Source organism: Breoghania sp. L-A4, from assembly GCF_003432385.1.
In the GTDB taxonomy this organism is placed as follows: domain Bacteria; phylum Pseudomonadota; class Alphaproteobacteria; order Rhizobiales; family Stappiaceae; genus Breoghania.
The window spans coordinates 3,941,599-3,996,365 of sequence record NZ_CP031841.1 but is presented as its reverse complement, the minus strand read 5'-3'; the positions used below and the strand labels follow the sequence as shown (position 1 = coordinate 3,996,365).

Annotated in this window: 59 protein-coding genes and 6 pseudogenes (1 of these 65 running past the window's edge); 29 read left to right on the top strand and 36 right to left on the bottom strand. The window is 64.6% G+C overall.

Annotated features, from left to right (window positions below; all coding sequences use genetic code 11):
* Together mmsA and chvE are read right to left on the bottom strand one after the other, a co-directional pair.
* Positions 1-970 carry the 5' portion of a multiple monosaccharide ABC transporter ATP-binding protein gene (mmsA, locus tag D1F64_RS18340; RefSeq protein ID WP_117414707.1) on the bottom strand. The gene continues 554 nt to the left of window position 1, outside the view, so only the first 970 of its 1,524 coding nucleotides appear in the window; it begins with the start codon at positions 968-970; its stop codon lies off the left edge, out of view.
* A 112-nt stretch (positions 971-1,082) separates the two neighbouring features.
* Positions 1,083-2,147, bottom strand: coding sequence for a multiple monosaccharide ABC transporter substrate-binding protein (gene chvE / locus D1F64_RS18335; protein ID WP_117413589.1), 1,065 nt, complete (start codon positions 2,145-2,147; stop codon positions 1,083-1,085).
* Between the two features lie 209 nt (positions 2,148-2,356).
* Here chvE and D1F64_RS18330 point away from each other — a divergent pair, with 209 nt between their 5' ends.
* Entirely contained in the window at positions 2,357-3,337 is a 981-nt protein-coding gene (locus D1F64_RS18330; RefSeq protein WP_117414706.1) for a LysR family transcriptional regulator, read from the top strand.
* Positions 3,338-3,535: 198 nt separating this feature from the next.
* Here the strand turns inward: D1F64_RS18330 and D1F64_RS18325 are convergent, their stop codons facing one another.
* The 6 genes and pseudogenes from D1F64_RS18325 to D1F64_RS18305 form a co-directional block, all read right to left on the bottom strand.
* Positions 3,536-3,763, bottom strand: coding sequence for an NnrT protein (locus tag D1F64_RS18325; RefSeq protein ID WP_117413588.1), 228 nt, complete (start codon positions 3,761-3,763; stop codon positions 3,536-3,538).
* A complete protein-coding gene (locus tag D1F64_RS23555) occupies positions 3,760-3,936 on the bottom strand; it encodes a hypothetical protein (protein ID WP_162901639.1) in 177 nt (58 codons plus the stop codon). The genes D1F64_RS18325 and D1F64_RS23555 overlap by 4 nt, the downstream gene beginning before the upstream one ends.
* Position 3,937: 1 nt before the next feature.
* Positions 3,938-5,875, bottom strand: a complete 1,938-nt coding sequence (locus D1F64_RS18320) for a VWA domain-containing protein (RefSeq protein ID WP_117413587.1) — start codon at positions 5,873-5,875, stop codon at positions 3,938-3,940.
* 11 nt (positions 5,876-5,886) lie between these two features.
* Positions 5,887-6,711, bottom strand: a complete 825-nt coding sequence (locus D1F64_RS18315; protein ID WP_117413586.1) for a CbbQ/NirQ/NorQ/GpvN family protein — start codon at positions 6,709-6,711, stop codon at positions 5,887-5,889.
* A pseudogene (locus D1F64_RS18310) lies at positions 6,708-8,057 on the bottom strand (cbb3-type cytochrome c oxidase subunit I). The gene D1F64_RS18315 and the pseudogene D1F64_RS18310 overlap by 4 nt, the downstream one beginning before the upstream one ends.
* Before the next feature lie 12 nt (positions 8,058-8,069).
* Positions 8,070-8,521 (bottom strand): annotated as a pseudogene (locus tag D1F64_RS18305) (cytochrome c).
* Between the two features lie 286 nt (positions 8,522-8,807).
* On the opposite strand from D1F64_RS18305, the gene D1F64_RS18300 reads away from it, so the two are divergent.
* Positions 8,808-9,032 (top strand): DUF1858 domain-containing protein, encoded by a 225-nt coding sequence (locus D1F64_RS18300; RefSeq protein WP_117413584.1) that lies wholly within the window; start codon positions 8,808-8,810, stop codon positions 9,030-9,032.
* Here the strand turns inward: D1F64_RS18300 and D1F64_RS18295 are convergent.
* Positions 9,013-9,708 carry a Crp/Fnr family transcriptional regulator gene (locus tag D1F64_RS18295; protein WP_117413583.1) on the bottom strand — a complete coding sequence of 232 codons (696 nt, stop codon included), beginning with the start codon at positions 9,706-9,708 and terminating at the stop codon, positions 9,013-9,015. The genes D1F64_RS18300 and D1F64_RS18295 overlap by 20 nt on opposite strands.
* A gap of 100 nt (positions 9,709-9,808) precedes the next feature.
* Between D1F64_RS18295 and D1F64_RS18290 the strand changes: the two genes are divergently transcribed.
* From D1F64_RS18290 to D1F64_RS25545, 3 genes are all read left to right on the top strand, one after another.
* Positions 9,809-10,240, top strand: a complete 432-nt coding sequence (locus D1F64_RS18290) for a pseudoazurin (protein WP_117413582.1) — start codon at positions 9,809-9,811, stop codon at positions 10,238-10,240.
* 93 nt (positions 10,241-10,333) lie between these two features.
* Entirely contained in the window at positions 10,334-10,684 is a 351-nt protein-coding gene (locus tag D1F64_RS25550) for an NnrS family protein (protein WP_205470534.1), read from the top strand.
* Between the two features lie 70 nt (positions 10,685-10,754).
* Complete coding sequence (locus tag D1F64_RS25545; RefSeq protein WP_205470533.1) at positions 10,755-11,513, top strand: NnrS family protein; 759 nt, start codon at positions 10,755-10,757, stop codon at positions 11,511-11,513.
* Here the strand turns inward: D1F64_RS25545 and D1F64_RS18280 are convergent.
* From D1F64_RS18280 to D1F64_RS18255, 6 genes and pseudogenes are all read right to left on the bottom strand, one after another.
* Positions 11,480-12,304 (bottom strand): SUMF1/EgtB/PvdO family nonheme iron enzyme, encoded by an 825-nt coding sequence (locus D1F64_RS18280; protein WP_162901638.1) that lies wholly within the window; start codon positions 12,302-12,304, stop codon positions 11,480-11,482. The genes D1F64_RS25545 and D1F64_RS18280 overlap by 34 nt on opposite strands.
* A gap of 78 nt (positions 12,305-12,382) precedes the next feature.
* On the bottom strand, positions 12,383-13,531 hold the full coding sequence (gene nirK / locus D1F64_RS18275; RefSeq protein ID WP_117413580.1) for a copper-containing nitrite reductase: 1,149 nt from the start codon (positions 13,529-13,531) through the stop codon (positions 12,383-12,385).
* Positions 13,532-13,653: 122 nt separating this feature from the next.
* Positions 13,654-14,523: an amidohydrolase family protein gene (locus D1F64_RS18270; RefSeq protein WP_117413579.1), complete on the bottom strand. Its 870-nt coding sequence runs from the start codon at positions 14,521-14,523 to the stop codon at positions 13,654-13,656.
* A pseudogene (locus D1F64_RS18265) lies at positions 14,520-15,658 on the bottom strand (mandelate racemase/muconate lactonizing enzyme family protein). Before D1F64_RS18265 ends, D1F64_RS18270 begins: the two are co-directional and overlap by 4 nt.
* 8 nt (positions 15,659-15,666) lie before the next feature.
* Complete coding sequence (gene kdgD, locus D1F64_RS18260) at positions 15,667-16,575, bottom strand: 5-dehydro-4-deoxyglucarate dehydratase (protein ID WP_117414705.1); 909 nt, start codon at positions 16,573-16,575, stop codon at positions 15,667-15,669.
* Between the two features lie 100 nt (positions 16,576-16,675).
* Complete coding sequence (locus tag D1F64_RS18255; protein ID WP_346432267.1) at positions 16,676-17,437, bottom strand: FadR/GntR family transcriptional regulator; 762 nt, start codon at positions 17,435-17,437, stop codon at positions 16,676-16,678.
* A gap of 213 nt (positions 17,438-17,650) precedes the next feature.
* On the opposite strand from D1F64_RS18255, the gene D1F64_RS18250 reads away from it, so the two are divergent.
* The 4 genes from D1F64_RS18250 (at position 17,651) to D1F64_RS18235 (ending at position 21,497) form a co-directional block, all read left to right on the top strand.
* Positions 17,651-18,634: a TRAP transporter substrate-binding protein gene (locus D1F64_RS18250; RefSeq protein WP_117413576.1), complete on the top strand. Its 984-nt coding sequence runs from the start codon at positions 17,651-17,653 to the stop codon at positions 18,632-18,634.
* Positions 18,635-18,861: 227 nt separating this feature from the next.
* Positions 18,862-19,407 (top strand): TRAP transporter small permease, encoded by a 546-nt coding sequence (locus tag D1F64_RS18245; protein WP_117413575.1) that lies wholly within the window; start codon positions 18,862-18,864, stop codon positions 19,405-19,407.
* 4 nt (positions 19,408-19,411) lie between these two features.
* A complete protein-coding gene (locus D1F64_RS18240) occupies positions 19,412-20,692 on the top strand; it encodes a TRAP transporter large permease (protein ID WP_117413574.1) in 1,281 nt (426 codons plus the stop codon).
* A gap of 7 nt (positions 20,693-20,699) precedes the next feature.
* The gene (locus D1F64_RS18235; protein WP_117413573.1) at positions 20,700-21,497 is read left to right on the top strand and encodes an NAD(P)-dependent oxidoreductase; all 798 of its coding nucleotides are present in this window, start codon (positions 20,700-20,702) and stop codon (positions 21,495-21,497) included.
* 12 nt (positions 21,498-21,509) lie between these two features.
* Here D1F64_RS18235 and D1F64_RS18230 read toward each other — a convergent pair whose 3' ends face one another.
* The 19 genes and pseudogenes from D1F64_RS18230 to D1F64_RS18140 form a co-directional block, all read right to left on the bottom strand.
* Positions 21,510-22,406 carry a flagellin gene (locus D1F64_RS18230; RefSeq protein WP_117413572.1) on the bottom strand — a complete coding sequence of 299 codons (897 nt, stop codon included), beginning with the start codon at positions 22,404-22,406 and terminating at the stop codon, positions 21,510-21,512.
* Positions 22,407-22,417: 11 nt separating this feature from the next.
* Positions 22,418-23,797, bottom strand: coding sequence for a flagellar hook-associated protein FlgK (gene flgK / locus D1F64_RS18225; protein ID WP_117413571.1), 1,380 nt, complete (start codon positions 23,795-23,797; stop codon positions 22,418-22,420).
* Between the two features lie 18 nt (positions 23,798-23,815).
* A complete protein-coding gene (locus tag D1F64_RS18220) occupies positions 23,816-24,271 on the bottom strand; it encodes a hypothetical protein (protein ID WP_117413570.1) in 456 nt (151 codons plus the stop codon).
* On the bottom strand, positions 24,268-24,540 hold the full coding sequence (locus D1F64_RS18215; RefSeq protein ID WP_117413569.1) for a hypothetical protein: 273 nt from the start codon (positions 24,538-24,540) through the stop codon (positions 24,268-24,270). The genes D1F64_RS18220 and D1F64_RS18215 overlap by 4 nt, the downstream gene beginning before the upstream one ends.
* Positions 24,541-24,542: 2 nt before the next feature.
* Positions 24,543-25,802 carry a flagellar hook protein FlgE gene (flgE, locus tag D1F64_RS18210; protein ID WP_117413568.1) on the bottom strand — a complete coding sequence of 420 codons (1,260 nt, stop codon included), beginning with the start codon at positions 25,800-25,802 and terminating at the stop codon, positions 24,543-24,545.
* A 10-nt stretch (positions 25,803-25,812) separates the two neighbouring features.
* Positions 25,813-26,475 (bottom strand): FlgD immunoglobulin-like domain containing protein, encoded by a 663-nt coding sequence (locus tag D1F64_RS18205; protein WP_117413567.1) that lies wholly within the window; start codon positions 26,473-26,475, stop codon positions 25,813-25,815.
* Positions 26,476-26,882: 407 nt separating this feature from the next.
* The gene (locus tag D1F64_RS18200; protein WP_117413566.1) at positions 26,883-27,374 is read right to left on the bottom strand and encodes a periplasmic heavy metal sensor; all 492 of its coding nucleotides are present in this window, start codon (positions 27,372-27,374) and stop codon (positions 26,883-26,885) included.
* 11 nt (positions 27,375-27,385) lie between these two features.
* Positions 27,386-27,922: a hypothetical protein gene (locus D1F64_RS23975; RefSeq protein ID WP_205470532.1), complete on the bottom strand. Its 537-nt coding sequence runs from the start codon at positions 27,920-27,922 to the stop codon at positions 27,386-27,388.
* A gap of 62 nt (positions 27,923-27,984) precedes the next feature.
* Positions 27,985-28,410, bottom strand: a complete 426-nt coding sequence (locus D1F64_RS18190; RefSeq protein WP_162901637.1) for a flagellar export chaperone FliS — start codon at positions 28,408-28,410, stop codon at positions 27,985-27,987.
* Between the two features lie 15 nt (positions 28,411-28,425).
* The gene (gene fliD / locus D1F64_RS18185) at positions 28,426-30,117 is read right to left on the bottom strand and encodes a flagellar filament capping protein FliD (protein ID WP_117413564.1); all 1,692 of its coding nucleotides are present in this window, start codon (positions 30,115-30,117) and stop codon (positions 28,426-28,428) included.
* 103 nt (positions 30,118-30,220) lie between these two features.
* Positions 30,221-31,183: a flagellin gene (locus D1F64_RS25540; protein WP_346432331.1), complete on the bottom strand. Its 963-nt coding sequence runs from the start codon at positions 31,181-31,183 to the stop codon at positions 30,221-30,223.
* 168 nt (positions 31,184-31,351) lie between these two features.
* Positions 31,352-31,783: pseudogene (locus tag D1F64_RS25535) on the bottom strand (flagellin); the annotation flags it as partial.
* 137 nt (positions 31,784-31,920) lie between these two features.
* Positions 31,921-32,589, bottom strand: a complete 669-nt coding sequence (locus D1F64_RS18170) for an RNA polymerase sigma factor (protein ID WP_117413563.1) — start codon at positions 32,587-32,589, stop codon at positions 31,921-31,923.
* A gap of 233 nt (positions 32,590-32,822) precedes the next feature.
* Positions 32,823-33,077, bottom strand: coding sequence for an OmpA family protein (locus D1F64_RS18165; RefSeq protein ID WP_117413562.1), 255 nt, complete (start codon positions 33,075-33,077; stop codon positions 32,823-32,825).
* Positions 33,058-33,303 carry a hypothetical protein gene (locus D1F64_RS18160; RefSeq protein ID WP_117413561.1) on the bottom strand — a complete coding sequence of 82 codons (246 nt, stop codon included), beginning with the start codon at positions 33,301-33,303 and terminating at the stop codon, positions 33,058-33,060. The genes D1F64_RS18165 and D1F64_RS18160 overlap by 20 nt, the downstream gene beginning before the upstream one ends.
* Positions 33,304-33,316: 13 nt before the next feature.
* Positions 33,317-34,069, bottom strand: a complete 753-nt coding sequence (locus D1F64_RS18155) for a DUF4384 domain-containing protein (RefSeq protein ID WP_117413560.1) — start codon at positions 34,067-34,069, stop codon at positions 33,317-33,319.
* A 97-nt stretch (positions 34,070-34,166) separates the two neighbouring features.
* On the bottom strand, positions 34,167-34,943 hold the full coding sequence (locus D1F64_RS18150; protein WP_162901635.1) for a cytochrome c: 777 nt from the start codon (positions 34,941-34,943) through the stop codon (positions 34,167-34,169).
* 89 nt (positions 34,944-35,032) lie between these two features.
* Positions 35,033-35,248 carry a hypothetical protein gene (locus tag D1F64_RS18145; RefSeq protein WP_117413558.1) on the bottom strand — a complete coding sequence of 72 codons (216 nt, stop codon included), beginning with the start codon at positions 35,246-35,248 and terminating at the stop codon, positions 35,033-35,035.
* Positions 35,249-35,566: 318 nt separating this feature from the next.
* Positions 35,567-36,511: a helix-turn-helix transcriptional regulator gene (locus D1F64_RS18140; RefSeq protein WP_248304505.1), complete on the bottom strand. Its 945-nt coding sequence runs from the start codon at positions 36,509-36,511 to the stop codon at positions 35,567-35,569.
* Positions 36,512-36,734: 223 nt separating this feature from the next.
* On the opposite strand from D1F64_RS18140, the gene D1F64_RS18135 reads away from it, so the two are divergent.
* The 8 genes from D1F64_RS18135 (at position 36,735) to D1F64_RS18100 (ending at position 44,551) form a co-directional block, all read left to right on the top strand.
* Positions 36,735-37,757: a TRAP transporter substrate-binding protein gene (locus D1F64_RS18135; protein ID WP_117413557.1), complete on the top strand. Its 1,023-nt coding sequence runs from the start codon at positions 36,735-36,737 to the stop codon at positions 37,755-37,757.
* Positions 37,758-37,863: 106 nt separating this feature from the next.
* Complete coding sequence (locus tag D1F64_RS18130; protein WP_117414702.1) at positions 37,864-38,391, top strand: TRAP transporter small permease; 528 nt, start codon at positions 37,864-37,866, stop codon at positions 38,389-38,391.
* A complete protein-coding gene (locus D1F64_RS18125) occupies positions 38,388-39,668 on the top strand; it encodes a TRAP transporter large permease (protein WP_117413556.1) in 1,281 nt (426 codons plus the stop codon). Before D1F64_RS18130 ends, D1F64_RS18125 begins: the two co-directional genes overlap by 4 nt.
* 10 nt (positions 39,669-39,678) lie before the next feature.
* On the top strand, positions 39,679-40,524 hold the full coding sequence (locus tag D1F64_RS18120; RefSeq protein WP_117413555.1) for a dihydroorotate dehydrogenase electron transfer subunit: 846 nt from the start codon (positions 39,679-39,681) through the stop codon (positions 40,522-40,524).
* Positions 40,518-41,462 (top strand): dihydroorotate dehydrogenase, encoded by a 945-nt coding sequence (locus tag D1F64_RS18115; protein WP_117413554.1) that lies wholly within the window; start codon positions 40,518-40,520, stop codon positions 41,460-41,462. The genes D1F64_RS18120 and D1F64_RS18115 overlap by 7 nt, the downstream gene beginning before the upstream one ends.
* Positions 41,459-42,754, top strand: a complete 1,296-nt coding sequence (locus D1F64_RS18110) for a Zn-dependent hydrolase (RefSeq protein WP_248304504.1) — start codon at positions 41,459-41,461, stop codon at positions 42,752-42,754. Before D1F64_RS18115 ends, D1F64_RS18110 begins: the two co-directional genes overlap by 4 nt.
* Positions 42,751-43,812, top strand: coding sequence for a dihydroorotase (gene pyrC, locus D1F64_RS18105; protein ID WP_117413552.1), 1,062 nt, complete (start codon positions 42,751-42,753; stop codon positions 43,810-43,812). Before D1F64_RS18110 ends, pyrC begins: the two co-directional genes overlap by 4 nt.
* 43 nt (positions 43,813-43,855) lie before the next feature.
* Entirely contained in the window at positions 43,856-44,551 is a 696-nt protein-coding gene (locus D1F64_RS18100; RefSeq protein ID WP_117413551.1) for an orotate phosphoribosyltransferase, read from the top strand.
* Between the two features lie 58 nt (positions 44,552-44,609).
* Here D1F64_RS18100 and D1F64_RS23545 read toward each other — a convergent pair whose 3' ends face one another.
* Entirely contained in the window at positions 44,610-44,768 is a 159-nt protein-coding gene (locus D1F64_RS23545; protein WP_162901199.1) for a hypothetical protein, read from the bottom strand.
* Between D1F64_RS23545 and D1F64_RS18095 the strand changes: the two are divergent.
* The 3 genes and pseudogenes from D1F64_RS18095 to D1F64_RS18085 all read left to right on the top strand — a co-directional run.
* Positions 44,762-45,091 (top strand): annotated as a pseudogene (locus D1F64_RS18095) (ABC transporter ATP-binding protein); the annotation flags it as partial. The gene D1F64_RS23545 and the pseudogene D1F64_RS18095 overlap by 7 nt on opposite strands.
* Before the next feature lie 2 nt (positions 45,092-45,093).
* Positions 45,094-45,870 (top strand): ABC transporter permease, encoded by a 777-nt coding sequence (locus D1F64_RS18090; protein ID WP_117414701.1) that lies wholly within the window; start codon positions 45,094-45,096, stop codon positions 45,868-45,870.
* A 44-nt stretch (positions 45,871-45,914) separates the two neighbouring features.
* Positions 45,915-46,331 carry a DUF3830 family protein gene (locus D1F64_RS18085; RefSeq protein ID WP_117413550.1) on the top strand — a complete coding sequence of 139 codons (417 nt, stop codon included), beginning with the start codon at positions 45,915-45,917 and terminating at the stop codon, positions 46,329-46,331.
* A gap of 45 nt (positions 46,332-46,376) precedes the next feature.
* Here D1F64_RS18085 and D1F64_RS18080 read toward each other — a convergent pair whose 3' ends face one another.
* Positions 46,377-47,003: a TetR/AcrR family transcriptional regulator gene (locus D1F64_RS18080; protein WP_117413549.1), complete on the bottom strand. Its 627-nt coding sequence runs from the start codon at positions 47,001-47,003 to the stop codon at positions 46,377-46,379.
* Positions 47,004-47,144: 141 nt separating this feature from the next.
* Here D1F64_RS18080 and D1F64_RS18075 point away from each other — a divergent pair, with 141 nt between their 5' ends.
* The 9 genes and pseudogenes from D1F64_RS18075 to D1F64_RS18035 form a co-directional block, all read left to right on the top strand.
* Positions 47,145-48,209, top strand: coding sequence for an ABC transporter substrate-binding protein (locus tag D1F64_RS18075; RefSeq protein ID WP_162901634.1), 1,065 nt, complete (start codon positions 47,145-47,147; stop codon positions 48,207-48,209).
* A gap of 68 nt (positions 48,210-48,277) precedes the next feature.
* A complete protein-coding gene (locus tag D1F64_RS18070) occupies positions 48,278-49,102 on the top strand; it encodes an ABC transporter permease (protein WP_117414700.1) in 825 nt (274 codons plus the stop codon).
* Entirely contained in the window at positions 49,099-49,908 is an 810-nt protein-coding gene (locus D1F64_RS18065) for an ABC transporter ATP-binding protein (RefSeq protein WP_117413547.1), read from the top strand. The genes D1F64_RS18070 and D1F64_RS18065 overlap by 4 nt, the downstream gene beginning before the upstream one ends.
* Positions 49,909-49,935: 27 nt before the next feature.
* Positions 49,936-50,706 carry a creatininase gene (locus tag D1F64_RS18060; RefSeq protein ID WP_117413546.1) on the top strand — a complete coding sequence of 257 codons (771 nt, stop codon included), beginning with the start codon at positions 49,936-49,938 and terminating at the stop codon, positions 50,704-50,706.
* Positions 50,707-50,712: 6 nt separating this feature from the next.
* Complete coding sequence (locus tag D1F64_RS18055) at positions 50,713-51,492, top strand: SDR family NAD(P)-dependent oxidoreductase (protein WP_117413545.1); 780 nt, start codon at positions 50,713-50,715, stop codon at positions 51,490-51,492.
* Complete coding sequence (locus tag D1F64_RS18050; RefSeq protein WP_117413544.1) at positions 51,489-52,268, top strand: 3-oxoacyl-ACP reductase family protein; 780 nt, start codon at positions 51,489-51,491, stop codon at positions 52,266-52,268. Before D1F64_RS18055 ends, D1F64_RS18050 begins: the two co-directional genes overlap by 4 nt.
* A 23-nt stretch (positions 52,269-52,291) precedes the next feature.
* The gene (locus D1F64_RS18045) at positions 52,292-53,257 is read left to right on the top strand and encodes an agmatinase (protein ID WP_117414699.1); all 966 of its coding nucleotides are present in this window, start codon (positions 52,292-52,294) and stop codon (positions 53,255-53,257) included.
* Between the two features lie 242 nt (positions 53,258-53,499).
* Positions 53,500-54,330 (top strand): amidohydrolase family protein, encoded by an 831-nt coding sequence (locus D1F64_RS18040; RefSeq protein ID WP_117413543.1) that lies wholly within the window; start codon positions 53,500-53,502, stop codon positions 54,328-54,330.
* Positions 54,331-54,337: 7 nt separating this feature from the next.
* A pseudogene (locus D1F64_RS18035) lies at positions 54,338-54,676 on the top strand (LysR family transcriptional regulator); the annotation flags it as partial.
* Positions 54,677-54,767: the final 91 nt, after the last annotated feature.

The following is a 54,767-nucleotide window of genomic DNA, read 5'->3' as shown; positions in this document are numbered from 1 at the left end:
TCGCCGGCGCGCCGTTGATCCGCACCTCGCCGGAAATGCCCTGCCCGTAGGCGCGGCCGAACAGGCTCATGGCCAGTTCCGTGCGGCCCGCGCCCATCAGCCCGGCGATGCCCAGCACCTCGCCGCGGCGCAAGTGCAAGGACACGTCGCGCACCACCGCGCGGTCGTCGTGGATCGGATGGTGCACGGTCCAGTTGCTGACCTCCAGCACCGTCTCGCCGATTTTCGGGTCTCGCGCGGGATACCGGTCGGACAGCGAGCGTCCGACCATGTCGCGGATGATGTCGCCTTCGGGGATCGCCTGTCCGGTGCAATCGAGCGAGCTGACGGCGGCGCCGTCGCGCAGCACCGTGATCGTATCGGCGACCTTGGCGACCTCGTTGAGCTTGTGCGAGATCAGGATCGAGGAAATACCGCGTGCGCGGAATTCCTTGAGCAGCTCCAGCAGCGCGTCGCTGTCGGTCTCGTTGAGCGAGGACGTCGGCTCGTCGAGGATCAGCAGCTTCACCTGTTTCGACAGCGCCTTGGCGATCTCTACAAGCTGCTGCTTGCCCAGGCCGAGATCGGTGACCTTGGTCGCCGGGTTCTCGCGCAGGCCGACCCGGGCGAGCAGTGCCGCGGTGCGGCTGTGGGTCTCGTGCCGGTCGATGACGCCGAGGCGCGCGCATTCGTTGCCGAGAAAGATGTTCTCGGCGATCGAGAGAAGCGGCACCAGCGCCAGTTCCTGATGGATGATGATGATGCCGCAGCGCTCGCTGTCGGCAATGCCGCGAAACGCCTTCGCCTCTCCGTCGTAAACGATCTCGCCCTCGTAGGCGCCGTGCGGATAGACGCCCGACAGCACCTTCATCAGGGTCGACTTGCCGGCGCCGTTCTCGCCGACCAGCGCATGGATCTCTCCGCGCTTCACCTTCAGGCTGACATCATCAAGCGCGAGCACGCCCGGGAACGCTTTGGTGATGTGCCGCATTTCCAGGATCGTGTCATCCTGCGCGGGCGCCCGGAAGGCGGCGTCGCCGCCGTCCGGAACGCTGTGCGTATGGCTCAGGGTCATGTGCCTGCTCCGACCTCGGTCGGGCTGCCTACTTGATCTGGTCCATGGTGTAGTAGCCGCTGTCGATCAGCGCCTTTTCCCAGTTCGCGCTGGTCACCGGGATCGGCTCGAGCAGGTAGGACGGCACGATCTTCACGCCGTTGTCGTAGGTCGTGGTGTCGTTGATCTCCGGCTCGGCTCCGCCCAGCACCGCATCGACCATGCCCACGGTCACGCGCGCGAGTTCGCGGGTGTCCTTGAAGATGGTGGAATACTGTTCGCCGCGCAGCATCGCCTTGACCGAGGGAATTTCCGCGTCCTGGCCGGAAACGATCGGCATCTTCAGATCGCCCGAGCCGTAGCCGACGCCCTTCAGCGAGGAGATGATGCCGATGGAAAGCCCGTCATAGGGCGAGAGCACGCCGTGCACCCGGTCGTCGGTGTAGTTGGCCGACAGCAGGTTATCCATGCGCGCCTGAGCGACCGAACCGTCCCAGCGCAGGGTGCCGACCGTGTCCATGCCCATCTGGCCCGATGCGATGTTGACCTTGCCACTGTCGATCAGCGGCTGCAGCACCGACATGGCGCCGTTGTAGAAGAAGTAGGCGTTGTTGTCGTCCGGCGAGCCGCCGAACAGCTCGACGTTCCACGGGCTCACGTCGGGAAAGCGCTCTTCCAGCCCGGCGACCAGCGTGTTGGCCTGCTGAACGCCGACCTTGAAGTTGTCGAAGGTGGCGTAATAATCGACATGCTCGCTTTCGCGGATCAGCCGGTCATAGGCGATGACCTTGATGCCGGCGGCATTGGCGTTGGCCAGCACGTTGGACAGGGTCGTGCCGTCGATCGCCGCGATCACCAGCGCGTCGGCGCCCTTGGTGATCATGTTCTCGATCTGCGCCAACTGGTTGGGGATGTCGTCCTCGGCGTATTGAAGATCGGTGGCGTAGCCTGCGGCGTTGAACTGCTCGACCATCGAGTTGCCGTCGGAAATCCAGCGCGCCGACGACTTGGTCGGCATGGCGATGCCGACGGTTCCCTTGTCCTGCGCGAGGACAGGGGTGGTGAAGGCGGTCGCCAGGACGGCTGCCGCGACGACGTTCAAAATGCTTTTCATTGTTCCCTCCAGAACTGGCGCGCGGCCCGGAGAATGCCTCCGGCCGTCTCATTTCTGCCTCTGGTCCCGCGCGGCGTCGGTGCCGCACGGGGCCGGAAGCGGGTGCGCCTCAGCCAAGAGTCGTAAAAACCCGCATTATAACAGTCAAATTCTATTACTATGCGTATGATATGATATAATTGGTATGATGGTTGATCTGGGAGGATCTCATGTCAGAGGCGCCTGAGATGCCGGATCGGGACTACCTGGTCCGTCGGGGCTTGCGGTTTTCGCATCTGCGGCTGATCGCGGCGCTCAAGGAGAGCGGCCAGATCAGCGCGGCGGCCGCGCGCATGGCGATTTCGCAGCCCGCCGCCTCGCGCATGGTGGCTGAGATGGAGGATATCCTCGGCGTGTCGCTCTACACCCGGCACGCGCGCGGCGTGACCCTGACCCGCTATGGCGAGCGGCTTGCGGTGCGCGCGCAAGGAATGTTGCAGGGGCTCGATGATACGGCGCGGGAGATTGTCGAGATGGAGCGCGGCATGCGCGGCACCGTCTCCATCGGCGCCGTGACGGGACCGGCGCTCGATCTGGTGCTGCCCACCGTGCGCAAGGCGCGGGTGACTCACCCGAGGATATCGGTCACCGTGACAGTGGATACCAGCGACCGGCTGGCCGAAGCGCTGCTGGCCTCGGGCGTGGATTTCTACATCGGCCGCATTCTGGGCGACGTCGACCGCAGCAAGTTCCAGGCGCTGTCCATCGGGCTGGAACCGATGAGCCTGATCGTCCGGGTCGATCATCCGCTGACCCGCGGCCCCGAGGCTACCTTGCGCGATTGCGTCGCCTACGACTGGGTGCTGCAGCCGCACGGTGGCTTGCAGCGGCGCACGGTCGAAAGCCATCTGATGGCGCAGGGATTGCCGCTGCCGCAAAAGGTGCTGAGCACCGCGTCCCTGATGCTGACGCTGGCCGCGGTCACCCAGACCAACGCGATCGCGCCGGTGGCCAAGGCGGTCGCCGATTTCTGTATCCAGGAGCAGGGGCTCGGCGCGCGCGTTGTCTCTCTCATGGACAGCGCCTTCGCCATCCCTCCCTATTCGCTGGTGAGCTTGTCCGAGCGGGCGCTGTCGCCAGCCTCGATGGTGCTGTTCTCGACCATCGCCGCGGAGGCCGGTCTGGAGGGGCGCGGGATGGCGACTGATTGATCCGCCGGTCCTGCCGGCACCGAAACGTGCTTTCGAATGTGAGTCTAAAACCATTCAAATTTTATTCAAATTCCTATCAAATTTCTCGCAAAACCGATGAATTTTGACAGCGATTTGAATTGAATTTGACCAGATTTGCGGTAGTCGGTTATTCACCGGGCGACGATCCGGGGCGCGTCGGAGGCGTTGACGCCGCGCTCATGCGGGCGGTTCCGCGCGGTCCATGAGCCGCGTGATGTGCCAGGCGAAGGCCCAGGTCGCCGGCAGGCCGATGAGCAGGCCGCCGCCGATCGCCGCATGGGGAGTGAGCACCGGCCAGCCGATCCAGCTGAAAATAAGTGAGGCGAAGAAAAGGTTTCCCGCCGCGGCGCCGGCGCCGAAGGGATACAGCGCGGCCAGCAGCTTCCATCCCGGCCGTCGGGTCATCGCCGCGCCACTAGCCAGTGCACCGCGCCAAGCGCCAGCAACAGCCCGACTGACGCGGCAAGGAACCAGAGTTCCGCCGTGGCGCTCTGGGGATTGGGAATGGGCCGCTGGAACCCGGCCGCATAGGCCCATGCCGGAACAAGAAAAATCGCGAGTGTCAGAAGAGATCGCATGTCAGGTCTCCTGTATCAGGGATCGGTAGATTTCGGGGAGCGCGCGCGTCAGGCGCGCGGGATCCGGCAGCAAGGTGAAGCCCGAGCGGCTGAAAATCCGCGCGAACCAGTCCTGGCCGTCGGCGTCGATGACGATGCCGTGCACCGCCTGGCCCAGGTTTTTCGCCTCGCGCACGGCCTTGCGGCTGTCCTCGATCCCGTGCACGCCTTCATAGTGATCGAGATCGTTGGGCTTGCCGTCGGTGAGCACGAGCAGCAGCTTGCGCGCGCTTGGCTCCTTGGCCAGCTTCGCGGTGACGTGGCGGATGGCGGCGCCAAGCCGCGTGTAGTGTCCCGGCCTGAGGCTGGCGATCCGGTCCAGGACGCGGTCCGACATCGCCGTGTCGAAATCCTTGCAGCGGGTCACAAAGACCCTGTCGCGGCGCAGCGAAGAGAAGCCCCAGATGCCGAAGCGGTCGCCGGCCGCGTCGATGCCGCCGGCCAGCGCGATCAAGGCCTCGCGGGCCGTATCGATGACGGAGCGGTCGCCGATGACGGCTTCCGTCGAGCGCGAGCAATCCATCAGGACCGCGACCGTCAGATCGCGTTCGGTGACCCGCAGGCTCTGGTAGATCCGGTCGCTTCCCGTGCCGGTCGCGCGGATCGAGACCTGCGCCGCAATCAGCGCGTCGAGGTCGAGATCCGCTCCCTCGATCTGTCGCGGCCGCAGGATGCGGCGCGGATGCAGCGTCTCGAACTGCCGGCGGACCCGGGCGATCATGCGCGGGTCCGCGCTCATGTCCTGCCCGGGAACCGGAACGGCCTCGGCCTCCAGGACGCGGCAATGGTCGGGCATGTAGTCGCGCGCGCGGTGGTTCCATTCGGGATAGGTGCAGGTGTCGGCCAGACGCTCGTGGTCGGCATCCTGCGGCGCCAGGTCGAGATGCAGACGCAGGCGCGTCGCCGCGCGCTTGTCGTTGTGCGACAGGGAGATATGGTCCTGGTCCTCGGCCGCTTTCGCGGCGTTCTCCTGATCGTCGTCATCCACCGCGCGGTTGAGGTTCATGCTCTCGACCCAGCTGAGAATCGCTTCGAACCGGTGGATGATGAAGCTGTCCTTGCGGTTCGCCTGTTCGCGGTCCTCACGTATGCCGAGCTTGCGCTTCGTCATCGCCGCGCCCGGCGGGACGGCTCTCTCCGTGGTGTCGGGCGTGTCCGTGGCCGCGCCCTTGCCGGCGGCACGGTGTTCAAGGCGCGGCCACAGGGGAACCGGGGCCGCGGGCGCATATCCGCGCGGCGCCGTGAGCGTGCCGGCGGCGCACTGATGCATTAGCGCCCGCGCGTCGTCGTGCAGGGCCGCCGGATCGCCGAGATACCAGCGGGTGAGCGCCTCCACCATGGCCTCGGCCCGCGAGTTCACATGGACCGCGCGCGCGGCGAGCACGTGCTGGCGAAGGGCGGCGTGAGGGACCGCCAGTCCGGGGCAGGCGGCGAGGGTTCGCGCGGTGAGCATTTCCATCGTCAAGAGATGCCGCAGATCCATGGCCAGCGGATCGGCTTGCTGAGCGGCCGACGGCACCGCGTCGCCGCCGCAGGCCGCGATCGCGGTCAGCCACAGGTAGGCCGCGCGGTTGAGGTCTGTCGCGGGAAAGGCATCCATGACCGCCGGCAGCCGCAACTGCTCGCCGTCAAAGCTTGCCACGTGCTCCAGCTGCCGGCTATCCCCCAGCGTGCGCAAGACGCCGCGGCGATGGCGGGCTGTGCTCGTGGGCGCGGCCACAATCTCCACGCCGCCGGCGCCACCGAGCGCGCGAAACAGCACCGCGACGCTGGAGCGTATTGTCTCCAGCGTCACCGCGCTCTCGGCGTGGCCGTTCTGCGCGGCCATATGGCTTGCCCAGTCGTGCCAGATATTGCCGACGGTTTCCTCCGGCTCCATCAGGTCCAGCGGACGGATCATCGCGGGTCTCCCTAACCGTAGACGACGGCGATCAGGTCGCGCAGCGCCTGTTGCACGTCGGGCTCGTCGGTCAGCGGCTCGATCACCGCAGCTTCCAGTGCCCGCTCGAGCGGCATCCCTCCGGCGATCAGCGACGCCGCATAGATGAGCAGGCGTGTCGAGACGCCTTCCTCGAGATCCATCCCCGACAGCGCCCGCACATGCCCGGCCAGCCGCACAAGAGGGGCGACGCGGCTTTCGCTCAGGCCGCTTTCACGCGTCACGACAGCGATCTCGGTCGGTGCGTCGGGGAAGCCGAAGCCGATCGACAGGAACCGCTGGCGAGTCGAGGGTTTGAGGCGCTTGAGAATGTTCTGGTAGCCGGGGTTGTAGCTCGCCACCAGCATGAAGCCCGGCGGGGCGGAGAGTTCCTCGCCGGTGCGGTCGATCAGCAGCCTGCGCCGGTTGTCGGTCAGCGGATGCAGCACCACGGTGACGTCCTTGCGCGCTTCCACCACCTCGTCGAGATAGCAGATGGCGCCTTCGCGCACCGCGCGGGTCAGCGGTCCGTCAACCCACTCCGTTTCGCCGCCGCGCAACAGGTAGCGGCCGATCAGATCGGCCGCCGACAGGTCATCATGGCAGGCGACGGTGTAGAGCGGACGGCCAAGCCTGGCCGCCATATGCTCCACGAACCGCGTCTTGCCGCAGCCGGTCGGCCCCTTCAGTAGAAGGGGCAAACCGTTGGCGTGGGCCGTTTCGAAAAGCGAGCATTCATCGCCGACAGGACGGTAGAACGGGACGCCTGGGTCTTCGTGCGCGCGCGCGATTTCGAGGTTTTGCGGGAGCGCGTTCATGCCGCACCTCCCTCGGGCACGGCCACTGGGCCTGGCTTGACAATCTCACGCCGCGGGACGAGTTGGCTGTAGATGAACAGTAAGGCGCCCAACACCACGGCGACACCCGCGCCGAAGCGCATGATGTAGAAGATCTCAAGCTGGTCTTGAACGTCCATGTAGTAGTCGCCGACAACCCGCTGCATGTGGGTCTGGATCGTTCCGGCGAAGGTGAGCACGAAGGTCATGAAGGCCATGCCGCCGGTCATCAGCCAGAAGCTCGCCATATTCAGGACCTGGTTGTAGGGCGCGCGCCCGCGCAGGACCGGCATGGCATAGGTGAACATGGCCAGGTTCAGGGCCACATAGGCGCCATAGAACGACAGGTGTCCGTGCGCCGCCGTGATCTGGGTGCCGTGGGTGTAGTAGTTCACCCCGTGCAGCGTGTGCAAAAAGCCCCAGACGCCGGCGCCGAAGAAGGCCACGGTGGCCGATCCGAGCGACCACAGCAGCGCCGCCTTGTTGGGATGGTTGCGGCGGCCCTTCCAGACCATGATGAAGGCGAAGCTCATCATGGCGAAGAACGGCACGACCTCGAAGGTCGAGAAGATCGATCCGACCCACTGCCAATAGCCCGGCAAGCCGATCCAGTAAAAGTGGTGGCCGGTGCCGAGGATTCCCGAGAACAGCGCGGTGGCGACGATGACATAGAGCCATTTCTCGATCACCTCGCGGTCGACGCCGGTCAGCTTCAGCATCAGGAAGGCGAGGATGGAGGCCATCACCAGTTCCCAGGTGCCCTCGACCCAGAGGTGGACGATGAACCACCAGTACATCTTATCGAGGCTCAGGTTCGAAGGATTGATGAAGGCGAAGATCCAGAGCAGGGACAGCAGCCACAGGCCGGTGAGCAGCACGTTGGTGATCGCGGTCTTGCGGCCGGCGAGAACGGTCAGCGAGATGTTCACGAGGAAGATCACCGCGGCGACCAGAATACCGAACTTGACCCACAGGGCTGTTCGAGAAACTCGCGTCCGCCGTGGATGCCGACGAGGTAGCTCGCGACGGCCCGAGCGTGCCGACGACGAGAATGATCAGCTGCAGATAGGCGAGCTTGACGGAGTAGATCTCGCGTTCGCTTTCCTCCGGCACCAGATAATAGGCCGCCCCGAAGAAGCCCAGCAGCAGCCAGACGATCAGCGCGTTCGTGTGAATCATGCGGATGATGTTGAACGGCAGCACCACCGACAACGTGTTGGGGATATATAGATCCAGCCGGCGAGCAGACCGCCCAGCACCTGGATTGCGAACAGCCCCATCGCCGCCAGAAAATAGGCGTGGGCCACTTTTTGCGATGCATATTTCATGAGTTTGCTCCCTCAGCCCGCGTCATTCGGCGGCCAGTTCTGGGTGTCGGTCTGATCGGCCCAGCGAAAGAACTCGGCCAGTCCGCGCATCTCTTCTTCGGTGATGACGAAATGCGGCATCTGGCGGCGGCCGGGAATCCCGGACGGCTGGGCCGCCATCCATGCGTCGAGCATTTCGTAGGCCGCTTCGGGATCGTCGGCGACGCCCAGCGTGTCGTCACGTTGCCGAGCTCGGGTGCGAAATAGGCGCCTTCCCCGTGCAGTGTGTGGCAGTTGATGCAGCTGTTGCGTTCCCAGACCTCTTTGCCGAGCTTGACCGCCTCGCTCAACGGCATGCCGGCCGTCGAGGTGTTGACGATATAGAGGTGGCTCTGGACGGTCATGACCACGAAAACGACTACGAAGAAAAGCGATCCTCCGTAGAACACGTTCCTGGCCCGCGATTTCGTGAGGATCTCTGACATGGTGCCGGACCTGATCGTTGTTGCGGATCCGTCAAGCTACCATGGATGGCAGCCCGAAGGTTGTCGCAGCACAAAGAGGCGGACGAAACTTCGTGCCATACACGCAGATGACCGCAGACGCAGCCGATGGCACGGCGTCCGGTCGCGATACGAGGTTCGCGAGCGCCTTCACTGCCGATCAAGCCGCGGGTAGGCTCACGGACACGATGCGGGGCCGGACGAACTCCGTTTCTCACTTTTTCTGGATGTCCACTGGGTGGCGCGTAATTGTGCAAAGGAGGGCGCGATGACTGTATCCAACATCGATGACCCGGACCTGCCGCTAACGCGGCTCTTCAAGGTTTGGCCCGAGACGCCGGCGGTGTTCATCCGGCACAGAATGCTGTGCTTCGGCTGCCCGATTGCTCCCTTTCACACGATCATCGACGCGTGTGAGGAATACGAACTTGATGAAGAGGCGTTTCGCGCCGAGTTGCGCGCGGCCGCTGGACTCAACCCGCCGCGCCGCTGAGCAGCACCAGTTGATGCGGTTGGGTCACCACGATGTGGCGCCGGGTGCTTTCGACGATCCCCTGCTTCTGCCAGGCGCTCAGCAATCGGCTGACCGTATGCAGGGTTGTTCCGGTCATTTCTGAGATGTTCTGACGGGTGACCGGGAAGGCGATCTCGATGCCATTGTCCACCTTGCGCCCGGACTGATTGACCATTCTCAGCAGGGCCGACGCCAGACGCTGTTCCACCGCCTGGGTCGCGAGTTCGGCCAGTTGCGTGTGGATTTCATTCATCCGCTCGCCGACCACCTTGTAGGTCTCCGAGGCGAAGCCGTCATACTTGCCGACGAATTCGTGCCACAAGCGCACGGGCCACGACAATGCCAGGGTTTCCGCCGCGGCTATTGCCGTGGCGGGATACGTCTCGCGCCCGAGCGCCGGCGCGATGCCGAACAACTGGCCCGGCGCGATGTGCATGGCGATGATGTGCTCGCCGCCCTGGGTGGTGCGGACGACGCGAATGTAGCCGTCAAGCAGCAGGTAGAACCGGTCGGCGGTCATGCCTTCGGAAAACACCGTCGCACCCTCGTCGAAGCGCTTGATCGCCGCGAGGTCCAGGATTTCGCGGATCTGGGCGCGCTCGAGGCGCCGGAATGGCGGGATCCCGGTCAGAAGGCTTTCGTCGATCTTGTTCACATTCCCGTCCAGAGTTTGTTGCAGCGCAATGTGTTCCGCCCATTAGTAGAGCATAACGGCTGCACACAACATACACCGGAAGCAAAGAAAGGGATTTCCGATGCTTAGCAGAACTCTCGCCGTGGCCGCCGCTCTTGCCCTGATGACCGGGGTGGCATTCGCCGAAACCCATGAAGTACAGATGCTCAACAAGGGCGAAGCCGGTTCGATGGTGTTCGAGCCTGCCTATGTTGCGGCTCAGCCCGGCGACACGATCCATTTCGTCTCGGTTGACAAGGGCCACAATGTCGAAGGCATCAAGGATATGCTCCCGGACGGCGTCGCCGCGTTCAAGAGCAAGATGAGCAAGGACTTCGAGCTCACCGTCGACACGGAAGGCCTGTATGGCCTCAAGTGCACGCCCCACTACGGCATGGGTATGGTCGCCCTGATCCAGGTCGGCGACGCCTCCAATCTCGACGCCGCCAAGGCCGTCAAGCAGACGGGCAAGGCCAAGAAACGGTTTGAGGCGATCTTCGCCGAGGTCAAGTAGGACCAGCGGTCGGACCGCCGACGATTAAACGGACTGAAACGGGGCGGCGCCGGAGCGGGCGTCGCCCGCTGTCTTTGAAAACAGGAGATGCACATGGCGAGCGAGAGACAGAAGCCTTATCGCGGTCCGGTATTGTTCAGCTATGGTTTTCGGCCGTTTTTTCTCGCCGCGGCGCTCTTTGCGATCGCCGCCATTGTCATCTGGATGCTGGTGCTCGACGGCGTACTGACGCTGTCCGGTCCCCTGAGTGCGACCGACTGGCACAGCCATGAAATGATCTTCGGCTACGCCTCGGCCGTGATCGCCGGGTTCCTGTTCACGGCCATTCCCAACTGGACGGGACGGATGCCCAAGCGCGGCTGGCCTTTGGTCCTGCTGCTGTCGCTTTGGATCGCGGGCGGCTGGCGGTCGCGGGCGTCTTCGGACTTGGGCCCTTCGCGGTGATGCTGATCGATGTGGGTTTTCTGGCCGCGATTGTCGCAATGGTGCTGGTGGAGATCGTGGCCGGGCGCAATTGGCGAAACCTGATGGTGGTGGTGCCGGTGGGCTGCTGCTGGGCGCCAATCTGCTGTTTCATCTGGAGGCGATGACCTTTGGTTCCGCCGATACCGGCCGCAGGCTGGGGCTGGCGGTTGTCGTCTTCCTGATCACGCTGATCGGCGGACGGATCATCCCGAGTTTCACCCGCAACTGGCTGGCGAAACGCACACCCGAGCATCTGCCCGCCCCGGTCGGCCGCTTCGACGCGGCCTGTCTGGTCGCGGGCGGCGTTGCGCTGCTGGCCTGGGCGTTTCATCCCGAAGGCGGAGCCGTCGGCGGGCTGTTGCTTGTTGCCGCCGTGCTGCATGCGATTCGTCTGAGCCGCTGGCAGGGCGGCCGGACAGGACCGTCGCCGCTGCTGCTGATGTTGCATGTCGCCTATGGATTCGTGCCGCTCGGCCTTGCGGCGAACGCGGCCGCGGCCTTCGGTCTGGCCGCCGCCGCCGTTGGCGTTCATCTGCTCGGTATCGGCGCCATCGGCGGCATGACCGTCGCGGTGATGATGCGCGCGTCGCTGGGACATACCGGACGGGCCCTGGTGGCGGGGCCGGCTCTGACGGCCGCCGCCGCCATGGTGTTTCTGGCCGCGCTGGTCCGGGTCTGCTTTCCGGAGCTGGTGCTTGCAGGGGTCTCCGGGCTGTGGCTCGCGGCGCTTCTGTGGGTCGCGGGCTTCTCGGTCTTCGCGCTGCGCATCGGTCCCTATCTGGCGCGTACGAGCCGGAAGCCGACGTAGTCCGCGGGCAGGCCGGCAGCGCAGCCGCCGACCTTGGGGTTGCGCACCAGATCGATAATGATCGCACGGTGTTTTCCTTCCGCGATGTGGGCTCCGCAGTATTCCTGCTGCTTGACCGGCGGCGCTCCGTCGCCCGTCACGATCGAGTTCGCCACACACGTCGTGGTCCACTCCCAGACGTTGCCGGCGATATCGGCGACGCCGTGCGAGTTCGTCCCAAAGGTTCCGCGCGGTTGCGGCTCGGGCGTGGTGGTGCCGCGGGTGGCGACGTTGCGTTCATAGGCGGCGAGCCAGCGTTGCGCGGGATCGTCCTCGTCCTCGGCGACGATCTTCTCCTCGAAAAACCGCTCGGCCGCCGCGCGTTGCCACTCGCGGTCATCGGGAAGACGCCAGTGCTGCCGGGTCTGGCGCGAAAACCACGCCGCATAGGCGGTCGCGTCGTACCAGTTGACCTCGGTTTGCGGCAGGTCCGCGCTCGTGGGGCTGCCGCCTTGCGAGACACGCGACGCCTCGCACGCGCCATCGGCCACGCAGGCGGCGTATTCCGCGCGGCTGACCTGAAACGTCATGATCTCGAGCGGCTGGTCCGCGACCTCGGTCTGCAAAGGCGCGTCGACCAGCTTTCCATAATAGCGGTAGGTTCCGGCCGGCCGGTAGGTGTACGGGCCGGGCTCGATCACGACGGTTTCCGGCAGCTCGGTGATGGCGGGCCGCGTCGCGCTCCATACGGTGAGGGCGGCGGCTGTCGCGACGACCGCCAGGGCGGCACCAGCCAGGCGTTGGGATGACATTTCAAGCCCCTTCCAATTGACAAAAGGGGCAGCCGAGAAATCGGCCGCCCCCATCATGCGCACTGCTGTCGATCCTGCTCAGGGCAGAGCCGTCTTGCCTTCGAACGCGGCGTTGTATTCGGTGGGGGCGACGACCTGTTCCATCAGATCGTTGTTCCATTTGCCCTCCACGAGCACATGCGCCGTCGCGCCGAGGTTCACCGCCTCGATCAGATTGTGGTTCACGTAGGCGTAGACGCCGGGCTGCAGGAACTCGTAGAGCGCTGCTCCCGCCGAACCGCCGCGGATGAACCAGGTTTCAAAGTCCCGGTCGGGCGGGTTGTTGAACTTGCCGTGCTCCCAGACCAGATCGCCGTGGCCGCCGATCAGATGGGGCCGGCTGTCGCGGTTCGCCTGGCTGTGGACGAACAGGACGCGTTCGCCCTGGCTGGCCTGCAGCGCGTTGTCGCCGGTGAGCGCCCCGACCTTGCCGTTGAAGACGACATGCGTGGGGATCAGTCCGTTCATCACTTCGAGCGTATCGGCATAGCTGTCGCCGGCGTCGTCGAAGCGCTTGTATTCGCCACTGTCGTCCTTGGGGATGTAGAAGTCGTTCTCGCCGATGTAGTAGACGCGGTCATAGCTGACCGGTGCGCCCGTATGGTCGGTGAGGCCCTTGCGCGGCAGGACCATGATGGCGCCTGACATGCCGGAGACGACGTGCCAGGGGATCATCGGGCCGCCGGGCGCGCAGTGATACACAAAGGTGCCGGGCCGGGTCGCCTTGAAGCGCAGAACGGTTTTCTCACCCGGGTTGATCAGTGTCAGTGAACCGCCGCCCAGCGCGCCGGTGGCGGCGTGGAAGTCGATGTTGTGCTGCAACAGGTTCTCGGGCGAGTTGTAGAGAGTCAGCTCCACGTAATCGCCTTCATGCACCACCATCAGCGGGCCGGGGATCGACCCGTTGAAGGTCATGGCCTGCAGGTAGGCGTCGTCGGCGACCTGCACTTCCTTTTCCACGATCCTCATCTCGAATTCGACGATCTGCGGCTCGGCGGTTGCGACCTGCTCGTGCTCGTGCACGAAGGGCGGCTTCACCAGCTTGCGCTTGACGCGTTTCAGCGTGGACAGATCGGCCGGCGGGGCCATCGACGTGTCCATGATTTCCTCGCCTTGCGCGGCTTGGATGACGAAGGGAGCGGCGGCGAGGCTGGCGGCTCCCATCAAGGCGGCTCTGCGTGTGAGCATCGGTCTGTCCTTTCGAGTTGTGTCGAAAAGAAACTAGCGAACGGCAGTCGCGCAGACTTTGCGCCAGAACAATATTCCCGCAATTGTTTCGCGGTGGGGAGGAAGGACGCCGAAAAGATGCGCTACGGTGCGAGCGGCGGAAAGCCGAACAGCGCCTGCGGTGTGTCAACCAGCGCCAGGCGGCGGCCGTCTTCATCCGGGAACCAGCCCAGCACCGTGTCGGTCAGCGCCGCGTCGTTCGGATAGTCGGCGGTGGTCTTGGCCAGATTGTGCGGCCAGTTGGTGCCCCAGACGATGCGGTCCGGCGCATGGGCCGCGAGCGCGCGCGCGGTGGCGGCGATGTCTTCATAGGCGGGTTCGCCGGAGCGCGAGGACTCGTAGCAGCCGGCGAACTTGAACCAGCAGTTGCCCGTGTCGATCAGCCGCCTGACCGCGTCGATCTCGGGAGAGTCCGGCGCGGCGCCGGCGAAGAATTTGCCGTGATGGTCGATGATGAAGCGGCTCTGGAGCGCCGCGAGCCGGGCCTCGTGCTCCAGGATCCGGTTGCCGTCGAACTGCACCGCCGTCACCCAGCCCATGGCCGCGGCCCTGACGTCGACCGCTTCCAGCGCCTCCAGTCCAACCGCGCCGCCGGGCAGGTCCATGATCCGCGCGCCGCGAATGCCCGCCGCGTGCAGCCGGTCGAGTTCGACCTGCGATGTGGTGGCATCGATCACGGCGACGCCGCGGGCGACGGGCCCCATCTCGGCAAGGCAGGCAATGAGATTTTTGTTGTCGCGCTGATGCGCGTTGCCCTGGGTGACCACAACGCGATCGATGCCGAGCCAGTCCATGAGCCGGCGGTATTCCGCCGGCCCCGGCAGGCCCTCGGGCAGCGGCGGGCCGGGCTCGATCGCCGGGTAGCCGGGCAGGAACATGTGCGTCTGGGTGTCGATCGCGCCCCTGGGCAGGCGGATGGCGGGCCTTGCGCCGGTGTAGCTGCGCTCGATCATGGGGCGTCCTTCCGACGGAATTCGTCGAGCGCGTCGCGGTCGATCTCGATACCGAGGCCGGGGCATCGGGGATTCGCACCATGCCGTTCTCGTGTTCGAAGGGAACCCTGGCGATGGCCTGGCGGAAGGGATTGGGCGTGCGGTCGAATTCGAGGATCGGCTCGATGGGATCGCGGCGCGGCGGATCGGGCAGCTGGCTTGAGAGAAACTGCAGGCTGGCGGCGATCTGCACCGCGGTGCCCCAGACATGCGGCACCAGCCGGACACCGTGCAGGGCGGCCATGTCGGCGATGCGGCGCATTTCCGTGAAGCCGCCCGTTCCGCAGATGTCGGGCTGGGCGATGTCGATGGCGCGGGTCTCAAGCGGCTCCTGGAAGCCGAAGCGGCCGTGCCAGGTCTCGCCGCCGGCGACCGGGATCGGCTGGCCGGCGCGCACCGCGCGATAGGCGCCGAGCTGCTCCGGAATCACCGGCTCCTCGAACCAGTCGATGTCGAATTCGGCCGCCGCCTTGCCGACGCGGACAGCCTCGAGCACGTCGTAGCCATGATTGGCGTCGATCATCAGCCGGGCGTCCGGGCCGATCGCCTCGCGCACCGCGGCGATCACCTTGAGGTCCTCGACCGGATCAAAGCCGATCTTGATTTTCACCGCGTGGAAGCCGGCTTCAATATGCCCTGCCGTTTCCGCCGCGTTGTCGCGCACCCGGTCCACGCCGTCCTTGCGGAAGGAGCCGGTGGCGTAGGCGCGGACGCTTTCGCGCACCCGGCCTCCCAAAAGCGTCGAGACGGGAACGCCGAAATGCTTGCCCTTGATGTCCCACAGCGCGATGTCGATGCCCGACAGCGCGGTGATCGCGAGGCCGCGCTGGCCCTGGTCGCGCAGGAAATTGTAGAGCTCCTGCCAGAGCTTTTCGGTTTCCAGCGGATCGCGCCCGATCAGCCGCGCCGAGTAGGCTTTCACCACGGCGGCGTTGGGCAGGGCGGGGCCGAGGCATTCGCCCCAGCCGGTGGCGCCGTCGTCACAGACGATCTCGACGAGCACGTGCTGGCGCCGGTCGAAGCGCATGGAGGCGCTCTCGAAAGCCTGCTCCAGGCGGTGGTCGAGGATGTGCGTGCGGACGTCCGCGATCTTCAGGGAAGGGCTCATAGGGTCTTCGCACGCTCAATCAGATCTGCGAGCATCGCTTCCTCCTCGGCCGTGGGATCGGTCAGCGGCGGGCGCACGCCGCCCGGCTGAAAGCCGACAAGCCGGACGCCGGCCTTGACGGCGGAGACAGCATAACCCTTCTGGCGGTTGCGGATCTGCATGAAGGGATAGAAAAAGCCGGTGAGAATGGTGTCCATGCGGGCGCGGTCGCCGGCCCTGAGCGCGGTATAGAAGTCCTGCGCGAGCGCCGGCACGAAGTTGAACACGGCCGACGAATAGGTGGTGAAGCCGGCGCCGAGATAGGCCTCGGCGAAAAGCTCGGCCGTCGGCATGCCGCCGAGGTAGACGAGCCGGTCGCCGGCGGTGGCGGTGATCTGGCGCACGAGCCCGATGTCGCCGGAGCCGTCCTTGAAGCCGACGAGATTAGGACACGCCTCGCACAGGCGCATCAATGTGTCGGGCTGCAGGATCGCGTTGTCGCGGTTGTAGACCATGACGCCGATGCCGACCGCGTCGCACACCGCCTTCACGTGAGCGAGGAGTCCGGCCTGCGGGGCGTCGATGAGATAGTGCGGCAACAGCAGAATGCCGTCGGCGCCGGCTTTCTCCGCCGCCTGCGCGATGCTGACGGCGGTCTTGGTGCCGTAGCCGCACCCCGCGACGATGGGAGTTGTTCCCGCCGCCTGCTTGGCGGCGCGCACAATCGTCGGAATTTCCGACGGATCGAGCGAGAAGAACTCGCCGGTACCACCGGCGGCGAACAGCACCGTGGCGTCGAATCCAGCCAGCCATTCGATATGCGCCATGTATGGCGCTTGCGCGAAACCTCCCTCCGTGTCGAATGCGGTGACGGGGAAGGAGAGAAGGCCGGCGCCGAGCGCGGCCTTGAGGGCTTGGGGATCCATTCTCTGGGCGTCCTTGGTGATCACATCTGAGCGGTGATCATAAAATTCGCTGCGCCCGTGTCAAGAAGTTGTATGATAACTTTGCATTTTCAGGCTCCCGTCATGCCGGCTCCGGCCGGCGCAGCATCTGGCGGTAGCGATCCTGGCTTCCCTTGAGGTGATGGCGCATGGCATCGCGGGCCGCCACTTCGTCGCGATTGGAGATGGCGTCGGCGATGGTCCGGTGCTCCGTCTGGATCTGCTCGAGATAGTTGGCAGGGGTCGCTTCCCGGGCGCCTTCCTGAAGTGCGCGGCGGGGAATCAGCTTCGGCCCGATCATTTCCAGGAATTCGCGAAAGCGCATGTTGTTGGTCGCATCGGCGATCGTCAGGTGCAGCGCGAAATCCGCGTCCGATGTCGGCGCGCCGGCCTTCATCAGCCGTTCGATTTCCTCGCAGCCCTCGATCACCGCCTCTTCCTGGGCAGGAGACCGGCGCTGGCTCGCAAGGCCCGCGGCCTCGATTTCCACAGCCGCGCGCAGCTCCAGAAACTCGATGACCGACGAGATGCGCGTGGGATCCATGGTGTGAAAATTCTGCGTTCCCGCGGGTTCGCGGGCAACCACATAGACGCCCGACCCTTGCCGCGCTTCGACAAGGCCGTCGGCGCGCAGGGCGGCGACGGCTTCGCGCACGACTGTGCGGCTCACCTCGTATTGCTCCGTCAGCGCGGCTTCGCTCGGCAGTTTCGTGCCAACCGCGACGCTGCCGGATGCGATGGCCTGGCGCAGGTCGCCGCCGACGCGGGCGACCAGGTTGACCCGGGCGGGCTCGCCGCCGATGCGCCGGCTGGGTTTCTTTTGTCCGATCTGCACGTCGCTCACGGTATCATGCTTCCTTCTGCTGTCCGTTCGCGGACGCTTGCCGCTCGTATCGGCCGCTACCGGGTGTATCGTGACTCTGGCGTTCTGGCCACTGGTGCGTCGTCGGTTTGGACAATACGTCGGCGACCCGCTTGACAGGTTGTATGATGAATGTATCATGATTGGTGAAAAGGCATATGACAATATGTCTTCAGCGTCTGGGAGGACAAAATCGTGAAACACTCTGCTCTGTTGCGCCGGTGCTTGCTGGCCGGTGCGCTCACCCTTTCCGCGACCGCCGCGCAGGCCGCCGACTGGCGCGGCTGGAACATCCATCCGGAAGGCTATCCGAACACGGTGGCCCTGGAGCAGTTCGCCAAGGACGTCACCGAGAAGACCGACGGCCGGGTGACCGCCACAGTCTACAATGGCGGCGTGCTGGGATCGCAGCCCGACGCCATCGAGCAGACGCGCAACGGCGCGCTCGATTTCGCTAATTTCAACATGGGTCCGATGGGCCCCATCATTCCGGAGACCAACGTGCTGTCGCTGCCGTTCCTGTTCAACGGCGTCGACCAGATGCACAAGGTGATGGACGGGCCGATCGGCAAGAAGTTTTCCGCCGCCATGGAAAAGGAAGGTCTGGTCAGTCTCGCCTGGTTCGATTCAGGTTCGCGCAGCTTCTACAACACCAAGCATCCGATCGAGACGCCCGAGGATGTCGCCGGCATGAAGATCCGCGTCATGAACAACGATCTCTATGTCGACATGGTCGCGCAGCTCGGCGGCAACGCCACGCCGATGGCCTTTGGCGAGGTGTTTCAGTCGCTCAAGACCGGCGTCATCGACGGCGCGGAGAACAATTACCCGTCGTTCGAATCGACCAACCACTACGAAGTGGCGCCCTATTATTCGATCACCGACCACCTGATCATTCCGGAGTGCGTCTGCATCGCCAAGGCGAGCTGGGACAAGCTGTCGGCCGAGGATCAGGCGATCGTCAGCGCCGCGGCTGTATCCGCAGCCAAGACGCAGCGTGATCTGTGGGCCAAGCGCTCCGACGAAAGCCGCAAGAAGGTCGAGGCCGGCGGCGTGAAGGTCAACGAGGTCAAGGACAAGTCTGCTTTCCAGGAAAAGATGAAGCCTGTCTACGCCACGTTCATCGAGCAGAACCCTGATCTGGCTGACTGGATCACGGAAATTCAGTCGACCAAGTAGATCCAGGAGATCCTGCGCAAGAACGGCCCGGGCGCGGCACATGCGCCCGGGCCGTGCGCCGGATCCTGGATGCTCCGCATGACGCGGCGTCGTCGTGCGACGACACCACACCTGATATCATGATCATGGATCGCGGCTCCGGACGGCCGCAATCCGGGAACCAGAAGCGGAGCGCGTGCGCGCCAGCGGGGCCATGCGCCGCGCCATCGGCCACGAGGGGCACTGAGATGCGTTTGACGGAAAGCCCCGGTGCGGAGGGCGCGGGGGACGATGGGCCCGCCTGGCTTGCGGGCGTCGACCGGGTACTCGACCGTATCGCCCGGCTTTGCATGACGGTTGCCGGTGTCATGCTGGTGTTCCTGATCGTGATCTTCGGCTGGCTGGTGTTCGGCCGCTATGTGCTTAACAACACGCCCACCTGGGTCGAGCAGGCGTCGCTTCTGATCGTCGTTTTCATCACCTTTCTCGGCGCGCCGGTCGGCATCCGCCAGAAGACCCATCTCAGCATCGATTTCGTGCGTGAGGCGATGCCCGGACCCATCCGGGTGGCGACCTACTACATCAGCGATGTCCTGCTGATCCTTTTCGGCGGCTTCATGGCCTGGCAAGGCGCGGCTCTGGTGGACAAGATGTTGAATCGGATGATCCCGATGATCGGCCTGTCGGAAGGCTGGCGCGCCGCGCCGATGGTGATCTGCGGTGTCTTCCTTATTCTGTTCGCCGGAGCGGATATCCTCACACGCCTGCTACGCCGCACGCCGGCCGGAAACTGACATCATGGGCCTCATCATTCTGTTCGGGCTGTTTTTCGGCGGCATGATCGTCGGCGTCCCGGTCGCCTTCGCCCTCGGCATCGCCGCGGTTGCGGGCTTTCTCTACGAGGGCTTTCCTCTGTTCGTCGCCTTCCAGCGCATCATGTCGGGCATTTCGGTGTTCTCGCTGCTGGCGATCCCCTTCTTCATCTTTGCCGGTGAACTGATGATGCAGGGCGGCATCGCCGCACGTCTGGTGCGTCTGGCCGCCGCCGCCGTTGGGTCCATGCGTGGCGGACTCGGGGTGGTCAATGTGGCCTCCTCCATGCTGTTTGGCGGCATTTCCGGGTCCGCCGTCGCCGACACCTCCGCGCTTGGCTCGATCCTGATGCCGGTGATGAAGGAAAAGAGCTACGACGCCGACTACGCGGTCAACGTCACCGTGTGCTCGTCGATCGCCGGCGTGGTGATTCCGCCGAGCCACAACATGATCCTGTTCGCGGTCGCCGCCGGCGGCGGTATCTCGGTGTCGAAACTGTTCATCGCCGGCGTCGTGCCCGGCGTGCTGATGTGCCTGTGCCTGGGCGTCGTCGCTTATCTGGTCGCGGTGCGGCGCGGCTACCCCGCCGAGACGTTTCCCGGCTGGGGGACGCTGCTGCGCAGCCTGGTCGTCGCGCTGCCGGGCCTGTTCACGGCGGTGATCATCGTCGGCGGCGTGCTCTCCGGCGTCATGACGGTGACCGAGTCGGGCGCGCTGGGCGCCATCTACGCCTTCCTCGTCACAATTTTCGTCTACCGGGAACTCTCCTGGACGGGCTTCAAGACGGCGGTGCTCAGCGCGGTGCGCACCACCGCCATGGTGATGATCCTGGTCGGCTGCGCCTCGGCCTTCGCCTATCTGTTGACGCTGTACCGGGTGCCGGACATGCTGGCGCATTCGCTGACCGCGATCTCCGACAACCCGATCCTGATTCTGCTGATGCTCAACGTCATCCTGCTGGTGCTCGGCATGATCATGGACATGGCGGCGCTGATCCTGATCTGCACGCCGATCTTCCTGCCGGTAGTCCGCGATCTCGGCATGGACCCGATCCAGTTCGGCATCATCATGATGATGAACCTGGGGCTGGGCCTGTGCACGCCGCCTGTCGGCGCCTGTCTGTTCGTCGGCTGCGTCATCGGCGGGGTCAAGATCGAACATGCGGTGAAGACCATCTGGCCGTTCTACCTGGCGATTCTGGTGGCGCTGATGCTGACCACCTATGTGCCGGCGATCTCGCTGACGCTGCCCGCTCTATTCGAATGAGGATACCATGCTGAAACGACTTCTGATCACCGGCGCCGCTGGCGGCCTTGGCACCGTGGCGCGCAACCGGCTCAAGCATGTGGCCGAGGTCCTGCGCCTGTCCGATGTCGCCAATCTCGGCGAGGCCGCGGCGAATGAGGAACTGGTGCCGTGCAATCTCGGTGACCGGGCGGCGGTGGCCGAGCTCGTCGCGGGCTGCGACGGGATCCTGCATCTGGGCGGGGTGTCGGTGGAAGACACGTTCGACAGGATCTGCGAGGCGAACATCGTCGGCGTCTATAATCTCTATGAGGCGGCGCGGCTGAACGGTCTGCCGCGCATCATCTTCGCCAGCTCCAACCACACGATTGGCTACTACACCCAGGACGTCCGGCTGGACACGGAGATGCCGATGCGGCCGGACGGGCTCTACGGCGTTTCCAAGTGTTTCGGCGAGGCGGTGTCCAGCCTCTACCACGACAAGTTCGGCCAGGAGACAGCGCTGGTGCGCATCGGCTCGTGTTTCCCCGAGCCGCGCGATCACCGCATGCTGTCGACGTGGCTCAGCCCGGATGATTTCGTGTCGCTGGTCGAGTGCATCTTCCGCGTGCCGCGCATCGGCCGTCCAATCGTCTGGGGCGTCTCGGACAACGACGCCACGTGGTGGGACAACTCCGGCGCACGCTTCCTCGGCTGGCGGCCCAAGGACAACTCGGAAGTGTTTCGCGCTAAGCTCGACGCCGCCATGACGCCGCCGCCGGCGGACGCGGTCGACGCGGTCTATCAGGGCGGCAAGTTTGTCGCCGAGCCGATCCACCAGGACTGACGGCTCCTGCTGCTATCGCAGATAGTCCATCAGGCTGAGGCTCGACAGCGTTCCAAGGGCGGAATAGCTGGCTTCCAGCTGAGTGTTGTAGCTGGTGATCATCACCGCGAGCACCGCGGTGTCGCTGGTGTTTATCTCGGCGATCAGCTCTTCCGCCGTGGCGGTGAACTCCTCTTCGGAGGTGATGGCGCGTTCTATCGAGGAGGCGGCGAGGCTGAGGCCGACCTGCAGCGACGAAATGCCGTCCTGGGCCTCGACAAGCAGGTCGGCGGCGGCCGTCAGGCTCTGGCTGTCGAGCGTATCCGCGTTGGCGAGGTAGGACAGCGCCCGCATCGCCTTCTCCAGGGCGTCGTTGCCGCCGCTGATGCCGTAGTCAATTGTCCAGCTTTCGCTGACGGCGACCGAAGCCGTGTTCTCGTCGCCGGAGTAGTAGCCGGTGTTGACGTCGGTCAGCGACGTCGCCTCGTATCCTTCTGTTGAGGCGGGCGGCTCGCCGGTCATGCTGCCCGCGAACAGATAGCGGCCCTGGCTTTGGGTGTTGATCAGCGCGGTGAATTCCTCAAGCAGGCTCGCGGCGGTCGACTGCAGGGTGGTGCTGTCCTCGCCCAGGGACGCCGCCGACACCTCCGCGCGCATTTGGGTCAACAGGTCGACCATGGAATCGGTGGCGGAATACATGGCCTCGATACGCGTGTTGGCCAGCGTGCCGGCCGACTGATAAGCCTCCGAGCGCGTGACCGCGACCTCGAGCCCGACCATCCGGGTGGCGTCGGTTCCCAGCCCCGCATAGTCGGTCGAATTGACGCCGGAGACCTGCTGGTTGGTCTTCTCCGCGAGCTTCGCCTGGGTCGCGAGCGATTGCGAGAGCAGGCTGGAGGTCAGCCCGAAGGTTGCGACACGCATCACCATGGTTGGTTACCTCAACTTACCGCCGCCAGCAGGGCATCGAACATCTCCTGGATGGTGCTGAGAACCTGCGCCGAGGTTGAATAGAGTTGTGAGAGTTCAGACAGCCGCGCGGTTTCCTCGTCGAGGTTCACGCCGTAGTCCGAGGTGATGGCGTCGGATATGGACGTCAGCCGGCTGTCGGCCGTTTCCAGACGGGCCGCGGCGCTGTTTGCCTGGCCGACGACCACGGAGAGAATGTCGGTGGCGTAGTCCGCCATGCTGCCCTGCGTCGCCGCGAGGCTTCCCGAGGCCTCGAAGCTGCTGTCCTCTTGCAGCGCCGCGAGAAGGGCCGTGGCGATCGCCGCGGCATCCGTGTCGTCGAGCAGGCTGCCGGGATCGGCGAGGAGGTCGGCGGAGACCGCGATGTCCGACGCATCCGTCCCGGTCAGCAGATCGGGGCGCACGGCGTTGACGGTTTCAATCACGGTGCTCGCCAGCGTGTCGATCATGTCCTGCGCGGCCGGCAGGGTTTCGTCGCGCACGCTCAGAAGCGCCTTGATCTCGCCGTTGGAGATGCTGGCGGCGATATCGGTGCCGTTGAGCGTGATTCCGCTGAGTCCGGCGTCCGTGCCGTCGTAGCTCCGTTCGGACGTCATGACGCTTGCGCTGTCGAAGGACAGATAGTGCGCGGAGCCGTCAACCAGGACCTGACCCGAGGTCGTGTAGACCTTCATCGATCCATTGTCGGAAACGAGGCTTGAAACGCCGAGCGATTCCGAAAGCGTCTGAAGCGCCTGATTGCGCTGGTCTTCCAGATCCGCGGTGGATTCGCCGCGCGCCTTGCCGGCGACAATCTGCTCGTTGAGCGCATCGATCGTGGTGATGGCTTCATTGGCGCTGTCGACGGATGCGGCGATTGCCGCGTCAGCCTCCGCGCGCAGGTCCTGGATATCCGACGACAACTCGCGCAACTGGGCGCTCAGTGTGTCGAGCTCGCTGAGGGCGCTGGCGGCCGCGCTCGTGCTTTCGGGCGTCGAGGCAAGTTCCGACAGCGCGCTTTCCACATCCGCAAGCGTGTTGGAGAGCGCGCTGCCAGTGCCGTCGTCACCTGATGTGGAACCGAACAGGGATTGCAGACGGTCGAGATAGTCGGCAGTCGTCGATGCGGCGGCCTGTTTCGACGTCGCCTCGTTCAGGTTGGCCAGCAGGATGGCGTCCACCTTGGAGGTGATGCCGGAGATGGAGACACCGGTGCCAACGCCCGCCGTGGTCTGGGACGTCTGGGTCGCGGATTTGCGTGTGTAGCCTTCGGTGTCCGCGTTGGCGATGTTGGCGGAGGCAACCGACAACTGGACCTGGGTCGCGGTCAGTGAACTCGTGGCGATCTGGCTGGCGACGCTGAGCGAGGTCATGTTGCTCCCTTCACCGGATTACGCCTTGCATCCGGGATGCAGGGAGACCGTCCGGTTGACGACAGGCGACGCGTAGCGTCCGTTGACGCCATACACCGGCGGCGGCTTTGACTCCTCGCGCACCACCCGCATGATCGCATCCACGCGGCGCTGGCTCGCGGCCATGGCCTTGTTCAGTTCCGCGGCGTTTTCCGACAGAGCCTGTCCAAGCCGGCGGCCGCGTTCCAGCAATTGGGTCGCCAGTTCCGGGGACGCCTGGATCAGCAGCAGCTGCTGCGTCTTGATCTGTCGCATCCAGCGGCTGAATTGCTCGGCGAGTTCATGCTTCTGGGCGACAATATCATCAAGCGGCATGGTCATTCCGGCGGCCAGGCGCCGGTTTTCGTCATGCGCCAGCGCCAGAAGCCTGTCGGCGACATCGATCATGCGCGCGACGGTTTCGTCCACGGTTTCGATCGGCGGGACGGGGGTCATTGTTTCGGTCCTCTGCGCGTCTGGGCGGGCAGCGGCAGGGCCTGCACGTGGGCGTAGCTGGATGCGGCGCGTGAGGCGTTGAACGAGCCGAACAATTGCCGGCCGATGTCCGCGCGCCGCGCGGCAAGTTCGGCCGCGAGACGGTTCACTTCATCGTGCAGTGCCAGAGCCTTGAGCCGGCCGGCGGCGCCGTCGGAAGAATTGGCTCTGGCCTCGGCGCAGAGCCGCTTCAGTTTGTGAAATCTCGGATCAGGGTCAGGTTGGGTCATTGTCAGCGGACCGAGTTGATCAGCGTGTCGAACATGTCGCTAGCGGTCGACATGATCTGCGAGGAGGCGGAATAAGCCTGCTGCGCGGCGAGCATGCTGGAAAATTCGTTGCTGGTATCGGTGGTGCTCGATTCAAGCCATCCGCCGTTGATCTCGCCCGCGCCTCCGGCGCCGGCGAATTGCAGGACGCTGCTGCCGGACGTCGTGCTGCGGGCATAGACGCCGTTGCTCATTTCCGTCAGGCCGTTGGCATTGGCGAAGGTGGCGATGGGGATCTTGTAGATGGTCTGGGCTTCGCCATTGTCGAAGTTGGCGATCACCGATCCGTTGTCCGAAATTTCGATGCCGGTCAGGTTGCCGTAAGCGATACCGTTCTGGGTGACGGTCTGGCCGGTGATGCTGGGAGTGCTGCTGTCGGATGCGTATTGCGTCAGCCCATCGGTCTTTCCGGTGGTGCCCAATGACAGTGAAATCGTACTGGCGGCGGCGCCCGTGGTCCAGCCGCTGATCGTCAGTTCCGCCGCCGCCGGATTGGTGCTGGCAAGGGTTCCGTCAGAGTTGAATGTGATCTCGATGGGGTCGCTGGATGTGGTTCCGCTGGCGACGCCGGTGGAGGACAACACGGGATCCGCCAAACTCAGTTCCCAGGTGTTCTCGGCGGTCTTTTCCCAGGTGGCCGTTACGGTGCTGCCGGATCCGAGCGAGTCGTAGACCTCGAGGGTTGTCTCATAGGTGCTGCCGATCTCGGCATCGGCGGGCAGGTTGGCCTGGATATCGATTTCGGTCGTGGCGCCGACCGAGCTCTGGATCGCATCGGTGTCGATGGCGACCAGGGATGTCTCGCTTGTGCCGCCGATCACATTGCCGTCGGCGTCGGTTTCCCAGCCCAGCAGATAGTTGCCGTTGTTGACCAGATATCCGTCGCTATCGACGGAGAATTCGCCATTGCGCGTGTAGTTCGCGTCGCTGCCGTCGATATCCGAGGAGACAACGAAGTAGCCGCTTCCGTCGATGGCCAGCGAGGTGTCGCTGCTTGAGGATACGAGCAGGCCTTGCGCCGTGTTGTTGGCGCGCGTTGTCGCGGAAACGCCGCCGCTGCTTCCCGAACTCGATGCGCTGGCGACAAGACTTTCAAAGGACGTGGAGTTCGCCTTGTAGGCGGTGGTGCCCGAGTTCGCCAGATTGTCGGCGACCGTCGCCAACGCCTGGCTCTGGGCATAAAGAGAGGAAACGGCTGAATTCAGGGCTCCAGTCAGACTCATGGTACGCTCCCTATGCCTTGATGCTGATGACGTCGTCGATGGAAATGGTGCTGTCGCCGAGAGTCAGGACAGACTCGTCGTTCTCCACGTCGATGCCGGTCACCACGCCGGTCACCGTCGTGCTGCCGGTTATGGAATCGCCATTCGCGTCGAGCGCCTCGACCGCGATGGTGTAGTTGCCGCCGTCTTCAAGCTGAGTGCCGTCGGTGGTCGTGCCGTCCCAGACGAAGCTGTGGGAGCCGGCCTCGGTCTCGCCGCTGCCGGTCCAGACCGTGGCGCCGCTTTCGTCGAGGATCGAGATGGAAACGCTGCTGGCGTCTTCGTCCAGCGAATAGCCGTAGGTGGCGGATCCGTCGGTCAGCGTGTTGGTGTTGCCGTTGGCCTCCACCGTCTTGCCGACATATCCCAGCCCGGTGTTGGAGATCATCGACTCCATCGATGTCGTCAGGCTGGTGATCTGGTCGTTGATGCTGTTGAGCGTGTCGTAGCTGCCATAGGAAACCAGTTGCTCCATGTAGGAGTCGGTGTCGGTCGGGTCGAGCGGGTTCTGGTTCTGGATCTGCTCCAGCATCAGCGTCAGAAAGTCGTTGCTGGTCAGTCCGAGCGATGAAGTGCTGGTGCTGCTCGTGGTGGTCGCGGTCGCCGCGGCACTGCTAACAGTTGATATGGTCATCGGCTTCCCACCTTGCGTCGAATGAGCGAATTGGGTGGGGCGACTTGTTTGGCCATTACTGGCGTGCGGTCGTCCCTTGTGAATAAGAAACGGACGGCAAGCTCAGATCAGGCGGATTAATTTAAAATAAATACTAGGTAAATATTTCCCATAGGCAAATATTTCTACATTCATGGAACGCACGCAAGACTATCGCAGTTGGCGCGAAGTGTTTGCGGCCGGCCGCACTGATATCGGGGCGGCTTCCTCGTGCAGGCCTGTGTCGCGCGAATATATGGCGGCGCGGCAGGCGCGCGCCAGTCCTCGGACTTGGCCCGCGCACGGTGTCAGGCGTTCGCTCGCGTCGGCGGCGCGGGCAGCGCTTGCGGCGGTGCGTCCGGTTTTCACGCGGTGGCGGCGAGGCGCGTTTATTTCGGGTCGGTGTCTTGGGAATGCTGCGGTCCGGGTCCCGGCGTGCGCCGGATGAAGTCCGCGATGGCCGCCCTGTCCTTGGCGTCGAATTGTACCAGCAGCGCGGTGATCCGGTTCAGCGACCTGGCGTCAAGCTGGTTGCGGCTGTCGATCGCCGCCTGAAGGGTTGCCCGCAACGTGTCAGGGTCGAACGCCGGGGCCGCGATCAGTTTCGCCAGATTCTTGCGGCTGACGTCGGCCGCGGGCCTGAATCGTTCAAACTCGGCGCGAAGATCGTCGATTCCTTCCTGCAGCAAGACCTGGCCACGCTCGGAAAGCTGGCCCTTGAGGCGGGTTTCGAAGTCGCGGAAGAAGTTCGGCGGTCCAGGGGGCGGCCGGTCGAACGACCCGCCGACAAGCCAGCCCGCCAGGAACAAATTCACGCCGAGCGACAGGAACAGGACGTTCGCGAGAACGATGAAGCGGCGGCTTGCGGTCTTAAGGGGCATTCTTGTATCCGCTATGACAGATCGAAGTATGTGAAAAACGTCGGCAGGGATACTTCAGAAAGAACATTGCTTGTCTCATCGACGTTCGCATAGCTGGCGATCATGCCTGAGACGAAGCAGACCATCAGAACGGCGGCCGGCCGCAGCATCGTGTCGGTTTGAAAAACCGCCGCCCCGCCGTCCCGAAGCGATTCAAGTGACCGGGCAAGCGACCGCACAAGCGATCCGGCGGTGAAACGGGCCGGCTGCGGCGGCGTTGCCGCGGTTTGCGTTATCGGTTCGCGTGCGCGCGAGGAGGCAAGCGCCTCGCGAACGATGCGATCGGCGAGGCCGGCGGGCGCGCGCACGGGCGCCTGGGGGGCGAACGCCTGTTGCAGGGCATGCGATTCCTCAAGCAGCGCACGGGCCTCGCGCGAGTGCTCGAGCAAAGCCCTGGCCGCCGCGGCCTCCTTCTTCGACCATGTGTCGAGATCGCTTCCTCGACGATCGAGAATATCTTCGAAGTCTTCGATTCTCATGGTTTTCATGGTGTTAATGACGGTCGCCACGGTGTGGCGCCTGCGGTGGAAATTACATGCCTTCGCGGCGGGTGTCTATGTGACGCCGTGGATCATGCGGCGGTTGGCCTATCGAAATCCGAATAGTCGGCGCCGCTTTCCTCGGCCCGCGGCTTGATCGGCGTCATGCTCGCCCACGCGTCGCGCACATCGATGAGGCCCTCGATGAGTTTGCGAAGACGCGCTGCGGCATTCGCTTTGCCGATGCTGTTGGTCAGCGCTAATATGTTGCTTGAGTACATCTGATTCAACTGCCGTCCGACCAGGCCGCTTCTTTCGAGGTCAAGCGCCTGGCGCAAGCCGCGCAGAATGGCTACCGCGTGCTGAACGTTGGCATAGGCCTCATCGAAACGGCCGGCCTCGTGCGCTTTGATCGTGCGGTGGATGGCATTGATGGCTTCGTCGTACAGACGCACCACGGCGGTCACCGGCGGCACCGCCGTGGCGGCCTGCCGATAGGCGGAAATGGCATGGGTCATTGCGCAGGTCATTGGTCAGTCTCCGAGGTTGAGATAGGCTTCCAGATAGTCGAGCGTCGACTGCGCTTCTTCTATCGCCGCCTGATACGCGGCGTAGCGGGTGGTCAGCGTATCGCGGTAATCTTCGGCACGGCTTCGGATGTCGCTGGCCCGCTCGTCGAGATCCTCGTTGGTCTCCGACAGGTCCGTGATGACGCTTGTCAGGATGCTGTCGTCGGCGTTGGCGTAGCCGTCCGCGGCGTTGAACAGCCGCTCGACGATGCCGGCGGTGAACGCCAAGGTGGCGCTCTGCGACGTATCGCCGGTGAAAACAAAAGTGATGCCCTCGTAGGCGCTGCCCGCAGCGCCGATGATGCGCGCGTCGTTGATGGTGAACAGCGACGCGTCACCGTCCACGGAGACCGATGTCACGGCGCCGGTTTCGTCGACCTCGATGTCCAGTGTCAGTTCGCTGGGCATGGAGTCCGAGCGCGATAGCAAGGCGACGTCGCTCGAGGAGGAGGTCATCTGGAAGTTGAGCAGGTTCTCGACCTGATCGAGATCGTTCAGCAGGGCCGTGTTCAGGGTGCTGTCGTCGAGTTCCAGCATGTTGTTGTTGTCGTAGGTAAGGCCGAGCAGGGCCATCGATTCCGAGTCGATGATGGTGCTGAGGGCGTCGGCGATGGCGCTGTTGGCCATGCGCAGCGTGCCGTTGGCGAACAGGGCCGCGTCGTCGCTCGCGCCACCGCCCGAGGCCGTTGCCTGCTGGGTGATCGCCCATTCGCGATAGGCGTTGTAGGCGTCCACGAGGGTGGTGATCGACGTCTTGATCGTGTTGAGATCCGGCGACACCTCGATCGTGATCGAGGCATCTTCGCCCGTGGGCTGATAGAGGTTGAAGGTCACGCCGTCGATCACGTCGTCGATGTCGTTGGAATCCCGGGTGATCTCGACGCCGTCCAGGCGGATGATGGCGTCTTGTGAGGCCTGCAGCTCGTTGGCGAACGCGCCGTCGGACGTGGTTATGCCGAGCGCCGTGGCGACGTCGGTGCCCGAGGCGGCGGTGATCGAGATTGCGCGGCCGGTGTCTGTGCCCGACAGGATCAGCTGATAGTCGCTCTCCGACACCTTGATCACCGATGCCTGGACGCCGGTGGTGTCGGTGCTGTCGTTGATCCGCTCGGCGATCTCGCGCAGCGACATGTCTGCGGTCACGGTGATGTCGACGCTTTCCATGCCCTCCAGGGCCAGCGTGAAGGTGCCCTCCAGCGCCAGTTCGGCCGCGCTTTCCTCGTAGGCGGCGCTGGAGACCTTCTGGACCGTGGCGATTTGAATGATCTGCAGGTCGTAGGTTGCGATATCGGCATCATTGGCGACGGTTATGACGACGGCGGATGCGGCATCCACGTCGCCCTGCGCGGTCAGATAGGCTTCGCGCGTCGAAAACGCATCGTCGTTTGCCGTCAGGCTGTTGTCGGTGCCGCGAATGGTGTCGGCGGCGTCGGCCACGGCCTGGAGCAGCGACTGCATTTCCTGGTAGGCGGCGATCTTCGTTTCGTTCTCGGTGATCTTGACGTCGATGGTATCGGCCGGGAGTTCCTTGGCGAGAACCATCGAATCGACGAGCGCCGTCCAGTCGATGTCGGAGGAGCTCGACGAATAGGTGTAGCTCGCCGAGTTCGTGGCGGCGGTCGCGGTTGTGGAGGTCGTGGCGGAGACGTCGGCCATGGATCACCGTGGTGCTGGCAAGATGCTGAAAAAGGCGGCTGGAGCCCGTCCGGGGACATCGAGAACAAGCGATGCCCTCCGGAGCGCTCCGGCCGCAGTGCTGCTATCGCAGCAGCGACAGCAGGTTCTCGGGCATCTCGTTGGCCTGCGATGCGGCGGCGACGGCCGCCTGAACCTTCACCGAGGCGGCGGAGAGCTTTGCCTGTTCCGAGGCGATATCGACATCGGCGATGGCGGATTCCGCGGCTTCCAGATTCTCGATGCTGGTATCGATCTGGGCCGAGCGGAATTCGAACCGCGACATGGTCGCACCCATTTCCGCGCGGGCGTTGGAAACGGTGTCGATGGCGCTGTCGAGGAGGGCGAGAGCCTCTTCGGCGCCTGCCTGCGTCGATACGTCGAGGTCCGCGATCCCGAGGTCGGAAGACGTCAGCGACTTGATCGTCAGCGTGATCGTATCGGAGGCATCGGAGCCGACGACGACTTTCGCGCCGGTGGTGTCGGCCGCCGTGCTCGTGCCCGTGGCGGTCCCCGTGGTCAGGCCGAGATCGGACAGGGCGAAGTCGGTCGACCCGTCCAGGCTGCCGGTCAGATTGTCGACCGTCACCGAGGCCTTGCTGCCGGTTGCGCGGCTGGTGAAGGTCAGCTCGCCGGTATCCTCGTCGAGGCTGGCGGTGACGTCGTAGTTGCCGTCGTCGATCAGGGCGGCATTGACGGCGTCGACCAGGTCGGCCGCCGAATAGGCGACGTCTTCGGCGGTGTCGTTGGAAAGTGTGACGGTCGTGCCGTTGACGTCGAAGCTTGCTTCCTCGCCCGCGGTGACCGTCAAGGCGGCGGCGGCGCTGAACGTCTCCGTGTCGTCGCTGTCGGTGTCGGTGATGCCGAGCGTCGACAGATCTGCGGAGGTCAGCGTGGTGTTCGAGCCGCCGACGGTGACGTTGTCGACGGTGATGTCTGCGCCGTCAGCGGCGCCCAGCACGAGATTGCCGGAGCCGTCGGTGCTGGCCGTCACGCCAGTGGTGGCGCTTTCCGCGTTCACCGCGGTGACGATGTCGTCGACGGTGATCTCGCCGGTGGTGGTGGCGCCGACGGTCAGGTCGATGGCCGTGCCGTTGATGTCGAAGCTCAGTGTGTCGCCGTCGGCACCGGCGATGCTGGCGCTGAGCGCCGTCGTCGCCGCCGTCGCGCCGGTGATCGTCGAGGTTGCCGTGGCCGCCGTCGTCGCCGTGTCATCGGAGAAGGTGCTGGTACCGTCGAGCAGGCTCTGGCCGTTGTAACGGGTCGATGTGGCGATGCCGTCGACTTCTTCCACGAGTTGTTCGAACTCGGCCTCGATGTAGGCGCGCTCGGTGTCCGTCACCGTGCCGGAGGCGGACTGCGAGGCAAGGGTCTTCATGCGCTCGAGAATGTCGCTGACATTGGATGCGCCGCCATCCGCGGTCTGCAGGATCGAGATGCCGTGCGAGGCGTTGGTGGACGCCTGTTCGAGCGCGGAGACGTCGGATGAGATCTTCGTGGAGATGGCGAGGCCGGCCGCGTCGTCGGATGCCTTGGTGATGCGCGAGCCGCTGGCCAGCTTGGCCAGGGATTCAGACTGGTCGGAGGAGTTGATGTTGAGGTAACGCACGGCCGTGTTGGCGGCGGTATTGGTTGAAATGACGGGCATAGATGACTCCTGCTTTCTCTGGGACCCCACGCCCGGTTTTTCGGCGCGGTAAAGACCCGCGTTCTGCGGGCCTGTTCCTTCAACGAAAGAAAAAGAGAAATCAGGCGAAGTATTCTTATGTGTAATAACTCATATGATTAATCATCTGTTAATAATGACAAGACGTCGACTTGCGCGTTGCGCAGAATATGGCGCAATTTCTGGCGGCCGCGCTTGAGCAGGGACTCAACCGCATAGACGGAGGTCTCCATCACCGCGGCGATGTCGGTGTTGCTCATGTTCTCGGTGTAGGACAGGATCAGCGCGATGCGCTGCTGGTCCGGCAGCTTGGCGATCGCCGCGGTCAGCAGGGCGCTCGCCTCGTGCCGAAGCAGCGTCTGCATCTGGTCGCTCCGGCCATCCCCGATCTCGGGCAGGAGCTCAATGGTCTCGGTGCGCGGCTTGCGCAGTAGGTCGATGCAGCGGTTTGTCACCACGCGGTAGAGCCAGGTGGAGAACTGGGCCTTGCCGGGCTGCCAACGACCGCGCTTGGTCCAGACCTGCAGAAACGCGTCCTGCACCACGTCCTCGGCGTCCGCGGGGCTGCGCAGGATGCGCAGGGCCACCGCATAGCCACGATCGATGTGGCGCTCGGTGAGCGTGCGGAAGGCCTGCTCGTCATCGAGGCCGATACGATGGAGCAGTTCGTCGTCGCTCGCCGCAGCCATGGCGCCTTCCGTCCTGCTGGCCCGTGTGCGGGCAGCCGTTGTGGCCTCGTCGAGGTCGGTCGAAAGAGGCTGCGCCGAGGACGTTTCCGCGAAAGCCATTATCGCTTTCTCCCGCCATTCGCAATTTCATCCGACTCGCTGGATCGGACTTCCCCTCTTCAACGGGGGATATTTGGAAATCAGGCTGTAAAAATTAATAACGTTGAGATTTTTATTGAATTTCTTCTGGGAAATTTATGCCTATTGGCCGGAAATTATTGCCTAGTGAAGTATCTATATAGAAATATATATGTATTTATGAAAATCATCACATGTTGTTCTGAAGATTATATTTAAGAAAAGTCGCTCCGGGTGACCAATATTTGGGCGGCTCCAGGGCGCCGCGGGAGTGCTTCACTCGCCGAGATTGACGATCTCGACGCGCCGGTTCTCGGCCGCGTCGGGGTGCTGGGGCTCTTCAGATGGGTTTCGCCGAAGCCGATGGCGATCAGCCGGTGTTCGTCGATGTTGAAATGCGACAGCAGGTAGTCGCGCACCGCCAGCGCGCGCCGCTCCGACAGATCGGCGTTATAGGCGTCGCTGTCCACGGCATCCGTGTGGGCCGTTCAGCGCGACACGGACGTGCGCCAGCATCGGATCCGACAAGGCGGTTCCAAGGGCTGAGAGATCGGCATGCGAGGCCCGTTCGATGTCGGCGGAATCATAGGCGAAGTTAATCTCGATATCGATGCGCGGCAGATCGTTGTCGGTGACAATCGCGTGCGCCTTCTGCTTCATCTCGATGCGCAGCCCGCGTGTGGGCAGCGTGCGCAAGAAGTGGGAGTCCTCATCTGTTATGCGGGCGGGCGGCGGCGCCAGGGATCGTGTCTTGGCCGCGGGCTTCGGTGTCAGCGAGCGCAGAATCTCTTCGGTGCTGGCGCCTGCGGCGAGCGCGGGACCATTTGCGGCGCAAAGACAAAGAGCGAGGACACTGAGGGCGCTGATGCGTCTGCGGATGGTCGGGCGTTGCGGCATGGATCTTCCTCTTGGCTTCCCTGGCGTTGTTCTCGTGCAGCATGATCGCCAGGCCGCGCGACGGCGGCTGGTGCGACCTCTTGACCAGCGCGCGGGCCTGTTTGGCCGAAAGTCGACCCTTGCCTAGCCCGTGCTCCTTGCAGTTGAGCAGCAGCGTCTCATTGTGTGCCGGGGTGTCGAACACCAGCGCGCCGACTGAGGAGTCCGGGATCGTGCGCGGTATGCCCGCCTCCAGGAACGGCTGGCCGATCATCTGTTGCGGGATCACCTCGACGTTGCCGTCCGCCTCCACATAGAAGATCTGCAGCTCGCAGGCGTGGTTGGCGGTGACATCGAAGCTCACGCTCTCGTCGACGAAGACGTCGGTGTTGCGCACGTCGATGGACAGCTTCAGCGCGCCGCCGCTGTCGGGATCGGTGCGGTAGGCGTCGTCGCGGTAGCCGGCGTCCTTGTAGTCGGGCACAGCGTGAGCGCAGGCCATCTCCACGTCCGCATCGAGCGGATCGAGGTTGAGGATCGGCTTGATCAGCCGCGCGAACTGCTGCTCGACCTCGAAACGCGGCACGCGGGAGCCGCCCTTGAGCTGGTTGGTCCAGTCAATCGCGAAGCTGCGACCGTCGCATCCTGCACCCGCTGCACCGCGGTTTCGAACTCCTCGAGCGTCATTTCGAACTCCGCCGCCAGCATGTCGGCGTCCGTGTCCAGCCCCAGGTCAGCGTGCGCGGGGTGTGGCATTCGCCGCAGGCGCCGACGTTCTCCACTAGATAGCGGCCGCGGCTCATCTGCGAGCTATCGCCGGGCTGGAAGGCGGGGGTGTCGAAATTGTTGCGCTTCCACAGCGAGATCGTGGCGTTGAGGTTATAGGGGAAGGAGATCTCGTGCCGCGGCGCCGTGTTGTCGGACGGCGTCAGCGTCTCGGTGTAGGCCTTGATGTCGAGCACGTCCTGCGGCGTCATCCCCGCATAGGCGGCGTAGGGAAACACGGGATAGTAGTTGCGGCCGTCGGGCGTGACGCCGTTGATCACCGCGTTGAGGTAGTCGGCGTTGCTCCAGCCGCCCGTGGCGCTCGGATGGGCGGTGCTGTTGGGGACATGGAAGGTGCCGATGTAGGTGTCGAGCTTGAGACCGCCGGCGGGAAGCGCGAGATCATTGCCCGCGGCGTGGCAGGCGAGGCACCCGGTGGCGTTGGCCATGTAGCGGCCGTTCCCGACATCGGCCTGATAGGTGGCAAACGCTTCGGGCTCAAACAGATCGCGGGCCGCGGCGGGAGCGGACTGCGCGGCAAGTGCCAGGACGCCGGCCAGAATCGCGGGGGCCGCTTTGGCGAAATGCGCCGCCGCCGCGATAGTCGTGTTCAACGATGTGACGTCGAAATTGGCGAGTTCACCCGCCAGCCGGTCAAGTGCCGCGGTGCCGACCGCTTCATCTTCATCGCGCACGCAGTGGACCAGGTGCACGCGGCGCTCGGCATCTCGCGCAGGCGCTCGGCCATGGCGAGGAACGGCGTGATGCCGATGTCGCCGGCGACTCAGAGCTGGGTGTCACCGCCGCGCTCGAAGTTGAAGCGCCCGTGACCGCCCTCGATCTGGATCCGGTCGCCTTGCTTGAGTCGATCGCGCAGCCGCCGGGTGAAATCGCCGACCGGCTTGATGGCGAAGCGGATGGAGGCGTCGGCCGCGTCGCCAGGAACTGGTTCAGGGCCATGGCGACAAACGCGGTCGAGGAGGCCGCGAGCGAAATCCACGTTGGCAGGCCCGTATGGCTGGCGGCGGGAACCGACAGCAGCGTGGCGATCACGCACAGGCCAAAAACAATCAATGCCCCAACAGACAACCCTCGCGAGGGTACCACTTCCGTTGGTGCGCGCACGGGGCGGGCAGCGGCGCGATACCAATTCTCCGGCACCATTCCTTTATTGGGTCGGAGCCGCGATATGCTGGAAACCGATGTCTGCCGCGCGACCTCGCCGGATACGCTTACCATCGGTATTTCACATATCAATAATTCGATGTGTTGCGGCGGTTCGGCAACCAAAAATTGCGTATCGACCCTCAGGGGCCTTTCAGTCGCCAGACGTGGCTTCGCAATGTTGGGCGATCAGCCCGTCGAGATAGTCCGCGGCGTCGTCGCCCTTCAGCGATTTGTCCCACAGCGTGCGCGCGATGTCCTCGTGCAGGGTCAAGGCCTCCGGCGCGGAGGTGATCAGGCCGACGCCCACGTGCACATTGGGCTGCTCGCCCAGCCGGAACGGGCTGATGGCGAGCACCGAGCGATTGGGCTGGCGGAAAATCTGGAAGCCGATCGCGGGCGTCGACTGCTGCACGATGCCGATCTGCACGCCGATCGGCTGCTTGCGCAGCAGGGCGGTGATGTGGCGCGCCTCGCGGCAGGCCATCGCGCGGCGGTCGCGCTGCAAGGCATGCGGCATGGCGCCGCCGGCCACAAGTCCGTGCTGCAGGAAGCGTTCGAAGTCGGCCGAGGTGATCAGGCTGACGAGCAGTTGCCGCCGGCGCCGGTAGGCTTGCTTGCGTTGCCGCAGGATATCCAGCAGCCGGGCGATCTGTTGCGATGTCTCGGTGTTGGCGCCGCCGGCATCGCGCTCCAGATCCTGGAACACCTGCTGCAGCATCTCGTCGTAGTCGTCGGATGTCAGCAGGTAGGAGACGGGGCCGAACAGGCCGATGATCTGCTCGCTGTCCTCCTCGATCTGACGCATGCGCTCGAAGAACGCCACCGCGTTGTCGACGTATTCGACACCCACGCCGAGCAGGTTCGGCAGCGAGACGCCGAGCACCCGCGCGATGCTGGTCAACGTGTCGATCTTGCGGATATCGCCTTTTTCCACCCGGTACAACGCGGCGCGCGAAATGCCCAGCCGCGCGGCCAGTTCTTCGGGCGAGATATTCCGTCCCATCCGGTACGCGTTGAGCCGGGCGCCGATATCCGAATAGTTGATGTCGTCGGCCTGCCCGTCTGCGGCGGCTGTCCGGTCGCGAAGAATATCCACTGGTGTCGTTCGGCCTCTGCGGTGTGGGGCGGCGTCCGCTCCGCGTGTTTCCAACGCATGCGGATCGCGGATGCCGCGGCAGATTATCACAATAATGATATGGAAATGCAAAAAATCTCATTTTTGAGATTTTCGTTGACTCCCCTGTTTCAGCGGCGCTAGCTTCGCTGCTTCACTTGGGTCGTGACCCAGCTCCAGAGCCTCAGGAAACATGAGATTTCCCATGAACAGCATCAGCCGTCCTCTCGCCGCCCTCGCCGTCGCCGGATTGACCGCCCTTGCGGGTCTGCCTGCGCACGCCGCCGAATTCACCGCCAAGATCGGTCATCTTGAGTCCGCTCAGCAGTCGCGCCACGTCTTCCTCGAGAAGGTCGCCGCGCTGGTTTCCGAGCGCACCAAGGGAGCCGTCGAGTTCCAGCTCTTTCCGCAGGGCCAGCTCGGCAACCAGCGCGAGATGACCGAGGGCGTTCAGCTCGGCGTTATCCAGGCGACCGTTTCTCCGGCCGCCTTCCTCGGCGGGTTCGATCCGGCCGTCTCCGTGCTCGACATTCCGTTCCTGCTGCCCGAAGACGAAGAAGTCGCCGCCAAGCTGCGCGAAGGCGACTTCGGCAAGGCGCTGCTCAAGACGTTCGACTCGCGCGGCGTCGTCGGTGTCGGCCTGTGGCCGAACGGCCGCAAGAATTTCACCTCCAACAAGCCGCTTGATGACATCGCGGCCTTCGCCGGCCAGAAGTTCCGGGTGATGGATTCCAAGATCCTCGTCGAGCAGTTCAACGCGCTGGGCGCCTCCGCCATTCCGCTGCCCTTCGGCGAGCTCTACACCTCGCTGCAGACCGGTCTCGTCGACGGCGAGGAAAATCCGCTCGACACCATCCAGCGGATGAAGTTCTACGAAGTCCAGAAGTACCTGGTGCTGTCCGATCATGGCGCGATGGAAGACGTGATCCTGTTCAACCCGACGTGGTGGAAGAGCCTGCCGGAAGAGTACCGTGCGGTGATCGCCGACACCTTCAATGAAGTCGTGCCGGAGCTGCGCGCCCACAAGGCGGCGGCCGTCGCCGAGGCGCTGAAGGTCATCACCGAAAGCGGCATCGACATCCGTGAGCTGTCCGCCGATGAGAAGGTCAAGATGCGCGAGTTGATGTACGGCCCGGCACGCGCTGCCTACATCGAACGCGCCGGCGATGAGGGCAAGGCCCTGATCGAGGCCTACGAGACGGCCTATTCCGAGCTCGCTTCTAAGTAAGCTGCTGTTTCTTGCGGCGGCGGGAGCCATCTCCCGCCGCCGTTTTCGTTTTACGCCGCGCGTGCGGCCCGGTCATTCCGGCCGGTCTGGCAACCAGGTGGACATCATGACGCCGCTAGCGATCCTGAGAACGGCCGAGCGCGTCTTTCTCGTCACCGTCTTTTTGTTGATGGTCGTGCTGTTCTTTCTCAATGTCGTCGTGCGCGAGGCGGGCGGCAGCTACGCCAGTGATTTCGCCTGGATCGAGGAAGCCGTGCGTCTGATGAACATTTTCCTGGTGTTCGGCGCGCTGGGTCTGGCGCTCGAACGCGGCCGGCATGTGGGCATCGACACGCTGCGCAACGCGCTGCCCACGGGAGCGCGCCGGCTGGTGCTCAAGCTGATCGACCTGGTGGGGCTCGTCTTCGCGCTTTATCTCACCGTGCTGGCATGGCGCATGGTGGTCTTTGTACTCGGCACGGGTCAGCGCAGCCCGACGCTCGACATTCCCATGGGCTGGATCTACGTGGCGCCGCTTGGCGGCTTCGCCCTGCTGGCCCTGCGCCATGGCCTGTCGCTGTTCGGCATCATCGACCGCTTCTCCGCACCGGATAATGTTGACGATCAGGCGACCGCCGGGGAGTCACACTCATGATTGTCCTGGTTATCGGGCTTGCCATATTGCTGCTCGTGCTTGGTTTCGAGATGTTCCTGGTGCTCGGCGTCTCGGCGATCGCCACCAAGGAAGCCTTCTACGCGGCGATTCCGGATCCGGCGCTGGTGCAGAAGCTGATCGGCGGCATCAATCACACGACGCTGCTGGCGATTCCGTTTTTCATCTTCGCGGCACAACTGATGGGCTCCGGCCAGATCGCCAGCCGTCTCGTCGGTCTGGCGCGCGCGTTCGTCGGCCACACATCGGGCGGCATCGGTCACACGGCCATCGGCGGCGCGATGGCCTTCGGATCGGTCTCGGGCTCGGCGCCGGCCACCGTTGCGGCGCTTGGCCGGATGATCTATCCGGAAATGCGCGCCAGCGGCTTTTCGCAGAAATTCAGCCTCGGGCTGATCGTCTCCAGTGCCGAGACCGCCTTGCTGATCCCGCCGTCCATCACCTTCATCGTCTACGGCTGGATGACCGGCTCGTCGATAGCGCGGCTGTTCGCCGGCGGTCTTGCGGTGGGCCTCGTGCTGGGGCTGGCCTTCGCCGTTCTGGTGATGATCGAGGCCAAGCGCAGCGGCATTCGCGCCACCGAGCGCACCTCGTCGCGCGAGCGGCTGCAGGCGCTGATCGCCGCGGGCTGGGCGCTTGGCATGCCGGCGATCATCATCGGCGGTATCTACTCGGGCACCTTCACGCCGACGGAGGCCGCCGTGGTCAGCGTCGTCTACGCCATCTTCGTGGAGACGGTGGTCTATCGCGATCTCGGTTTCGGCAAGCTCTGCGAGGTCACCGAGCAGGCGGCGGTCTCCACCGCAATCATCTTCATCCTTCTGGCCTTCGGCGGGCTGCTATCATTCTTCGTCACGCTGGCGCAGGTACCCACCCAGATCAGCCAGTTCCTGGCGCTGATCGACGCGGGGCCGATCACCTTCCTGCTGGTGGTCAACGTCTGTTTCCTGATCGCCGGCATGTTCATCGATCCCAACTCGGCGCTGCTGATCCTGGTGCCGCCGCTGTTTCCCGTGGCGACCGCGCTGGGCATCGACCCGATCCACTTCGGCATGATCGTCACGCTCAACATCTCGCTGGGCATGATCACGCCGCCCTTCGGGCTCGACATCTTCGTCGCCTCCTCGACGCTGGGCAAACCGGTGATGTCGATCATCCAGGGCGTGTGGCCCTTCATCGGCGCCAATCTCGTGGTGCTGCTGATCGTCACCTACGTGCCCGAAATCTCCCTGTTCATCCCGAATCTCATCTTCGGATAGGAAGCACAGCATGACGCTCGCCGTCCTCGACCGCGCCTCCCGACCGGACGCGGAACGCCCTCGTATTTTCGAAACCGACTGCCGGGTCAAAAGCAACACGCCGGTCAACGGCGAGTACCGGCTGATGGTGCTCGACGCGCCGGCCGAGATCCTCGACTGCAAGCCGGGCCAGTTCTTCCACCTTCTGTGCCCGACGCGCGGCGCGCTGCAGCCTTTCCTGCGCCGGCCGATGAGCATCTACGGCTACGACGCGGAAGCCGGCGAGCTGCAGTTTCTCTACAAGGTCGCGGGCGAGGGCACCGGCGCCCTGGCGACGCTTGCACCCGGCGAGACGCTGAATGTGCTCGGCCCGCTCGGTCATGGGTTCGAGATCGCTGATGACTGGAAAAACCTTCTGCTGGTGGCGCGCGGCGTGGGGCTTGCGACGCTGGCGCCGCTGGCGCAGGAAGCGCGCCGGTTGAGCCGCGGACTGACCGCCATCTGCAGCGCGCGCACACCGGAGCTGCTGATGTCGATCGACTATTTCGAGGCGCTCGGCACCCGCATCATCCCGGTTACCGACAGAGAGGGCACGTCGGGCATCGACAATCTGCGGACGATCATCGAGGCAGAAATCGCCGGCCCCGGCGTCGATGCGCTCTACACCTGCGGCTCCAATCGCCTGTTGCGGCTGTTGCAGCAGATCGGCGCCGAGCACGGCATTCCCGGCCAGATCGCCCTGGAACAGCAGATGGCCTGCGGCATCGGCATGTGCCAGTGCTGCGTGCGCCCGTTCCGCCGCGACGGCGGCATCGTGCAGGAGCGCGTGTGCAAGGAAGGCCCGGTGTTCGATTTGCAGGAGGCCGTGGCATGCTAGATCTTTCCGTTCGCCTGGGCGCGCTCGCGCTGAAAAACCCGGTCATGCCGGCCTCGGGCACGTTCTCCGAGGATCTGGCGCGCGTCTTCGATCTCGATCTGCTCGGCGCGCATGTGACCAAGACGCTGACCCGCGAGAAGCGCGGCGGCAATCCGACCCCGCGCGTGTGCGAGGTGCGCGGCTCGATGCTCAATTCCATCGGCATCCCGAGCAAGGGCGTGGACGCCTTCAAGCGCGACATCCTGCCGTTCTACGAAGCCTACGAGGCGCCGCTGGTGGTCAGCATATCGGCGGGCAGCGTCGACGAATTCGCGACCCTCTGCGCGGAGATGGATCTGCCGGGCGTTGCCGCCATCGAGGTCAACATCTCCTGTCCCAATATCGAGGAGGACGGCAAGGCCTTCTCCATGCGGCCGTCGACCACGCACGCGGTGATGAAGAGGCTGCGCGGCGTCACCAACCTGCCGCTGTGGGCCAAGCTGTCGCCGAACACCGGCGAGACCAGCGAAGTGGCGCGCGCGGCGGAGGACGCCGGCACCGATGCGCTCGTCGTCGCCAACACGCTGCTGGCCATGGCCATCGACATCCGCACGCGACGGCCCAAGCTGGGCAACCTGATGGGCGGTCTGTCGGGTCCGGCGCTCAAGCCCATCGCGCTGCGCATGGTCTATCAGTGCGCCCGTTCGGTCGCGATTCCGGTGATCGGCTGCGGCGGCATCTCCACCGTCGAGGACGTCGTCGAGTTCCTGATCGCGGGCGCCACAGCCGTGCAGGTCGGAACCGCCACCTTCACCGAGCCGAATGTCATGCCCCGCCTTATCCGTGAGCTGGAGACCTGGCTCGCCGCGGAAGGCCTGAGCTCCGTGAGCGATCTGATCGGCTCCGTGCAGGACGGCGAGGCGGCGGAAGGCCTTGTGTTCATGGAGGCCGCGCCATGAGTGCTGTCGCAACGCAAGCTCAAGCTATGGACGCGGGCATGCAGCCGTTCGAGACGATGGCGGCAGGACTGTTTGACGAAATCGCGGAGCGCAGCCGCGACGTCGCCGGCGTCAGCCGCCCTGCGTTCTCGCAAGTCGAGACCGAGACGCTGGAGTATCTCGCCGATTTCGCCCGCGCGCAGGGACTTTCCGTGCGCTGGGACGCCGGCCGCAACCTGGTGTTCTCGCTGCCCGAGGATGCCGACGCGGAGCAATCCGTGCTGGTTGGCTCGCATGTGGACAGCGTGCCGCAGGGCGGCAATTTCGACGGGCTCGCCGGTGTCGTCGCGGGGCTTCTGTGTCTCGTGCGCGCGCGGCGCGAGGGCGTGCGCTTCGCCCGACCCGTGCACGCGCTGGCCATGCGCGGCGAGGAAAGCGCCTGGTTCGGCCCGTGCTACATCGCGTCCAAGGCCCTGCTCGGCGTGCTCGGCGAGGAGGAACGGTCCGCGCCGCACAAGGGCGACGGGGCGACGCTTGACGAGCACATGCAACGCGTCGGCATCGACATGGAGCCGGTGCGCCGGGGCGAGGCGCTGATCGATCCAGCGTCGGTGCTCACCTACATCGAGCTGCACATCGAGCAGGGGCCGCTACTGGTGGAAAAGAACCTGCCGGCGGCGGTGGTCTCCGGCATTCGCGGCAATTTCCGCCACAAGCGCGTGCGCTGCATCGGCGAGGCGGGACACTCCGGCGCCGTGCCGCGCTCCTACCGCCGCGATCCGGTGCTCGCCATGGCGGATCTTCTGACCCGGCTCGACGAGAGCTGGCTGACGATCGTGCAGAAGGGCGACGATCTCGTGCTGACCGCCGGCATGGTCGCCACCGACGTGGAAAGCCACGCGCTGTCGCGCATTCCCGACAAGGTGGACTTCAGTCTGGATATCCGCAGCCAGAGCGCCCAGGTGCTCGACGACATGGGCGAGTTGCTGCGCCACGAGATGCGGACCATCGAGCGCGAGCGCAAGGTGCGCTTCGAGCTCGACGGCGCTCTGCGCACCGAACCGGCGCTGTGCGCTCCCGCGGTTGTGGAGGGTTTGACGCAGGCCGCCACGCGGCTGGGGCTGGAACCGTTCGTCATGCCGTCCGGCGGCGGTCACGACGCGGCGGTTTTCGCCAACGCCGGGGTTCCCACGGGCATGGTCTTCGTGCGAAACCGCAATGGTTCGCACAATCCGGCCGAGGCGATGGAGATTTCGGATTTCCTCGCCGCGACCGCGATCATCTATGACTACCTGCTGGAGTCCCCCGCATGAGCGCCGTCACCGAGCTTGAAATCCGCCGTCCCGACGACTGGCACCTGCATCTGCGCGCCGGCGCCATGCTCGACGGCATCACCCCTTCGACGACCGCGGATTTCGCCCGCGCCATCATCATGCCGAACCTGGTGCCGCCGGTGGTCACCACCGCGGACGCCGAAGCCTACCGCACGCGCATCATGGCCGCGGTGCCGCAAGGCGATACTTTCGAGCCGCTGATGACGCTCTATCTGACCGGGGTCACCGATCCCGACGATGTGGCGGCGGGCGCGGCGTCGGGCCTCATCAAGGCGCTGAAGCTCTATCCGGCGGGCGCGACCACCAATTCCGAGAGCGGCATCCGCGACATCGAGACCGCCTATCCGGTGCTCGAGCGCATGAGCGAGATCGGTCTGCCGCTATGCATGCACGGTGAGGTCACAGATCCCGACATCGACATCTTCGACCGCGAGGCGGTGTTCATCGACCGGGTGCTGATCCCGCTGCGCGCGCGCTTTCCCGACCTGCGCATCGTCATGGAGCATGTCACCAGCCGGCAGGGCGTGGACTACGTGCGCTCGCAGGAGAAGAACCTGGGGGCGACGCTGACGGTCCATCACCTGATCATCAACCGCAACGCCTATCTGGTGGGCGGCATCAAGCCGCATTTCTATTGCCTGCCGGTCGCCAAGCGCGAAACGCACCGGCTGGCGCTGCGCGAGGCGGCGACCTCGGGCGATTCGCGCTTCTTCCTCGGCACCGATTCCGCGCCGCACGCGGACCCGGCCAAGGAATCGGCCTGCGGCTGCGCGGGTATCTTCACCGCGCCCACGGCGATGTCGTGTCTGGCGCATGTGTTCGAGCAGGAGAATGCGCTGGATAAGCTGGAAGCCTTCGTTTCCCTCAACGGACCAGCCTATTACGGATTGCCGGTCAACGAGGAGCGGCTGCGGCTGGTGCGCGGCGAGGCGCCTTTGGAGTGGCCGAAACGGGTTTCCACGGGCGCCGGGCCGGTCACCGTGTTCGATCCCGGATTCCCGCTCTTTTGGCGCGTGGAGAAAGGTGCTAAGGGCTAGCCGTTTTAACGCCCGCATCGATCCGCCCTGAGAGGACCCGCCGATGATCTCCAATGCTTTCCCGGACAAATCGCTGATCGCCGAGATGACGGCGAAAATGCTGCTCGAGATCAAGGCCGTCCATTTCCGTGCCGACAAGCCGTATATGTTCACATCCGGGCTTGCCAGCCCGGTCTACATCGACTGCCGCAAGCTGATCTCCTATCCGCGCATCCGCAACACCTTGATGGATTTCGCGGCCTCGATCGTCCTGCGCGACATCGGCTTCGAGCAGATCGACGCGGTGGCGGGCGGTGAGACGGCGGGCATTCCCTTCGCGGCCTGGATCGCGGACCGGCTCGACCTGCCGATGCAGTATGTGCGCAAGAAGCCGAAGGGTTTTGGCCGCGACGCGCAGATCGAGGGTGACATTTCCGAGGGCCAGCGCGTGCTGCTGGTCGAGGATCTGACGACGGACGGCGGCAGCAAGATCACCTTCTGCGAGGCGTTGCGCCGCGCCGGCGCGGAAGTCACCGACACGGTGGTGGTGTTCTACTATGACATCTTCCCCGAAACCCGCGAGAACCTGCGCAAGCACGGCCTCAACCTGCATTCGCTTGCCACGTGGTGGGACGTGCTGAAGGTCTGCAAGGACAACGGCTATTTCGATCCCGACACGCTGCGCGAGGTCGAGGCGTTTCTCAACGAGCCGCTGAAGTGGTCGGGCGAGCATGGTGGGGTCACGGAAATTTCCGCCTGATCTCCGCGACATTGATGATGGTTGAGGCCCGCGCATTCCCGGAATGGCGCGGGCCTTTTCATGCTTGCTGGCGGCCGAAATCCTGGGCGATCCATTCCGCGAAAATGGCGGCGGCGACGGGCAGGCTGCGGTTGCGCATCTGGCAGAGCACGAGATTTCCCGGGCGGATGTCGCGCGGATCGATCGGCCGGGAGGCAAAACCGTCCCCCAGCATCAATCCACGAGCCGACGCTGCTGCTGCTCGACGAGCCCTTCGGCGCGCTCGACCAGTTCACCCGTGAGGAACTGTGGGAGGTGATGCAGAAGCTGTGGCTGGCGCAGAAGCCCACCGTGCTTCTGGTGACCCATGACCTGACTGAGGCCGCGTATCTGTCGTCGCGCATCTGCATCATGCAGGCCCGCCCGGGACGGATCATCAACGATCAGCCGGTCGACTTCGCCCGGCCGCGCACGATCTCCATGACGGCCACGCCCGAGTTCGTCACCCTCAAGGACAACCTGCGCACGGCCATCGTCTCCGCGCGGGCAACTGGTGCATGACCATGACCGAGCACGCCCGCCGCCGATTGCTGTCGCTTCTCTGCATCCTCGGCTTTTTCGTCTTCTGGGAATTCATGTGCGTCGGCCTTGCCGTCAGCGAACTGGTGCTGCCGCGCCCAAGCGCGGTGCTGGTCACCCTGGTCGACAGGTTCCCCGCGATCCTGCCGCACGCGGTGCAGACCATCTACACCACCCTGCTGGGGTTCGGCTTCGGCATCCTCATCGGGCTGTTCCTCGGCATGCTGATCGGCTCGTCTCGGCTCGCCTACGACGTGGGTTATCCGCTGCTCGTCGGTTTTTCGTCGATCCCCAAGGTGGCGCTCGTGCCCATCCTGGTGCTGTGGTTCGGCGCGGGAACCGTGCCTGCGGTGCTCACCGCCATGGTCATGTCGGTGTTCCCCATCGTGGTGAATGTCGCCACGGGTCTGGCCACCACGGAACCAGAGCTGGAGGACGTGATGAAGACGCTTGGCGCGTCCAAGCTGGAGATTCTTTGGAACGTCAGCCTGCCGCGCACCATGCCGTATTTCTTCGCCTCGCTGAAAGTCGCGGTGACGCTGGCCTTCGTCGGCACGGTGATCGCCGAGACGGTCGCCTCCAACAAGGGCATCGGCAATCTGATGATGATCGCCTCGTCCAACTACAACGTGCCGCTGGTGTTCGCCGGGCTGTTCGTGCTCTCGGCGCTGGGGGTTTCGCTCTACCTCGTCTTCTCGCTGATCGAGGCGCGCGTCACCGGCTGGACCAAGCGCCGCGACGACTTCTCCGTCGCGGGCTGATACCCGTCTCCCGCCTTCCACCATTCCTGAATGAAAGACCATCCATGTCAGACGATCTGAAGATCACCGCGGGCCCGTTCACATTCGCCGCACGGCTGGAGAGCGGCCTTGCGCCCAAAACCTGCACGACGTTCCGCAAGCATCTGCCGTTCAAGAGCCAGCTCGTGCATGTGCGCTGGAGCGGCGAGGGCGTGTGGATCCCGCTCGGCGAGAAGGATTTCGGCCTCGAATATGAGAACCACACCAGTCATCCCGCGCCCGGTCAGTTCATCTTCTATCCCGGCGGCATCAGCGAGACCGAGATCCTGCTCGCCTACGGCGGCGTCGCCTTCTCCTCAAAGATGGGACAGCTCGCGGGCAACCACTTCATCACGGTGACGTCGGGTCTTGAAAACCTGCCCGAGCTCGGCCGGCTGGTTCTGTGGGAAGGCGCCCAGGACATCGAGATCGCTCTGGCGTGAACATTGCGGCCGCAATGACGGCCGTGCCGGACCGGTTGTCGCCGGTTATGTCGGGGATCCGGCCGGTGCGGCCGCCAGCAGCGCAGCAATGTCCTCGCGCAGATACCGGTCGACGGTCTCGTTCTGCAGGCCGTCGATCGAGATGAACTGTGTGAAGCGGGCGTTCTGCAGATGGAACAGGCTCTGACCAAGGATGTCGAGATCGACCAATGCGTTGACACGCCCGCGGGCGCGCAGTTTTTCGAGAATTTTTGCCATAAGGCGCGCCAGCTCGCGGTCGAGTTGCGCGTAGGCGCGGCCGAACTGCGAGTCGCCCTCGACGATGCTCGCCGCGATAACCTGACGCCACACCGGCTTGGTCAGGAACGACAGCGCGTGCTCGCGAATGGTCGCGGCAAAGGCCGAGAAGGCCTCGCCGATGGTGTCGGGCGGATCCGATAGCAGCGCATCCATGCGCTCACGCAGCAGCGCGTCACTTTCCGCCACCAACGCCAACAGCAATCCCGTCTTCGTGCCGTAGTAGTTGTAGACGGTGACGCTGGAGACCTCGGCCTGGGCCGCAATGGTCTCGATCGTGGTGGTCTCGAAACCGCTTTCCACGAATTGTTCCCGCGCCGCCTGCAGGATGTTGCGACGGCGATTTTCCTTCTGGCGTTCGCGCAGGCTCGACATGGGGCGTGATCCGGTGGTTCGAAAAGGCGTGGGTCTGTCATAGCAGCAAAAATTTAATGTTGCCAAAATTTTTGTAGACTAAAAATTTTTTATGTGACTAAATTTTATTGCATGAGCCAGCCATTCCGGAGTCTGCGAACAATGACGAACAAGGTCCTGTCTTTCATCGGTGCGGCCGCCATGGCGGCGTCGCTCCTCACGTCTTCCGCGCAAGCGAAGGACACCATCAATGTTGGGATCTGCGTGTCCTGGCCGGGTTACGCGATGCTCGAGGTCGCCCGGCAGAAGGATCTGATCCCGGACTATGATCTCAACCTGACGATCTTCGAGGACCCGCTGGGCGGCCACGCCGCGCTCGCCGCCGGCCAGATCGACGTCTACGGCTGCACCGCGGACTACATCCCGCTGACCGTGGACCGCGGCACGGATGTCGTGAACGTCGCCTTCATGAACCCGTCCTACGGCGTGGACCACATCATCCTGGCGCCGGACGTCGAGGCCGCGGATCTCGAGGGCAAGAAGGTCTCCGCACCACAGGCCTATATCGGTCACTTGCTGATGGGCCTTTGGCTCGACAGCCAGGGGATCACGCCGGACAAGGTGGAGTGGGTGAACCTCAACGCCGACGAGGCGGTCGGACCGATGCTCTCCGGCGATCTATCCGCTGCCTACATGTACGAGCCCTGGATTACCAAGGTGCTCGAGGCGATGGACGGCGCGCGCAGCGTCGTCAACACCTCCGACCCGGCCATGCTCAAGACCGGCATCTTCATGGACTCGCTGTTCATGAACACGAAATTCATCGCCAACGACCGCAAGGCCGCGCTCGCCGTGCTCAAGGCGCGGTGGGACGGGCTGGGCTACTGGCACGACCACACCGAAGAGACCAACGCGCTGATCGCCGAGTATCTGAAGTGGCCGGCCGAGGACGTGGGTTTCGTCATCGGCACCAACGGCAAGAGCTTCGAGGGCGGCATCTACATGTTCGACTTCGATGAAGCGGCGCGCATGTGCGGCGTTCTCGATGGCGACCCGCCGTTCGGTCTCGCCAACGATTCCATGGCCGACGTGGTCTCGCTGACCAACAAATGGTGGATCAAGCTCGGCCTGATGACCAACATGGTCGAGGCCGCGAAGGGGATCGATTGCAGCCTCATGGGTGATCTGGTCGAGAGTGGCTATCGCCAGTCCTTCACCGCCAACTAGGATACCGGCGCGGCGCGCGCCATGCGCCGCGTCTCTTTCCCGCAATGCCGACAGCCTTCGAGGCCTCCATGTCCGACCCTTCTCGAGGAAAATCCCGGCAGTCCGGCTTCCTGCAGATCCGCAAGCCGATATCGAAGACCCAGATGATCGTCTCGGCGATCGGCATATGGGCGGTTTTCTTCGGCATCTGGGCGGCCGCGTCGGCCGCCGGCATGGTCAACGACCTGCTGGTTCCCGCGCCGCAGAAGGTACTGGTCACGATCTATGAGCTGTTCGCCGAACGCGGTTTCGCAAGCGACGTGCTGATCAGCATCGGAAGGGTGTTCGCGAGCTTCCTGGCGGCCTCGCTGGTCGCCGTGCCGCTTGGCGTGATGATGGGCGCGTTCCCGGCCTTCGAGGGCATCGTCAATCCGTTTGTCTCCGCCTGGCGCTATCTGCCGGTGCCATCCTTCATTCCCATCCTGCTGATGTGGTTCGGCACCGGTGAGACGCCCAAGCTGGCGCTGCTGTTCATCGGCGTGGTGTTCTTCCTCATCACCCTGGTGATGGACCACACGAGGAACGTGCGACACGAACTCGTGGAGACGGCGATGACTTTGGGCGCCAGCCGGCGTGTGACCGTCGGCTGGGTGATCCTGCCCGCCGTGCTGCCCGACATCGTTGTCGCCATGCGGCAGATGCTCGCCGTCACCTGGACCTATCTGGTGATCGCGGAAATCGTCGCCTCCACCACCGGCATCGGCGCGATGATGATGCGCGCGCGTCGCTTCCTGCACACAGACGAGATCATGGCCGGGATCGTGGTGATCGGCGCGCTGGGCCTGATCTGCGATCTGCTGTTCGTACGCCTGCATCGCTGGCTGTTCCCCTACATCGAGGAGAAGCGGCGATGACGTCCGCGCCCCAGCCCGAGCGCCCCGCGATCCTGACGCTCGACGATGTCGGCAAGATTTTCGACATCGGCAAGGGCCGCACGGTGGAGGCGATCTCCGGCGTGTCCTTTGAGGTTCGTCGCAACGAGATCTGCGTGATCCTGGGTCCGTCCGGCTGCGGCAAGTCGACGGTCTTGCGGATGATCGCGGGTCTCGAGGCGCCCACCTCAGGGGATCTGGTGCTCGAGGGGCGGCGTATCGAAGGGCCGGGCCGCGACCGCGGCATGGTGTTTCAGGCCTATACGTCTTTTGACTGGCTCAGCGTGCGCAGGAATGTCGAGTTCGGCATGAAGGTGAACGGCGTGGCCGCGGCCGAACGACGCGACCGCGCGGCGCACTACATTCAGCTGGTCGGGCTGACGAAATTCGCCGATGCCTATCCGTCTCAGCTTTCGGGGGGCATGCGCCAGCGGGTCGCCATCGCCCGAACGCTCGCCAACGATCCCGAGCTGCTGCTGATGGACGAGCCGTTTGGCGCGCTGGACGCGGAAACCCGCTGGCACATGCAGGAACTGCTCGTCGAAATCGCCGAGAGCGCGGAGACCACCATCGTGATGGTCACCCACGACATCGAGGAAGCGATCTTCCTCGCCGACAAGATCGTCTTCATGTCGCGCCACCCGGGCCGCGTGAAAACCGAGATCGTGCCGGAGTTCAAGCAGGGCCGGCGGATCGCCGACAAGGAACAGGTTATCGGCCTGCCCGGCTACAGCGATATGGAACGCCAGATCATGCGCCTGATGCGCGACGAAGGCGCCCGGGACTGAACCGCCTGAACAGAACAAGGAAAATTCATGACCGATACGGTGATGATGTCGGAAATGACCTGGCCGGAATATGCCGCGGCGCTCGAAACCAACCCGGTGGTGTTTCTGCCGACCGGAGCTTTGGAGCAGCATGGCCCGCATCTGCCGATGTCGGTCGACTACCTGCTGCCCTCCGCGATCGCGCGCGAGATCGCGACGGAAGTTGGCGGCGTTGTCGCCGCGCCGGTGACCTATGGCTACAAGTCGATGACGCGCTCTGCCGGCGGGCCGTTCTTTCCCGGCAGCACCGGGCTGGACGGCGCCACGCTGTCGGCCGTGGTGCGCGACGTGATCCGCGAGCTTGTGCGGCACGGCGCGCGGCGCATCTGCGTGCTCGACGGGAACTACGAGAATCTGTGGTTCCTCAATGAGGGCATCGATCTCGCCATGCGCGAGGTGGGCGACAGGGGTGTGCGGGTCATGTGCCTGCAACACTGGGAGTTCCTGACCGAGGAGACGCTGACGGCGGTGTTCCCGGACGGTTACCCCGGCATCGAGCTGGAACATGCCGCGGTGCTGGAAACCTCGCTGATGATGAACTTCCATCCCGAACTGGTGCGGTTCGACAAGGTGCCCGACAATGCGGCCGCGGATGCGCCGTGCTACGACGTCTGGCCGCCGCGCCGTGAATGGGTCGCGCCGGAAGGCTCGCTGGTCTCCGCCAAGGGGGCGAGCCCGGAAAAGGGCGCGCTGATCGCCGCGCAGTACCGGCGCGATATCACCGCGGCGGTGCGCCGCGAGTTTTTTGAGCTGGGCTGAGGCGATATGGGCGCGACATTCGATTTCTCAAAGCAGACGGTGCTCGTGACCGGCGCGAGCCGCGGCATCGGCTACGGCATCGCCGAAGGCTTCGCGGCAGCCGGGGCGGAACTAATCGTGCTCGCCGAGGACGACGCCATTCACGCGGCGGCGGACCGCTTGGCTCACGGCGCGTCAGGATCCGTGCGCGGCATTGTCTGCGACATTTCTGACCGCGCGGCGGTGGCGGACGCCTTGTCCGGCATCGGGCGCCTCGACGTGCTCGTCAACAACGCCGGGCTGGAACGCGCGACGCCGCTGGGCGACGCCGATCCCGCCATCGACGAGACGTTCGCCCGCGTCCTGGCGATCAACGTGGCGGGCACCAACAATGTCACCCGTGAAATGGCCGGCCGGATCGCGGACGGCGGCCGCATCGTCGTCACCTCGTCGATCTGGGGCAAGACGGCGGTGCCGGATTTCTCCGCCTATATCGCCTCCAAACACGCGCTGATCGGGCTGACCCGCACATGGGCGAAGGAACTGGGGCCGCGCGGGATCACGGTCAACGCCGTCTGTCCCGGATGGGTGCGGACGGAAGCCTCTATGCGCTCGCTCGATGTCATGGCGGCAGCCACCGGCGCGGACCGTCAGGCGCTGCTTGACGAGATCGTCGGCGGGCAGGCGATCGGCGGGCTGATGGAACCGGCCGACATCGCGGGACTGTATCTGTTTCTCGCCAGCGACGCGGCAGCGAACATCACCGGTCAGGCGATCAACGCCGATCGGGGCGAGGTGATGGTATGAGCGGAAGTCTCTCGGGCAGGGGGAGTCTCGCGGGCCGCACGGCGCTGGTCACCGGCGGATCGCGTGGTATCGGCCGGGCGATCGCGCTGGCCTTCGCGCGCGAGGGCGCCAATGTGGCCATCTGCCACCGCGATGACACCAGCGCCGAGAAGGTGATCGAGGAGCTGCGTGCTGCCGGCGCGCACGCCATCGAGATCGTCGCGGATGTGTCGCGGGAAGATCCTGTGCTGGCGATGTTCGCGGAAATTGCCGAGACCTTCGGGACGCTCGACGTCGCGGTGAGCAACGCCGGCATCCTGCGCGAGGCACCTTTGCTCGAGACCTCGGCTGCGGACTTCGACGCGGTTGTGGCGGTCAACCTGCGCGGCAGCTTTCTCGTTTGCCGGGAGGCGGCGCGGATGATGCTGGCGCGGCCCGAAACGGCCCCCGCCGGCCGGATCATCACGATTTCGTCCGACCTGGCCTTCCTGGGCCGCGAGGAGATGAGCGCCTACAGCGCGTCCAAGGGCGGCATCGTCTCGCTGACCCGGTCTCTGGCGCGCGAGCTTGCGCCGAGAATTCTCGTCAACGCGATCGCACCGGGTCCGGTGGACACCGACATGACCTCGGCGGAGACCATGAGCGCCGAGGCACTGGCCAAGGATCTGGCGACGCCATTGGCGCGGCTGGCGCGGCCGGAAGAGATCGCCGATCTGGCGGTGTTTCTCGCCGGCGACGGCTCCAGTTTCGTTACCGGGCAGTGCTATGGCGCCAATGGCGGCAGCGCGATGTATTGAATGCCAACCTTTCGGAGATTTCGATGAGCGATCCTTTCTACCATCCCGTGTCGGGCTTCGACCTTCCCCGTTATGCCGGTATTCCGACCTTCATGCGCCTGCCGCATGTGGATCTCGACGATCCGCGCATCGCCGAGGTCGCGATCGGGCTGATCGGTGCGCCGTGGGACGGCGGCACCACCAACCGGCCCGGCCCGCGCCACGGCCCGCGCCAGTTGCGCGATCTCTCCACCATGATCCGCGCCGGCAACGGGGCCACGGGCATCCGGCCGTTCGAGCTGGTCAATTGCGCCGATCTCGGCGATGTTGCGCCGAACCCGGCGGATCTGATGGACAGTCTGGAGCGCTTTTCCACCTTCTACGGTCGCGTCAAGCAGGCCGGGATCGTGCCGCTCACCGCCGGTGGCGATCACCTGTGCACCTTGCCGATCCTGCGCGGGCTGGCATCGGATGCGCCCGTCGGCATGATCCATTTCGACAGCCACACCGACCTGTTCCACAGCTACTTCAACGGCTCGATGTACACCCACGGCACGCCGTTCCGCCGGGCGGTGGAGGAGGGGTTGCTGGATCCAAATCGCGTGGTGCAGATCGGCATTCGCGGCACGGCCTATGACACCGAGGACAAGGATTTCGCCAAGTCCGTCGGCATCCGGCTGATCATGATCGAGGAGTTCTTCGCTCGTGGCGTCGAGGACGTGATGGCGGAGGCGCGCGCGATCGTCGGTGATGCGCCGACCTATGTGTCCTACGACATCGACTTCGTCGATCCGGCGTTCGCGCCCGGCACCGGAACGCCGGAAGTCGGCGGGCCGAACTCGTTCCAGGCGCTGCAGGTGGTGCGCGAACTCGCCGGCGTCAACATGATCGGCGCGGATCTCGTCGAGGTCTCGCCGCCGTTCGATGCCTCCGGCGGCACCGCGTGGCTTGGCGTCTCGATCATGTTCGAACTGCTGTGCGTCCTGGCCGCGTGTGCCGCTGCGTCCTGAGACACGACGGCCCGCGAGAGGCTGTCTGGGACCCCCTGGTTCATGGTCCGCTCTTCGCTCGCCTCCGCGCGTCGTTTCATGGCCTTGCAACGGCAGGAAAAGCGCGCGGCGCGGCCGTTTCGGCGCACATGCACGAACGGGCCTTGCCGGTGGCGCGCAGGCGGCGCCGGGAGGAGGGGGTATGCAATTTGATTGAACGGCTCGCCGGATTGCGCATACAAGTCCCGCCGGGGAGGACTTTAATGAGCGTCTTTGACGAGCCGAAGATCGATTGCCACGCCCACGTGCTCGATCCCGCCCGCTTTCCATACAGCCCGCAGGTCGCCTATCACCCCTCGGGTCAGGAAATCGGCACGACCGCGCAGCACCTGGAGGTCATGAAGACCTTCGGGACCCATCACACGTTGCTGGTGCAGCCCAACTCGGGCTATGGCGGCGACAACGGCTGCATGCTCGACGCGCTGCGCAGCTATCCCGATGTCTTCAAGGGCGTGGCCGTCGTGGATCTAGATGCGGGAGTGGATACCCTGTCCGCGTTGAAGGAGCAGGGGGTCATCGGCATCGCCTTCAATCCGACGTTTCACGGCGTCGACTATTACCGCGATGCCGGCGCGCTGATCGGGAAGCTCGCCGAGCTCGACATGTTCCTGAACCTTCAGTACGAGCACGACCAGCTGCGCGCGTTCGTTCCGTGGATCGAGACGATCCCCGTCAGGGTTCTGATCGATCACTGCGGCCGCCCGACGGTGAAGGACGGCCTGAACCAGCCCGGGTTCCGCACGCTGCTCGATCTCGCCCAGACCGGGCGGGTTCACGTCAAGCTTTCCGGCTACAACAAGTTCTCTGACGCCGCCTATCCGTTCGCGGACTGCTGGCCCTATGTCCGCGCGCTCGTCCAGGCATTCACGCTGGACCGCTGCCTGTGGGCGTCGGACTGGCCGTATCTGCGCGCCACGGACCGTCAGGATTACGGACCGCTCGTCAGACTGGCCGAAACCCTGTTCCCGGATCCGGCCGATCGCCGAAAGCTGTTTTGGGAAACGCCCAGGCAGTTGTTCGGCTTCGGCGGGTGATCGTGCCGTGCTGACCCTCCGCCAGATCGAGGTCGTGCGGGCCATCATGGTGACCGGCACGATTGCGGGCGCGGCCAAGCTGCTCAACGTATCGGCGCCCGGCATCAGCCGGTTGATGAAATACACCGAGGACAGCCTCGGCGTGCGGCTGTTCAACCGGAGGCACGGGCGCTTCGTGCCGACTCCGGAGGCGCGCAATATTTTCGATCTGCTCGACAGCATCCACCGCAAGGTCGAGGACCTGCAGGTGGCGATCGGCCGGCTGGGCAGCGGCGATGGGCGCGCGTTGAGTTTCGCCTCCGTGCCAAGCATCGCCAACGTGATGGTGCCGCGCGCGGTGGCGAAGCCCGCGGTCACACAACGGCTGAACGACGCGGCCAGGCTTGGTCTCAAGACCCAGACCGGCGAGGAAATGGCGCTGGCCCAGGTTTCCATCC

Excerpts from the sequence above, each read along its gene's own strand:
- D1F64_RS18215 (WP_117413569.1), bottom strand. The coding sequence starts at position 24,540 with ATGACCCAACCTGACCCTGATCCGAGATTTCACAAACTGAAGCGGCTC.
- D1F64_RS18075 (WP_162901634.1), top strand. The coding sequence starts at position 47,145 with ATGACGAACAAGGTCCTGTCTTTCATCGGTGCGGCCGCCATGGCGGCG.
- D1F64_RS18290 (WP_117413582.1), top strand. The coding sequence starts at position 9,809 with ATGCTTAGCAGAACTCTCGCCGTGGCCGCCGCTCTTGCCCTGATGACC.
- D1F64_RS18330 (WP_117414706.1), top strand. The coding sequence starts at position 2,357 with ATGTCAGAGGCGCCTGAGATGCCGGATCGGGACTACCTGGTCCGTCGG.
- D1F64_RS18045 (WP_117414699.1), top strand. The coding sequence starts at position 52,292 with ATGAGCGATCCTTTCTACCATCCCGTGTCGGGCTTCGACCTTCCCCGT.
- D1F64_RS18245 (WP_117413575.1), top strand. The coding sequence starts at position 18,862 with ATGCGTTTGACGGAAAGCCCCGGTGCGGAGGGCGCGGGGGACGATGGG.
- fliD (WP_117413564.1), bottom strand. The coding sequence starts at position 30,117 with ATGGCCGACGTCTCCGCCACGACCTCCACAACCGCGACCGCCGCCACG.
- D1F64_RS18190 (WP_162901637.1), bottom strand. The coding sequence starts at position 28,410 with ATGACCCATGCCATTTCCGCCTATCGGCAGGCCGCCACGGCGGTGCCG.
- D1F64_RS18110 (WP_248304504.1), top strand. The coding sequence starts at position 41,459 with ATGAGTGCTGTCGCAACGCAAGCTCAAGCTATGGACGCGGGCATGCAG.
- D1F64_RS18280 (WP_162901638.1), bottom strand. The coding sequence starts at position 12,304 with ATGTCATCCCAACGCCTGGCTGGTGCCGCCCTGGCGGTCGTCGCGACA.
- D1F64_RS18125 (WP_117413556.1), top strand. The coding sequence starts at position 38,388 with ATGATTGTCCTGGTTATCGGGCTTGCCATATTGCTGCTCGTGCTTGGT.
- D1F64_RS18135 (WP_117413557.1), top strand. The coding sequence starts at position 36,735 with ATGAACAGCATCAGCCGTCCTCTCGCCGCCCTCGCCGTCGCCGGATTG.
- D1F64_RS18130 (WP_117414702.1), top strand. The coding sequence starts at position 37,864 with ATGACGCCGCTAGCGATCCTGAGAACGGCCGAGCGCGTCTTTCTCGTC.
- D1F64_RS18070 (WP_117414700.1), top strand. The coding sequence starts at position 48,278 with ATGTCCGACCCTTCTCGAGGAAAATCCCGGCAGTCCGGCTTCCTGCAG.
- D1F64_RS18055 (WP_117413545.1), top strand. The coding sequence starts at position 50,713 with ATGGGCGCGACATTCGATTTCTCAAAGCAGACGGTGCTCGTGACCGGC.
- D1F64_RS18170 (WP_117413563.1), bottom strand. The coding sequence starts at position 32,589 with ATGGCTTTCGCGGAAACGTCCTCGGCGCAGCCTCTTTCGACCGACCTC.
- flgK (WP_117413571.1), bottom strand. The coding sequence starts at position 23,797 with ATGACCTCGCTCAGCGTCGCCAGCCAGATCGCCACGAGTTCACTGACC.
- pyrC (WP_117413552.1), top strand. The coding sequence starts at position 42,751 with ATGAGCGCCGTCACCGAGCTTGAAATCCGCCGTCCCGACGACTGGCAC.
- flgE (WP_117413568.1), bottom strand. The coding sequence starts at position 25,802 with ATGAGTCTGACTGGAGCCCTGAATTCAGCCGTTTCCTCTCTTTATGCC.
- D1F64_RS18060 (WP_117413546.1), top strand. The coding sequence starts at position 49,936 with ATGACCGATACGGTGATGATGTCGGAAATGACCTGGCCGGAATATGCC.
- D1F64_RS18090 (WP_117414701.1), top strand. The coding sequence starts at position 45,094 with ATGACCGAGCACGCCCGCCGCCGATTGCTGTCGCTTCTCTGCATCCTC.
- chvE (WP_117413589.1), bottom strand. The coding sequence starts at position 2,147 with ATGAAAAGCATTTTGAACGTCGTCGCGGCAGCCGTCCTGGCGACCGCC.
- D1F64_RS18065 (WP_117413547.1), top strand. The coding sequence starts at position 49,099 with ATGACGTCCGCGCCCCAGCCCGAGCGCCCCGCGATCCTGACGCTCGAC.
- D1F64_RS18270 (WP_117413579.1), bottom strand. The coding sequence starts at position 14,523 with ATGATCGAGCGCAGCTACACCGGCGCAAGGCCCGCCATCCGCCTGCCC.
- D1F64_RS18100 (WP_117413551.1), top strand. The coding sequence starts at position 43,856 with ATGATCTCCAATGCTTTCCCGGACAAATCGCTGATCGCCGAGATGACG.
- kdgD (WP_117414705.1), bottom strand. The coding sequence starts at position 16,575 with ATGGATCCCCAAGCCCTCAAGGCCGCGCTCGGCGCCGGCCTTCTCTCC.
- nirK (WP_117413580.1), bottom strand. The coding sequence starts at position 13,531 with ATGCTCACACGCAGAGCCGCCTTGATGGGAGCCGCCAGCCTCGCCGCC.
- D1F64_RS18040 (WP_117413543.1), top strand. The coding sequence starts at position 53,500 with ATGAGCGTCTTTGACGAGCCGAAGATCGATTGCCACGCCCACGTGCTC.
- D1F64_RS18315 (WP_117413586.1), bottom strand. The coding sequence starts at position 6,711 with ATGAACGCGCTCCCGCAAAACCTCGAAATCGCGCGCGCGCACGAAGAC.
- D1F64_RS18235 (WP_117413573.1), top strand. The coding sequence starts at position 20,700 with ATGCTGAAACGACTTCTGATCACCGGCGCCGCTGGCGGCCTTGGCACC.
- D1F64_RS18080 (WP_117413549.1), bottom strand. The coding sequence starts at position 47,003 with ATGTCGAGCCTGCGCGAACGCCAGAAGGAAAATCGCCGTCGCAACATC.
- D1F64_RS18085 (WP_117413550.1), top strand. The coding sequence starts at position 45,915 with ATGTCAGACGATCTGAAGATCACCGCGGGCCCGTTCACATTCGCCGCA.
- D1F64_RS18325 (WP_117413588.1), bottom strand. The coding sequence starts at position 3,763 with ATGACCCGACGGCCGGGATGGAAGCTGCTGGCCGCGCTGTATCCCTTC.
- D1F64_RS18240 (WP_117413574.1), top strand. The coding sequence starts at position 19,412 with ATGGGCCTCATCATTCTGTTCGGGCTGTTTTTCGGCGGCATGATCGTC.
- D1F64_RS18230 (WP_117413572.1), bottom strand. The coding sequence starts at position 22,406 with ATGGTGATGCGTGTCGCAACCTTCGGGCTGACCTCCAGCCTGCTCTCG.
- D1F64_RS25550 (WP_205470534.1), top strand. The coding sequence starts at position 10,334 with ATGGCGAGCGAGAGACAGAAGCCTTATCGCGGTCCGGTATTGTTCAGC.
- D1F64_RS18320 (WP_117413587.1), bottom strand. The coding sequence starts at position 5,875 with ATGATCCGTCCGCTGGACCTGATGGAGCCGGAGGAAACCGTCGGCAAT.
- D1F64_RS18115 (WP_117413554.1), top strand. The coding sequence starts at position 40,518 with ATGCTAGATCTTTCCGTTCGCCTGGGCGCGCTCGCGCTGAAAAACCCG.
- D1F64_RS18050 (WP_117413544.1), top strand. The coding sequence starts at position 51,489 with ATGAGCGGAAGTCTCTCGGGCAGGGGGAGTCTCGCGGGCCGCACGGCG.
- D1F64_RS18300 (WP_117413584.1), top strand. The coding sequence starts at position 8,808 with ATGACTGTATCCAACATCGATGACCCGGACCTGCCGCTAACGCGGCTC.
- D1F64_RS18200 (WP_117413566.1), bottom strand. The coding sequence starts at position 27,374 with ATGCCCCTTAAGACCGCAAGCCGCCGCTTCATCGTTCTCGCGAACGTC.
- D1F64_RS23555 (WP_162901639.1), bottom strand. The coding sequence starts at position 3,936 with ATGCGATCTCTTCTGACACTCGCGATTTTTCTTGTTCCGGCATGGGCC.
- D1F64_RS18220 (WP_117413570.1), bottom strand. The coding sequence starts at position 24,271 with ATGACCCCCGTCCCGCCGATCGAAACCGTGGACGAAACCGTCGCGCGC.
- D1F64_RS18205 (WP_117413567.1), bottom strand. The coding sequence starts at position 26,475 with ATGACCATATCAACTGTTAGCAGTGCCGCGGCGACCGCGACCACCACG.
- D1F64_RS18120 (WP_117413555.1), top strand. The coding sequence starts at position 39,679 with ATGACGCTCGCCGTCCTCGACCGCGCCTCCCGACCGGACGCGGAACGC.